At 72.0% G+C, this 57,671-nt stretch carries 42 protein-coding genes and 1 pseudogene (2 of these 43 running past the window's edge); 26 read left to right on the top strand and 17 right to left on the bottom strand.

Features of this window, described 5'->3' with window-relative positions; all coding sequences use genetic code 11:
- From A6A27_RS10265 to A6A27_RS10255, 3 genes are all read left to right on the top strand, one after another.
- Nucleotides 1-1,179, top strand: partial view of an aldehyde dehydrogenase family protein gene (locus A6A27_RS10265; protein ID WP_083672533.1) — the 3' portion only. The gene continues 348 nt to the left of window position 1, outside the view; only the last 1,179 of its 1,527 coding nucleotides appear in the window; its start codon lies beyond the left edge, outside the window; it ends in the stop codon at nt 1,177-1,179.
- 44 nt (nt 1,180-1,223) lie between these two features.
- Complete coding sequence (locus A6A27_RS10260; RefSeq protein ID WP_073834367.1) at nt 1,224-1,460, top strand: acyl carrier protein; 237 nt, start codon at nt 1,224-1,226, stop codon at nt 1,458-1,460.
- A 252-nt stretch (nt 1,461-1,712) separates the two neighbouring features.
- Complete coding sequence (locus A6A27_RS10255; protein ID WP_073834316.1) at nt 1,713-5,630, top strand: non-ribosomal peptide synthetase; 3,918 nt, start codon at nt 1,713-1,715, stop codon at nt 5,628-5,630.
- Nucleotides 5,631-5,719: 89 nt separating this feature from the next.
- On the opposite strand, the gene A6A27_RS10250 is transcribed toward A6A27_RS10255, so the two are convergent.
- Nucleotides 5,720-6,745: an acyl-CoA dehydrogenase family protein gene (locus A6A27_RS10250; RefSeq protein WP_083672532.1), complete on the bottom strand. Its 1,026-nt coding sequence runs from the start codon at nt 6,743-6,745 to the stop codon at nt 5,720-5,722.
- Between the two features lie 203 nt (nt 6,746-6,948).
- On the opposite strand from A6A27_RS10250, the gene A6A27_RS10245 reads away from it, so the two are divergent.
- Nucleotides 6,949-7,302 (top strand): VOC family protein, encoded by a 354-nt coding sequence (locus A6A27_RS10245; RefSeq protein WP_073834315.1) that lies wholly within the window; start codon nt 6,949-6,951, stop codon nt 7,300-7,302.
- 88 nt (nt 7,303-7,390) lie between these two features.
- Here the strand turns inward: A6A27_RS10245 and A6A27_RS10240 are convergent, their stop codons facing one another.
- A complete protein-coding gene (locus A6A27_RS10240; protein ID WP_073834314.1) occupies nt 7,391-8,665 on the bottom strand; it encodes a condensation domain-containing protein in 1,275 nt (424 codons plus the stop codon).
- Nucleotides 8,666-8,821: 156 nt separating this feature from the next.
- Here A6A27_RS10240 and A6A27_RS10235 point away from each other — a divergent pair, with 156 nt between their 5' ends.
- The 6 genes from A6A27_RS10235 (at nt 8,822) to A6A27_RS10210 (ending at nt 15,452) form a co-directional block, all read left to right on the top strand.
- Nucleotides 8,822-10,021 carry a cytochrome P450 gene (locus A6A27_RS10235; RefSeq protein ID WP_073834313.1) on the top strand — a complete coding sequence of 400 codons (1,200 nt, stop codon included), beginning with the start codon at nt 8,822-8,824 and terminating at the stop codon, nt 10,019-10,021.
- Between the two features lie 52 nt (nt 10,022-10,073).
- Nucleotides 10,074-11,231, top strand: coding sequence for an acyl-CoA dehydrogenase family protein (locus A6A27_RS10230; RefSeq protein ID WP_073834312.1), 1,158 nt, complete (start codon nt 10,074-10,076; stop codon nt 11,229-11,231).
- Between the two features lie 30 nt (nt 11,232-11,261).
- Complete coding sequence (locus A6A27_RS10225; protein WP_073834311.1) at nt 11,262-12,365, top strand: acyl-CoA dehydrogenase family protein; 1,104 nt, start codon at nt 11,262-11,264, stop codon at nt 12,363-12,365.
- 35 nt (nt 12,366-12,400) lie between these two features.
- Nucleotides 12,401-12,748: an MmcQ/YjbR family DNA-binding protein gene (locus A6A27_RS10220; protein WP_073834310.1), complete on the top strand. Its 348-nt coding sequence runs from the start codon at nt 12,401-12,403 to the stop codon at nt 12,746-12,748.
- A 65-nt stretch (nt 12,749-12,813) separates the two neighbouring features.
- Complete coding sequence (locus tag A6A27_RS10215; protein WP_073834309.1) at nt 12,814-13,830, top strand: methyltransferase; 1,017 nt, start codon at nt 12,814-12,816, stop codon at nt 13,828-13,830.
- A complete protein-coding gene (locus A6A27_RS10210) occupies nt 13,827-15,452 on the top strand; it encodes an AMP-binding protein (protein ID WP_073834308.1) in 1,626 nt (541 codons plus the stop codon). Before A6A27_RS10215 ends, A6A27_RS10210 begins: the two co-directional genes overlap by 4 nt.
- A 7-nt stretch (nt 15,453-15,459) precedes the next feature.
- Here A6A27_RS10210 and A6A27_RS10205 read toward each other — a convergent pair whose 3' ends face one another.
- The 5 genes from A6A27_RS10205 to A6A27_RS10185 all read right to left on the bottom strand — a co-directional run bounded on the left by A6A27_RS10205 (nt 15,460) and on the right by A6A27_RS10185 (nt 30,232).
- The gene (locus tag A6A27_RS10205) at nt 15,460-16,227 is read right to left on the bottom strand and encodes a thioesterase II family protein (RefSeq protein WP_073834307.1); all 768 of its coding nucleotides are present in this window, start codon (nt 16,225-16,227) and stop codon (nt 15,460-15,462) included.
- Complete coding sequence (locus A6A27_RS10200) at nt 16,224-17,357, bottom strand: Gfo/Idh/MocA family oxidoreductase (protein ID WP_073834306.1); 1,134 nt, start codon at nt 17,355-17,357, stop codon at nt 16,224-16,226. The genes A6A27_RS10205 and A6A27_RS10200 overlap by 4 nt, the downstream gene beginning before the upstream one ends.
- Nucleotides 17,354-18,472 (bottom strand): saccharopine dehydrogenase NADP-binding domain-containing protein, encoded by a 1,119-nt coding sequence (locus A6A27_RS10195; RefSeq protein ID WP_143193961.1) that lies wholly within the window; start codon nt 18,470-18,472, stop codon nt 17,354-17,356. Before A6A27_RS10195 ends, A6A27_RS10200 begins: the two co-directional genes overlap by 4 nt.
- Before the next feature lie 85 nt (nt 18,473-18,557).
- Nucleotides 18,558-23,681, bottom strand: coding sequence for a non-ribosomal peptide synthetase (locus A6A27_RS10190; protein ID WP_073834305.1), 5,124 nt, complete (start codon nt 23,679-23,681; stop codon nt 18,558-18,560).
- Nucleotides 23,678-30,232 (bottom strand): amino acid adenylation domain-containing protein, encoded by a 6,555-nt coding sequence (locus tag A6A27_RS10185; RefSeq protein ID WP_443189961.1) that lies wholly within the window; start codon nt 30,230-30,232, stop codon nt 23,678-23,680. Before A6A27_RS10185 ends, A6A27_RS10190 begins: the two co-directional genes overlap by 4 nt.
- A 158-nt stretch (nt 30,233-30,390) precedes the next feature.
- On the opposite strand from A6A27_RS10185, the gene A6A27_RS10180 reads away from it, so the two are divergent.
- From A6A27_RS10180 to A6A27_RS10170, 3 genes are all read left to right on the top strand, one after another.
- A complete protein-coding gene (locus A6A27_RS10180; protein WP_073834304.1) occupies nt 30,391-31,119 on the top strand; it encodes a 4'-phosphopantetheinyl transferase family protein in 729 nt (242 codons plus the stop codon).
- A gap of 43 nt (nt 31,120-31,162) precedes the next feature.
- A complete protein-coding gene (locus A6A27_RS10175; protein ID WP_073834303.1) occupies nt 31,163-31,588 on the top strand; it encodes a VOC family protein in 426 nt (141 codons plus the stop codon).
- Nucleotides 31,589-31,651: 63 nt separating this feature from the next.
- A complete protein-coding gene (locus A6A27_RS10170; protein ID WP_073834302.1) occupies nt 31,652-32,857 on the top strand; it encodes a cytochrome P450 in 1,206 nt (401 codons plus the stop codon).
- Nucleotides 32,858-32,978: 121 nt separating this feature from the next.
- On the opposite strand, the gene A6A27_RS10165 is transcribed toward A6A27_RS10170, so the two are convergent.
- Both A6A27_RS10165 and A6A27_RS10160 read right to left on the bottom strand, forming a co-directional pair.
- Nucleotides 32,979-33,974, bottom strand: coding sequence for a methyltransferase (locus A6A27_RS10165; protein ID WP_073834301.1), 996 nt, complete (start codon nt 33,972-33,974; stop codon nt 32,979-32,981).
- 28 nt (nt 33,975-34,002) lie between these two features.
- Entirely contained in the window at nt 34,003-34,959 is a 957-nt protein-coding gene (locus A6A27_RS10160; protein ID WP_073834300.1) for a ferritin-like domain-containing protein, read from the bottom strand.
- Nucleotides 34,960-35,017: 58 nt separating this feature from the next.
- Between A6A27_RS10160 and A6A27_RS10155 the strand changes: the two genes are divergently transcribed.
- The 4 genes from A6A27_RS10155 to A6A27_RS10140 all read left to right on the top strand — a co-directional run bounded on the left by A6A27_RS10155 (nt 35,018) and on the right by A6A27_RS10140 (nt 38,529).
- Nucleotides 35,018-36,319 carry a condensation domain-containing protein gene (locus A6A27_RS10155; RefSeq protein ID WP_241825209.1) on the top strand — a complete coding sequence of 434 codons (1,302 nt, stop codon included), beginning with the start codon at nt 35,018-35,020 and terminating at the stop codon, nt 36,317-36,319.
- A 163-nt stretch (nt 36,320-36,482) separates the two neighbouring features.
- Nucleotides 36,483-37,583, top strand: a complete 1,101-nt coding sequence (locus tag A6A27_RS10150) for an LLM class flavin-dependent oxidoreductase (RefSeq protein WP_073834299.1) — start codon at nt 36,483-36,485, stop codon at nt 37,581-37,583.
- A complete protein-coding gene (locus A6A27_RS10145; RefSeq protein WP_083672530.1) occupies nt 37,580-38,194 on the top strand; it encodes an NADPH-dependent FMN reductase in 615 nt (204 codons plus the stop codon). Before A6A27_RS10150 ends, A6A27_RS10145 begins: the two co-directional genes overlap by 4 nt.
- Before the next feature lie 47 nt (nt 38,195-38,241).
- Nucleotides 38,242-38,529 carry an acyl carrier protein gene (locus tag A6A27_RS10140; RefSeq protein ID WP_073834298.1) on the top strand — a complete coding sequence of 96 codons (288 nt, stop codon included), beginning with the start codon at nt 38,242-38,244 and terminating at the stop codon, nt 38,527-38,529.
- Between the two features lie 152 nt (nt 38,530-38,681).
- On the opposite strand, the gene A6A27_RS10135 is transcribed toward A6A27_RS10140, so the two are convergent.
- The gene (locus tag A6A27_RS10135; RefSeq protein WP_073834297.1) at nt 38,682-39,770 is read right to left on the bottom strand and encodes a class I SAM-dependent methyltransferase; all 1,089 of its coding nucleotides are present in this window, start codon (nt 39,768-39,770) and stop codon (nt 38,682-38,684) included.
- A gap of 184 nt (nt 39,771-39,954) precedes the next feature.
- On the opposite strand from A6A27_RS10135, the gene A6A27_RS10130 reads away from it, so the two are divergent.
- On the top strand, nt 39,955-41,091 hold the full coding sequence (locus tag A6A27_RS10130; protein WP_073834296.1) for an acyl-CoA dehydrogenase family protein: 1,137 nt from the start codon (nt 39,955-39,957) through the stop codon (nt 41,089-41,091).
- Between the two features lie 16 nt (nt 41,092-41,107).
- On the opposite strand, the gene A6A27_RS10125 is transcribed toward A6A27_RS10130, so the two are convergent.
- Nucleotides 41,108-41,596 (bottom strand): hypothetical protein, encoded by a 489-nt coding sequence (locus A6A27_RS10125; protein WP_241825208.1) that lies wholly within the window; start codon nt 41,594-41,596, stop codon nt 41,108-41,110.
- Nucleotides 41,597-41,827: 231 nt separating this feature from the next.
- Nucleotides 41,828-43,291, bottom strand: a complete 1,464-nt coding sequence (locus A6A27_RS10120; RefSeq protein WP_083672529.1) for an aldehyde dehydrogenase family protein — start codon at nt 43,289-43,291, stop codon at nt 41,828-41,830.
- A gap of 210 nt (nt 43,292-43,501) precedes the next feature.
- On the opposite strand from A6A27_RS10120, the gene A6A27_RS10115 reads away from it, so the two are divergent.
- Nucleotides 43,502-45,193 (top strand): MFS transporter, encoded by a 1,692-nt coding sequence (locus A6A27_RS10115; RefSeq protein WP_073834294.1) that lies wholly within the window; start codon nt 43,502-43,504, stop codon nt 45,191-45,193.
- Nucleotides 45,194-45,278: 85 nt separating this feature from the next.
- Here A6A27_RS10115 and A6A27_RS45820 read toward each other — a convergent pair.
- Nucleotides 45,279-45,414 (bottom strand): annotated as a pseudogene (locus A6A27_RS45820) (IS110 family transposase); the annotation flags it as partial.
- Between the two features lie 382 nt (nt 45,415-45,796).
- Nucleotides 45,797-46,330: a DUF4188 domain-containing protein gene (locus tag A6A27_RS10110; protein WP_073834360.1), complete on the bottom strand. Its 534-nt coding sequence runs from the start codon at nt 46,328-46,330 to the stop codon at nt 45,797-45,799.
- Between the two features lie 165 nt (nt 46,331-46,495).
- On the opposite strand from A6A27_RS10110, the gene A6A27_RS10105 reads away from it, so the two are divergent.
- Complete coding sequence (locus A6A27_RS10105; RefSeq protein ID WP_073834293.1) at nt 46,496-47,266, top strand: DUF427 domain-containing protein; 771 nt, start codon at nt 46,496-46,498, stop codon at nt 47,264-47,266.
- Nucleotides 47,267-47,588: 322 nt separating this feature from the next.
- Here the strand turns inward: A6A27_RS10105 and A6A27_RS10100 are convergent, their stop codons facing one another.
- Nucleotides 47,589-47,864: a CPCC family cysteine-rich protein gene (locus tag A6A27_RS10100; protein ID WP_073834359.1), complete on the bottom strand. Its 276-nt coding sequence runs from the start codon at nt 47,862-47,864 to the stop codon at nt 47,589-47,591.
- A gap of 825 nt (nt 47,865-48,689) precedes the next feature.
- Between A6A27_RS10100 and A6A27_RS10095 the strand changes: the two genes are divergently transcribed.
- The 3 genes from A6A27_RS10095 (at nt 48,690) to A6A27_RS45815 (ending at nt 51,546) form a co-directional block, all read left to right on the top strand.
- Nucleotides 48,690-49,457, top strand: a complete 768-nt coding sequence (locus A6A27_RS10095; RefSeq protein ID WP_241825207.1) for a DUF2637 domain-containing protein — start codon at nt 48,690-48,692, stop codon at nt 49,455-49,457.
- 417 nt (nt 49,458-49,874) lie between these two features.
- On the top strand, nt 49,875-50,828 hold the full coding sequence (locus A6A27_RS10090) for a replication-relaxation family protein (RefSeq protein ID WP_073834357.1): 954 nt from the start codon (nt 49,875-49,877) through the stop codon (nt 50,826-50,828).
- A 568-nt stretch (nt 50,829-51,396) separates the two neighbouring features.
- Nucleotides 51,397-51,546: a hypothetical protein gene (locus A6A27_RS45815; RefSeq protein WP_241825206.1), complete on the top strand. Its 150-nt coding sequence runs from the start codon at nt 51,397-51,399 to the stop codon at nt 51,544-51,546.
- Nucleotides 51,547-51,813: 267 nt separating this feature from the next.
- Here the strand turns inward: A6A27_RS45815 and A6A27_RS10080 are convergent, their stop codons facing one another.
- Together A6A27_RS10080 and A6A27_RS10075 are read right to left on the bottom strand one after the other, a co-directional pair.
- Nucleotides 51,814-52,293, bottom strand: coding sequence for a GNAT family N-acetyltransferase (locus A6A27_RS10080; protein ID WP_073834291.1), 480 nt, complete (start codon nt 52,291-52,293; stop codon nt 51,814-51,816).
- Nucleotides 52,290-55,403 carry an orotidine 5'-phosphate decarboxylase / HUMPS family protein gene (locus A6A27_RS10075; protein WP_241825205.1) on the bottom strand — a complete coding sequence of 1,038 codons (3,114 nt, stop codon included), beginning with the start codon at nt 55,401-55,403 and terminating at the stop codon, nt 52,290-52,292. Before A6A27_RS10075 ends, A6A27_RS10080 begins: the two co-directional genes overlap by 4 nt.
- Before the next feature lie 249 nt (nt 55,404-55,652).
- Between A6A27_RS10075 and A6A27_RS10070 the strand changes: the two genes are divergently transcribed.
- From A6A27_RS10070 to A6A27_RS10060, 3 genes are all read left to right on the top strand, one after another.
- The gene (locus tag A6A27_RS10070; RefSeq protein WP_073834290.1) at nt 55,653-56,042 is read left to right on the top strand and encodes a zinc ribbon domain-containing protein; all 390 of its coding nucleotides are present in this window, start codon (nt 55,653-55,655) and stop codon (nt 56,040-56,042) included.
- Nucleotides 56,043-56,163: 121 nt separating this feature from the next.
- Complete coding sequence (locus tag A6A27_RS10065) at nt 56,164-57,597, top strand: APC family permease (RefSeq protein WP_083672538.1); 1,434 nt, start codon at nt 56,164-56,166, stop codon at nt 57,595-57,597.
- On the top strand, nt 57,594-57,671 hold the 5' end (the start) of the coding sequence (locus tag A6A27_RS10060) for an acetamidase/formamidase family protein (protein ID WP_073834289.1). It continues 948 nt past the right edge of the window; only the first 78 of its 1,026 coding nucleotides appear in the window; it begins with the start codon at nt 57,594-57,596; its stop codon lies beyond the right edge, outside the window. Before A6A27_RS10065 ends, A6A27_RS10060 begins: the two co-directional genes overlap by 4 nt.

Raw genomic sequence — 57,671 nt, 5'->3', positions numbered from 1 at the left:
GCCCGGGCGGGCGACGTCCCGGCCGCCGCCGCGGTGTTCCACTATATGGCCGGCTGGCCCGGCCGGCTGAACGGCGAGAACGCTTCGCTCTACACCGCCAGCCCGGAGCGGCATGTCGCCCTGACCGTGCCCGAGCCGGTGGGTGTGGTGGCGGCCATCATCCCGTGGAACTTCCCGCTCTACATGGCTGCGGCGAAGGTGGCGCCCGCCCTGGCAGCGGGCTGCACGGTGGTGCTGAAGCCAGCCGAGCAGACGCCGCTGTCCGCGCTGCTGCTCGGGCAGCTGGTGCGAGAGGCCGGCGTGCCGGCGGGCGTGCTGAACATCGTCACCGGCGACGGTGGCACCGGCGCAGCGCTCGCCGCGCACCCGGGCGTCGACAAGGTCACGTTCACCGGGTCGACGGAGGTCGGGCGCAGCATCGTCCAGGCCGCGGCCGCCGACTTCCGCCGGGTGACCCTGGAGTTGGGCGGCAAGTCACCGAGCATCGTGTTCGCCGACGCCGACCTGGCTCGGGCGATGGACGGCGCGGCCCATGCGATCTTCTACAACCAGGGCGAGACCTGCGTGGCGGGGTCCCGGCTGTATGTGCAGCGGCCGGTCTTCGACGAGGTTGTCGCGGGGATCCGGGAGCGGGCCGCGGCGATCAGGCTCGGCGACGGGCTGGACCAGGACACGGACATGGGGCCGTTGATATCCGCGGAGCACCGGGCGAGGGTGCTGTCCTATCTGCGCTCGGCCCGCGACGGCGGTGCGCGGGTCACCGGCGGCCAGGCGCCGGACTCGCCGGGCTTCTTCTGCACTGCGGCGGTGGTGACCGGGGCCGACCCGCAGGCGCCGGTGGTCCGGGAGGAGGTCTTCGGCCCGGTGCTGGTGGCGCAGGCCTTCGACACTGTGGAGGAGGTAGTGGCGCTGGCCAACGGCAGCCCGTACGGGCTCGCCGCCGGCGTCTTCACCCGCGATCTGGGGCTGGCGCACCAGGTCGGCCGCCGGCTGCGGGCCGGCACCGTGTGGGTCAACAGTTGGCACGTTCTCGATCCGGCGCTGCCCTTCGGCGGAATGCGGGAATCGGGCTGGGGACGTGAAATGGGCAGGGCGGGCGTCGACGCCTTTCTAGAGACAAAGACACTGATAAATGACCTGGGCACCCGCCCATGGAGGGCGGTACCTGCTCCGAGGTGAGCACCGGCCGCGTTCGGCGGCCGGGCACGTCATGGGGAGGCATCGTGACAAACGAACAACAGATGGTCGACATCTGGGAGAACATCTTCGGCCGCCAGGTGCGGCCGGATACTGACTTCTTCGACGACCTCGAAGGCGACTCGATGGCGGCGGCGGCCATCGTGCACTGGGTGAACATCGTCTTCGGCGTACAACTGCCGATGATCGAGGTATTCGACCGGCCCACCCCGGCGGAACTGACCGAGGCGGTGCACCAGCTGCGGGCCGCCGCCGCGCGATAGCCCCCGCCGCTCGCCTCCCTGCGCTCCCTTGCCCGGTCGCCGGGCATCGCCGGTCGACCACATCCCACGGGGGACCGTCCGGAGCATATCTCCGGTCAGATCATTTGTACCAGCTTGTCCACAATCGACCATCCTGGGGGGAACATAATGGACATCACGGGACCGGAGCATCACACATCGTCAGCCATCGTCCCACCGGCCCCGCCGTCGGCAGCTTCCCGAGCGGACGCCTCGGGCGCCCGCTCGGCGCCCATGAGCGACCTGCAGTACGCGTACCTGCTCGGCGAGCTGGGCGACTTCCAGCTCGGCGGCCCCGCCCTGTTCTACGAGGAGTACGCCTGCCAGGAGCTGGATGTCCGCGCGTTCAGCGCGGCCCTGCATCAGCTCATGCGCCGGCACGAGATGCTCCGGGCGTCCTTCGATGAGACGGGCCTGCTGCACGTCCAGGACGAGCTTCCCGTACCGCTGATCTACCGGTCGCTACGCGGCCAGCCGGAGCATGTGTGGCGACGGATCCTCACCCGTAATCGGGAGCGCTGTTACGACGAGGGGCCACCGCGCGACGGGCACGCTCCGTTCGAGGTCTTCGTCTTCGCCCTGGACACCCACGTTGTGGTGCAGGTGTGCGCGCGGCTGCTGGCCATCGACGGGTTCTCGGGCGAGATTTTCGCCCAGGAGCTGCGGGCCCTGCTGAACGGCGAGTCGCTGCCCCCGCTGCGGTACACCTTCCGGGAGTACCGCAGCGAGTTCGAGGGGCGCAAGGACAGCGACGAACACGAGCGGGCCCGCCGCTACTGGCTCAACCGGCTGGACAGCCTGCCCGCTGCGCCGGAGCTGCCCCGCCGCCGGATGACCGGCGACCCCAGCCCCCGCCTCGTGCGCCGGGTCTTCAAGCTCACCCCCGAACAGTGGACCAGCCTGGCCACGCGCATCAGGAAGAGTCGACTCACGGGCACCATGGTGCTCGGCGCGGCGTTCTGCGAGGTGCTGCGGCACTGGTCGAAGAACCCCGACTTCACCATCAACATCATGTACGGCGACCGGCTGCCGTTTCACCCGGACGCCGACAAGATCATCGGCAACTTCAGCAGCACGCTGCTGATGGAGTGCCGCCAGGGCAGCGCGGGCGACACCTTCCTCGACCGGGCCCGCGCCTGGCGCCGGCAACTGCTCGAGGACATGGAACACTCCTCCTTCAGCGGGGTCTCCGTCATCCGGCAGCTCAACCAGCGGCAGGGCAACGCCCGCAACGCGCTGATGCCGGTGGTGTTCACCAGCATGCTCGGGGTCGGGGAGGCCGACACCGGGGTCTTCCTGGAACACCTCGGCTGGCAGCGGCTGGAGGGCAAGGTCCGCACGCCGCAGGTCGCGTTGGACCACCAGGTGTTCGTGGCCGGCAACGCTCTGGTCACCACCTGGGACAGCGCGGACGACCTCTACCCGGCGGGCATGATCGACGACATGTTCGCCGCGTACCGGTCCCTGCTGATCCGGCTGGCCACCGAGGACGAGGCGTGGGGGACGGAATCGTTCGATCTCACCCCGGCGGCCCAGCTCAAGATCCGCGAGCAGGTCAACGACACGGCGGCGCCCGCCCGGGTGGTCACCATGCACGAGCTCTTCGAGGAGCAGGCCGAGCGGCAGCCGGACCGGCTCGCGGTGATCGCCGGCGGCCGGGAGATCACCTACGCGCAGCTGCGCGACCAGGCCAGCGCCGTCGCTGCGGAACTCGTCGCCGCCGGGGTACGGCCCGGCGAGGTGGTCGGCGTGCAGGCGCTGCGCGGGGCGCACCAGATCATCGCGTTGATCGGGGTTCTGATGGCCGGGGCCGCGTACGTGCCGGTCTCGCCGCGGTGGCCGCGCCGCCGTCGGGAGCAGGTGGCCGAGATCTGCGGACTACGGGTGCTGCTGGCCGACCGCAGCGTCCAGGGCGAGGAGCCGTACGCGGGCGCGCGGACCATCGACATCGCCACCGCCATCGCCTGTCAGGACGGGGCGGCGCGGCCGGCGGTGGACGTCGACCCGGAGTCGCTGGCGTACGTCATCTTCACCTCCGGCACCTCCGGCACGCCGAAGGGGGTGATGATCTCGCACGGCAGCGTCGTCAACACGCTGGTCGACATCAACGAGCGGTTCGGCCTCGGCCCCCGCGACCGGGTGCTCGCCGTCTCCGACTACACATTCGACCTGTCGGTGTGGGACGTGTTCGGCATGCTGGCCGCGGGCGGGGCGGTGGTCGTGCCGACACCCGGGCAGGAACGGGAGGTCACCCACCTCTACGAGCTGTGCCTGGCCGCCGGGGTCACGGTGTGGAACAGCGTCCCGGCGTACCTGGCGATGTTCGTGGAGTTCGTACGCACGAGCGGCCGGCATCCGCTCACCGAGCTGCGGCTGGCCATGGTCAGCGGCGACTGGGTGCCGATCAACCTCGGCGCGGAGTTGGCGGAGATCGCGCCGCACGCCGCGTGCGCGAGCCTCGGGGGCGCGACGGAGGCGTCGATCTGGTCCAACTACCACCCGGTGCCGGTGCGGGTGCCCCCGCACTGGATTTCGATCCCGTACGGCCATCCGCTACGCAACCAGCGCTTCCAGGTGCTCGACGCCCGCCTGATGGACCGCCCCGACTGGGTGCCGGGCGAGCTGTTCATCGGCGGGCGTGGCCTCGCCCTGGGCTACCTGGGCGACGGGGACCTGACCGCCGCGTCGTTCCTCGTGCATCCGCGGCGGCAGGAACGGATCTACCGCACGGGCGACTGGGCCCGCTACTGGCCCGACGGCACGCTGGAGTTCCTGGGCCGGGAGGACCCACAGGTCAAGGTCAACGGCTTCCGGGTGGAACTCGGCGAGATCGAGGCGGCGCTGCTGGCTCACTCGGCGGTCGCTGACGCCGCCGTGGTCACCCGTAGCGACGGAAGGGCTGTGTCGCTGGTCGCCTTCGTGGCCTCGCAGACCCCGGCCGAGCAGCTCGTCGCGCTGCTGAAGACCCACCTCGTGGCCCGGTTGCCGGACTACATGGTGCCGCGCAGCATCGAGGTGCGGCTTCGGCTGCCGCTGACCGCCAATGGCAAGGTCGACCGGCGGCAGTTGGCCGAGCGGGCCGCCGCCGTGGGGGCCGCCCGGCAGGTCGGCGACGACGCGCCCCGCACCGCCACCGAGCGGGCCCTGGCCGCGCTGTGGCAGGAGCTGTTGGACGTGCCGGAGGTCGGCCGCGCCGTCGACTTCTTCGCCTACGGCGGCAGCTCGCTGCTCGCGGCGCGCCTGATGAACCGCATCGAGCAGCAGTTGGGGCGGCGGCTGCCGCTGGCCACGCTGTACACCTCGGGCACCGTCGGGGAGCTCGCCGCCCTGCTCGACGCCGCAGGCGGCACCGGGCCGGCGCGCAGCCTGGTCACGCTGGCCGACAACGGGCACCGTCCGCTGGTCCTGGTGCACCCGGTCGGCGGCGACCTGCTGTGTTACCGCCCGCTGGTGGCCGAGCTGGCCGAGCGGCATCGGGTGCTTGGCCTGTCCGCGCCGTCCCCGGCGCAGCCGGGCGTGACCATCGAGGAGTTGGCCACCCGGTACCTGGCGGAACTCGCGCCGGTCATCGCGAACGAGCCACCGGACCGGACGGTCCGGCTGGCCGGCTGGTCGCTGGGCGGCGTGGTGGCGTACGAGATGGCCCGGCGGCTGCGGTGGCAAGGACGGAAGTGTGCGGTGGTGCTCATCGACCCCTGGGTCGGCTGCGGCACCGGCCGCCCGGTCGACGACGCCACCCTCGTGCAGGCGTTCCTGCACAACCTCGCCGGCGCGCCGGTGGAGGTGCCGAGCGACCCGTGCGCCACGGATGCTGTCCAGGAGACGCTACGCCGGACGTGGGCGGCGCCGCCGCCGCAGCTCAAGGAGCTGAAGTCGGTGACGTACGCCGAGCTGCACGCGATGTACCGGGTTTTCGAGGCCAACACCCGGGCGCTGCTGCGGTACTCGTTCGTCGCCGAGCAGGGACTGGAGCTGGACGTCGTGGAGGCGTCGCGGGGGCTAACCGGTCCGGCGGCGGGCTACCTGTCGCCGCTGCGGCACGCCGCGGCGGCGCTGCAGGCCCGCGTCCACGTGCTGGAGGGCGACCACTTCACGGTGGTGAACCGCGATCAGGCGCAGGCCGTGGCCCAGCTGGTCGACCGGATGCCGTAGGGCGGACGCGCGCAGGGCCCGCGACGCCGGTCGTGCGCGTCGCGAGCCCTGCGCACCGGGGCGGCGCCCGGCGACGCCGCCCCGGGGTGTCAGGCGACGCCGCCGGATGTGACGAACGCGGTGTGCAGGGCATCGCGGATGCCCGGGCGGGAGCCGAAGACCAGCAGGAAGGTCGCCTCCCGCACCAGGCGCTGGGCGTGCTGATCGAGCAGAACGGCACGGCTGCCGGCGGCCACGGCGAGGTTCGCGCTGGCCCGCAGCGCCAGCTCCGAGGCGGCAGCCCGGGCGGCGGGCATGGTGCCCGGGTCGGCGGCGTCGAGGCGGTCACGGACGGCGTCGAGCTGCTGGCGCAGCCGCGGCTCATCGGCCAGCTCGATCGCCCGGTCGGCCACGCCGAGCGCGAGGGAACCGTTGAACCGCAGCGTCGCCGGGTCGCGCTGCCGCCACGCCTCGAGCGGCATTTGGTTGGCGACGCGGTCGGCGGGCACGAAGTGGTTGTCGAAGGTGACCGTCACCGTGCTGCTGGCGTTCACCGCCGACATCCGCAACGGCTCGACGGCCAGCGTGCCACTCGTTTCGGCGTCGACCAGGGCGAAGACCAGCGTGTCGTCGGGCAGCCGGGCGGCCGCGTAGATCGTGTCGATCAGGCCCCAGCCGCTCACCCACGGCGCGGCGCCGGAGAACAGGAACCCGCCGTCGGCCGGTGTCGCCGCCAGCGCTGACGGACCGGGCCGCACCGCGGCGCCGATCGCCAGTCCCGCCCGGCGCCGCCCGGTGGCCAGCGGCTCCAGCCAGGCCGCACGCAGTTGGGCGTTGCCGGTGTTGGCGGCCGCCATCACCGCGTTGTGGTGCTGGGCCCAGACGAACGTGGTGGTGAGGCAGCCGCTGGCGAGCGTCTCGATGACGCGGCACACCGCTGGGAAGCTCGGCAGGTCGAGGCGGTTGAACTCCGGGGGCGCGGCCAGTCCGTAGAAGCCCTGCTCGGCGAGCAAGTCCAGGTGGGAGATCGGGACGCGGTCGGCGCCGTCGACCGCAAGCGCGGCGGGGAAGAACGCCTCGTCGGCGATCTCGCGCGCCTGCCGCAGGCTCGTGGACTCCTCGATGGAGACAGTCACAGCAGTGCCCTCCGTTCATGGGGCCCTGGGGGGCCGGTGGTGCGGGCCCGTGGGCCCGGTGGCGCGTCGGCCGCCGTGGTGGCTGACCCGCCAGCCACCGGAACTCGTCTTCACTAGCATCCTCGTGCGTCTGCGGAAGACGAGCCAATACCCGTTATGATGCTAGGACATCTCCCCTGACAGATCACGCACCGGAGGGCGCCGTGGCAGGAGAACCTTCGTTCATCGAGTTCGCAGTTCCGGTTCCCGAACGCACCCGGGAATTCTACGAGGCGCTGTTCGGCTGGAAGTTCACGATGCTCACCCACGGGTCGTACATCGAGATGCCGGGTGCGGCCCCGGGCCTGGAGGCCGGCTCCCATCCGGACACCGACCCTCCGCACATCATCGTCTACTTCGGGGTGGACGACCTGGCCAAGGCTGTCGAGCGGGTCAAGGAGCTGGGCGGCGAGGTGGGCCCGCTGCGGCCGCCGAGCCCGCAGTACGGCGCGTTCGCCGAGTGCCGCGACAACCAGGGCGTGGCCTTCGGTCTGCGGGAGCTGCCCAAGGCCGGGTGACCGGCCGTCCGGATGCGATGGGGGTGGTCGGCGGCGCGCCGGCCGCCCGCCGGCCCCGATGCCCCGCCGTGCGGCACGCATCGGCGCCTCAGGAAGGCGTGCCCGGCAGGCGGCCCGGGTCCGCCACCACCGCCGCGGCCAGCTCCACGTAGTCCTTGACGAGCTGCCGCGCCCAGTCCGGAGTGAACCGGTCGCGGTCGCACATGACGACGGCGGTGAGCGCATCGCCCTGGGGTACGACGACGAACTCCAGCGCGAACCGGCTGCGCTCCAGCTGCGCCTCGAGGTCGTCCAGCTCGTCGCCGCTCATGTCGGCCCTTGGCACGAACGACCCGAGCAGCTGGAACATGACGTCGTCGGTGCGGCCCTCCCCCGTGACCGTCCCGGGCGGCAGCAGCTGCGCCGGCAGTTCCTGGTGGCGCAGGCCCTCCATCACCACGTTGCGCACTTGGCGCAACAGGTCGGTGAACGGCTCGGCGGCCACCACCCGGCCGCGCAGCAGCACCATGGACACGAAGAAGCCGACGGTGTCGCGGACCTCCGGGCGGCTTCGGTTGGCGAACAGCGACGCCACCGTCAGGTCCGACTGGCCGGTGGCCCGGTGCAGCACCAGGTAGAACAGGGAGAGCATCACCGGGAAGAGGGTGGTGCGTTGCTTGCGGGCGAGCTGGTGCAGCCCTTGCGCCACGTGCGGGTCGATGGTCAACTCCACCGACACCCAGGCCGGCTCGCCGGGGCCCCGGGGGACCTCGGCGCGCTCGGGCAGGTGCACCAGCCGCGCGCTGTCGAGCTGCCCGCGCCAGTGGTCGAACAGCGTCCCCGAATCCGGCCCGGAGATCAGCTCTCGCTGCCAGGCCGCCCACTTGGCGTACTGCCATCCGACCTCTGGCAGTTCCTCGCCCTGGTAGAGCGCACGGACGTCGCGCGACAGCAGCGCGTTGGACCAGTCGTCGCTGACGTAGTGGTGCATGGTCAGCACGAAGATGTGGTGCTCGGGGCCGACGGTGATCAGCGTGGGCCGGGTGGGCCACACGCCGATGTCCACGGCGGTGGTCAGCTCGGCGGCGATGTGCTCGCGGGCGGCTCGCCGGGGATCGGCGTGCCCGGACACGTCCACGCGAAGCAGCTCGACCGGGCGCGGCGGATTGATCACCTGGACGAGCTGGCGCCGCCGAGCGACGAACGTGGTCCGCAGCGACTCGTGCCGCTCGTGCAGCCGGTCCACGACGCGGCGCAGGGCGGTGATGTCGCAGTCCCCGCGCAGGTGCCACACCACCTGCTCGTTAAGTGCGTTCTGCTGCCCTCGATAGTGGTCCATCAGCCACAGGAGGCGTTGACCCACCGAAGCCGGTTCCTCTCGCATGCCGGCGACGCTACCGCAGCAAGCGCGTGGTTACGAGTGTCCGGTAGATACTTCAACAGTCTCCGCAAACACTCCTTGACACGAGTTTCGGGGAGCCCGAATAATCGGCGGCGGACGCGGGCGGTGCACGCCGTACCGGTCCGCCGGGAGGCCCCTATGACAGCCGTTCGCGCGCCACGGGTCAGCTTCGACGTCTCGGACCCGCGGCTGCTGGCCGACCCGTTCCCGACGTACGAGCGGCTGCGCCGTACCGGTGCCGTGCTGAGCAACGGGCCGGGGCAGTGGGTGGTCCCCGGCTACCGCGAGGTGGCCGCCCTGCTCAGGGACCAGCGGCTGACCAAGACCCTGCCGGAGCAGTACTACCGTTTCACCGTCGGGGACCCGGAGCTGAGCGGCTTCTTGTCCGGGCAGAATCTCGGCCAACGCAATCGGCTCGCCAGCCGGGTCCTGGTCAGCTCGTTCAGCCCCGGCCTGGTCCGGCAGCTCGGCGAACGCATGGCCTCCCTCGTGGATGACCTGCTCGAACCCGTTCTGGCGACCGGCCGGATGGACCTGGTCGCCGACCTCGCGCTGCCCTTCCCACTGATGGTCATCTGCGATCTGCTCGGGGTGCCGGCGGCCGACCGGGCCCTGCTGTGGCCGCACGCGGCGCAGCTGGTCAGGGCCTTCAGCGACGTGGCGTTCCGCAGCGATCGCGACGTCGGCGAGGCCGTTCGCTCGCTGCGCTGGCTGCGCGCGTACCTCGGCGACCTCGTCGAGGACGGCCCCGGCGGCGACAACCTGCTGACCCGGATGGCCATGACCGAGTCGGACGGGCAGCGGCTGCGCCGCGAGGAGATCGTCGACAACGCCATCACGGTCTTCTACGCCGGCTTCGAGACGTCGATGGGCATGATCTCCAACGGCATGGTCGCCCTGCTGGAGCACCGCGACCAGCTTGCCCGGCTACGGGCGGGTGCCGCCAGCACCGCCACCGCGATCGAGGAGATGCTGCGCTTCGAGGCGCCGATTCAGGTGACGATGCGCAGCCCGGTGGAGCCGGTGGAGGTCGCCGGCCGGACAATCCGCCCTGGCCGGGTCCTTTACCTGCTGGTCGGGTCGGCCAACCGGGACCCGGAGCAGTTCGGCGAGCCGGACCGTTTCGATGTCGGCCGCCGGCCCAACCAGCACCTGAGCTTCGGGGCCGGCGTCTACCACTGTCTGGGCGCCGCCCTGGCCCGCGCCGAGGGCGTCGCCGTGTTCGACCGGCTGCTGCACCGCACCAGCGCCATCGAGTTCGATGGCGAGCCGGTGCGCCGGCCCCGCTTCAACTTCCGCACGTACGACCACGTGCCACTCGCGGTGCGTGCGGCGTGACGGAGACCAGCACGAGGCGCCCGGACCCGGCCGCCAGGAAGCGAGGACGGCGTTGAACCTGCACGACGACCCGGCCGAGGCCGCGTTCCGCGCCGGGCTGCGCGAGTGGCTACGGTCCCGCCTGCCGGACGACGACCCGTCGCGTACGTGGAGCACCGCGCAGCTGCGCGAGTGGAGCCACGACCTGTCCGAGGCCGGCTACGCCGGCATCACCTGGCCGAAAGAGTACGGCGGCCAGGGCCTGACCGCCGCCCACCAGGCCATCTTCGCCGAGGAGACCGCCCGCGCCGGCGCGCCGGACCACATCAACATCATCGGAATGAACATGGTCGGCCCGACGCTCATCGCGCACGGCACCGACGAGCAGAAGGCCCGCTACCTGCCCGGCATCCTGTCCGGTCGTACCCTGTTCTGCCAGGGGTTCTCGGAGCCGGAGGCCGGCTCGGACCTGGCCGCGGTGCGCACCGTGGCCCGGCGGGCGGAGCCGGACGGTTACCTGCTCGACGGTGAGAAGGTCTGGTCCTCCTACGCCCACCTGGCCGACCACTGCCTGCTGCTGGCCCGCACCGGCCCCGCCGAGCCGAAGCACCGAGGGTTGACGTGCTTCCTGCTGGACATGCGGGCGCCGGGGGTGAAGGTGTCGCCGCTGCGGCAGCTCAACGGCGACACCGACTTCAACCAGATCATCCTGACCGATGCCCCGGTCGGCGACGCCGACGTCGTGGGCGAGGTCGGCAGGGGCTGGTCGGTGGCGCTGTCCACGCTGGCCCACGAGCGGGGAACGTTCGGGGTCACCCTCACCGCCCGGTTGGTCGCGCAGTTCGACCGGTTGCTGCGGCTGGTGCGAGAGGTCGGCGCCGATGGCGATCCGGCCGTCCGCCGCGAGCTGGCCACGCTGCACGCACGGTTGCAGGGGCTGCGGTACACGGGCTACCGGTCGCTGGCCGCGTTGCGCCGCTCCGGCGAGCCCGGCGCGGAGGCGTCCATCCTCAAGCTCGAATGGTCGCTGCTGCACCAGCGGGTCTGCGCGCTGGCGCTGCGCGTACAGGGCCCGGCGGCGCTGCTCGACAGCGGTGACGCCGCCTGGCAGGGCTACTGGCAGCGGCAGCGGCTCCGCAGCCGGGCGAACACGATCGAGGGCGGCACCTCCGAGATCCTGCGCGGGATCGTCGCCGAGCGCGTGCTGGACCTGCCCAGATCCCGCCAGTGACCACCGGCCGGCGACGACACGGAGAAGATCATGGATTTTGCGCTCACCGATGAGCAGCGGGAGATCCGCCGGGCCGCCCGCGACCACCTGGAGCGACGCTACCCGGCGACGCGGGTGTGCGCGCTGGCGGAGGGCCCCGGCGGGAGCGAGGCGGGTGCCTGGCCCGAGCTGATCCGGCAGGGCTGGCTGGACGACGACCTGGGCATGGTCGAGCTGGCGCTGCTGGCCGAGGAGAGCGGGCGGTGCCTGCACCCGACGCCGTGGTGGACGACGGTCGCGCTGGCCGCGCCGTACGCGCGGGCCGCCGGGGAGCCCCTGACCGTGCCGGCGACCTTCGCCGACGGCGCCCCGGACGGCGCCGCGCCCACCGGCGCCGGGACCGTGCGGGCCACCCGCTCGCGTCGGGGCTGGTCCCTGAGCGGGCAGGTGCCGGCGGCGCCGCAGGCGGGCGCGGTGCGCTGCGTCGTGGTGCGGGCCCGCACCGAGGAGGGGCCGGCCGTGTTCGCCTGCGACACCGGGTCGCCAGGGCTGGTCGTGGAGGAGCTGTCGACGCTGGACACGCTGCGCCGGATGGCCCAGGTCCGGTGGGACGGCACGCCGGCACGGCTGCTCACTGAGCCGGCCCGCACGCCGGAGGTGGCGCGTCTGGCCCGGCTGCGTGGCGGCGCGCTGCTGGCCGCCGAGGCGGTGGGCGTCGCGGCGGGCGCGCTGGACATGGCCGTCACCCATGCCCGCCAGCGGGAGCAGTTTGGGCGGCCGATCGGCAGCTTCCAGGCCGTGGCGCACCAGCTGACCGACGCGTACGTCGGCACCGAGTTGGCTCGGTCGCTGGCGTACCGGGCCGCTTGGCTGGTGCAGAACGATCCCGAGGGGTCATTGGCGTGCGCGCAGGCGGTCGACGAGGCGGTGCTGGTGGCGCGCGATGCGGCGGTGCGCACCTGCGAGACCGCCGTGCAGATTACGGGCGGGATGGGGGTGACGTGGGAGTACCCGCTGCACCGGTGGCTGCGCCGGGCGCTGTGGCTGGACGCCTTCCCGGGGTTCGGCGACGATCCGCACGGTCGGGTGGCCGAGCGGCTGCTGCGGCGCGACGACGCGGGCGGGATCACCCCGACCACGCTGGACGGGCGTTAGCGTGAAGCCGTCCGTCGACAACCGAGGAGGTCGGAGTGGTCAGCCCCGAAACCGTCAGCAGCATCGCCCTGTCGCTTCCCGGAGCACACCAGTCGGCACACTTCGACGTGACCGACTTTCGTGTCAGCAACAAGATCTTCTGCACCCTTCCCAAGCCCGGGGTGATGGGGATGCGCATCGACGTCGCCGAGCAGGCGGCGCTCATCAGCGAGGATCCGGCGACCTTCTCGGCGCCGGACAACAGGTACGGGCAGAGCGGCTGGACGTTCGTCGAACTGGCGACGGTCGACCCGGCGCAGCTGCGAGAACTGATCACCGATGCGTGGCGCCGGCTCGCGTCCAAGAAGTTGCAGGCCGAGTTGGACGAGGCTGCCGCTTCCTGACGCCCCGCCACGCGACTCCGGTGGCCCGGGGCCGCCGGATTGTCATGTGAAGGGACGGAGACACCTTGGGCACCAGGCGCACCATTGACGCCGAGTCGATCTTCAAGCTCCTCGAACTCGGTGACTACCTCCTGCCGTACACCATCCGGGCAGTCTGCCTGCTCGGCGTGGCCGACCACCTGGTGGACGGGCCGGTGCCGATGTCCCGGCTGGCCCGGGCGACCGGGACCCACGAGCCCACCCTCCGCAAGACGCTGGAGTACCTGGCGACCCGGGAGCTGTTCGAGCTGGTGGAGCCGGATGGCGTGGCGCTGACCCCGCTGTCGGACCTGCTGCGCGAGGGGCACCCGTACTCGGCGCGTGACATCTTCCTGTCCCCCGTGGCGTGTACCCGGGCGATGGAGGGGCTTGCCGAGTCGATCCGCACTGGCGGCCCCGCGTTCGACGTGGTGCACGGCCGGTCCATGTGGGAGCACCTGAGCGCCCAACCCGAGGACGGGGAGGCGTTCGACAAGGTGATGAGCGGGGTCACCGGGATGGAGCTGCTGGCGGTGCTGCGGGCCTGCGACTGGCGGCGCTTCGCCAGCATCGTGGACGTCGGCGGCGGCAACGGCGGTTTCCTGGCCAGCCTGCTGCGCCGGGTCCGGGGCGCCCGGGGCGTGCTGTTCGACCTGCCGGGCGTCGTGGCCAACGCCCCCGAGGTCCTGGCCGCCGCCGGGGTCGCCGACCGGGTGGAGGTGGTGCCGGGCAGCTTCCTGGAGGGGCCGATTCCGCCCGGCGGCGACGCGTACGTGCTCAAGCGCATCCTCTACAGCTGGAGCGACGACGAGGTGGTGGGCATTCTCGGCCGGGTCCGGGCCGCGATGACGCCGCACAGCCGGCTGTTCGTCATGGAGGCCGGACGGCAGGACGCCGAGGTGCCGATCCTGGCGCGCCGCATGGACCTGCTCATGCACACCCTCACCGCGGGCGGCGCGCGGACCCTTGAGCAGCAGGGCGAGCTGCTGGGCCGGGCCGGGCTACGGCTGATCCGCAACGTTTCCACCCCGATGTTCCCGATCATCGAGGCGGCGCCCGCGTGACCGGCCCGCTCGGCTGGCTGGACCGGCCCGACAACCGGCGCGGCATCCGGTTCGCCGAGCCCGACGGGTCGTGGCGGCTGTGGTCGTACGCCGAGCTGGCGGACCTCGTGCGCCGGTACGCGGGGGTGTTGCGCGGCGCCGGGGTGGGCGCGGGCGACGTGGTGACAATCGTGGAGACCACCGGCCCCCGGTTCGTGGGACTGCTGTTCGGCACCATGCTGGCCGGCGCCGCCGCCTCACCGGTGGCGCCACCGCCGCCCTTCGGGGACCGGGCACGCTGGTCCGAGCACCTGCGCGGCGTGCTGGCGGCCAGCACGCCGCGGCTGGTCGTGCACGACCCCGCGCTGTCCCTGGTGGCCGACGTGTGCGCCGGGGCGGGCATGCCCGCGCACGACGGCGCGGAGTTGCTCGCCGCCGCCGACGGCCGCCGGGCGCCGGCGCCCGGGCCGGCCGGGCTGGCGCTGGTGCAGTTCACCTCCGGCAGCAGCGGCCGGGTGCGCGGGGTGCGCGTGCCCCATCCGGCGCTGGCGGCCACCGTCACCGGCATCCAGCGGTGGCTGCGGATGACGCCCGACGACCCGACCGCCTCCTGGCTGCCCGTGCACCACGACATGGGCCTGGTGGGCTGCCTGCTGGCGCCCGTGGCCACGGGGTCGGACCTGTGGCTGATGTCGCCGGGCGACTTCGTCCGCCGGCCGCTGCGCTATCTGGAGTGCTTCGGCCGGCGGGGTGCCCGGCTGACCGCGATGCCGGCCTTCGGACTGGACCACATCGTCCGGCGGGTGCCCCGCGAGGCGCTGGCCGGGATGGACTTCTCGGCGTGGCGGGCGGTGATCGTCGGCGCGGAGCGGATCCCGCCGGGGCTGCTGGCGGAGTTCGCCCGTTTCGCCGCTCCGCACGGGCTACGCCGCGAGGCGCTGCTGCCCGCGTACGGGCTGGCCGAGGCGACGCTGTCGGTGACTGGCGTGCCGCTGGACACCGGCTGGCGCACCGCCACCCTCGACCGGGGCGAGGTGGTGGGCTGCGGACGCCCGCTCGCCGGCGCGCGGGTGACGGTGGTGGACGACGACGGCCGAGCCGTTCCCGACGGCGTGGTCGGCGAGATCGTGGTGCGCGGCCCGTCCGTGGCGGCGGGCTACCTGCCGGCGGTCGCGGACCGCACCGTCAGCGGCACCCGGCTGCTCGATGGCGAGGTGCGCACCGGCGATGCGGGTTTCCTCGCCAGCGGGGAGCTGTTCGTGCTGGGCCGCCTCGGCGACGGCGTCAAGGTGCGCGGCCGGATGCTGCTCGCCGAGGACGTCGAGGCGGCGGCGGCTTCGGCCTGCGGGGCGCCGGCCGGGCGGATCACGGCCCTGCTCGGGCAGGTCGGCGACGCGCCTCGGGTGGTCCTGCTGCTGGCCCGGCCCGAGCCGGGCTGGCTGCCGGCGGCGTGCGACGCGGCCACGGCCGCCGCGGAGGGGGTGCCGGTGGAGCCGGTGGTCGTGCCGGCGGGCGCGGTGGCGCGCACGAGCAGCGGCAAGCCGCGCCGCCGGCTCATGTGGCAGGACTACCTCGCCGGCCGGCTCGAGCTCGGCGCGCCGGCGACAGACGACCGACCGGCGGCGGTGCCGGCGGCGACGTGACCCGCGGTCAGCGGGGCTGGCCGGCGGGCAGCCCGAGCGCCTCGCTGACGTGGTCGAGCACCTCGGCCTGCCGGTCGATCAGGTAGAAGTGGTGCCCAGGAAGCACCCGGAGCTGGAAGTCCCCCGTGGTGCAGCGCCGCCAGTCGGCGACCTCGGGCACGTGCGCCTCCGGGTCGTCGTCGCCGGTGATCGCGGTGACCGGCACCGACAGCGGCGCGCCGAGGATGGGCCGGTATGTCTCGACGAGGCGGTAGTCGGCCCGCAGCGCGGGCAGCAGTGCGTTGCGCAACTCCGGGTGCGCCAGCGCCTCGTCGGTGGTGCCGCCGAGGCGACGCAGCTCGTCCCACAGTTCCTGGTCGCTGCCGAGGTGCTTGACGCCCGGCCGGTGGTGCTGCGGGGCGGGGCGGCCGGAGACGACCAGCCGGCGCGGCGATACGCCGAGGCCGTGTTCGAGCCGGTGCGCCACCTCGTACGCGACGGCGGCGCCCATGCTGTGGCCGAACAGGGCGAAGTCGGTGTGCAGCAGCGGTTGCAGCGCGGCGACGATCCCGTCGACCATCGTGGCCATGTCCCGCACGCACGGCTCGTGGATACGGTCCAGCCGGCCGGGATACTGCACCGCGACGACCTCGACCTCGGCGGACAGCCGCACGGCCCACTGCCGATAGAAGGTCGCGTTGCCGCTGGCGTACGGGAAGCAGACCAGGCGCCGGGTCGCGGCCGGACGCGGCCGGTAGCGGCGCAGCCAGGACGTGGCCGCCACGGTCGCCCTCACGGCCGCGCCGCCTCGTCACCGGCGGCGGCGATGGCCTTGAGGTCGTCGTCGGTCAGCGGCCGTGGCGGGGTGGACGACAGCAGCTCCGGGGGTCCGAGCCGCAGCGTCAGGTCCTGCCACAGCTTGCACAGCGACAGGTGGTACTGGCCGCGGCGCAGTGGGTCCTGCCGTTCCTGGACGGCCTGGTACAGCTCGGTGAGGGCGTGCGCGATGCCGGCCGGCCACAGGCTGCGGAAGATGTGCCGGTACGAGGGCACGGTGTCCGGTCCGAGCACGACGGCGCTGGGTGCCTGCGCGTCGTCCGGCATGGTGGCGTAGTGGGGGTCGGCGTTCGGGTCGGCGACCTCGCGGGGGAAGTCGGGGCGGGCGGACCAGACGACCGGCCCGTGGGTGTTGACCAGGGTCAGGTTGCCGGCCTCCGTGCCGATGCTGATCCGGTGCATCAGGTGGGCGTAGTTGTCCGGGTCGGCGGGGTCCATCTGGTTCTGAATACGCAGGGTGGCGGGTACCCCGGCCAGCACCCCGTCGAGGCTGCGGAACGGGATGTCCAGGGTGGTCGCGGCGCGCACCGGGGGGGCCGACTCGGGCAGGTCGCCGAAGGCGAACGGCCGCACCCCGCCGAGGGCCTGCCCGAGGATGTCCAGCAGGGAGTAGGCGAGCTGGAACCCGGCCGCCGCGTCGACGTGGAGCGGGCGCTGCCGTCGCGTCAGTTCCTGCGCCGCGGCGACGAACCGGCGTACGGGGGCGACGTGGGTATAGAACGGGTTCAGGTGGTAGACGACGCCGTGCCGGCGGGCGGCGCGCAGGTTCTCCGCCAGCTCGTCGTGGTGCAGGGGGTGTTCCTGGAGCACGTGGATGCCGCGGGCCATGAGCGCGCGGGCCAGTTCCGAACCTCGGCCGCCGAGCAGGCCGCCCCGGATCACCACGCACGCCATGTCGATGTCGTCGGGCAGCTGCTCCGGGTCGGTGTACAGCGGCGCGTCGTAGCGGCGGGCGCAGGCGCGGGAGCGTTCGCTGCCGGCGCCGAGCACTCCGGCCAACTCGAAGGGCAGGTCGGGGTTGCGGAACGCCTCCAGGTAGACCTGGCCGAATCGGGCGCCGCAGACGACGACCCGGGGACGCTGCGTCAAAGTGCCTCCTCCACGTGGCCGCCGGCGTGGGCGGCTTCGCCGTCGAACACCGTCAGGCCGCTCACCGCGGCCGAGTCGGCAAGCAGGTCCACCGCGAGCTGCGGGTCGAGCGCCTCCCCCGCGTGGTGCAGGCCGGCGGCCAGGGTCCCCTCGGTGAGCGCCGCCACGGCGACGGCCGCGAACGCGCCGGTGAGCGAGCTGGCGCTGTCGCCGCGCAGCACGAGGGTGTGCGCGGCACCGGCGACGGTGGTCAGCTCCACGACGATCAGCTGGTAGGTTGCGCGCCCGAAGGCGTCCAGCTCGGCGGCGCGGCGCAGTGCCTCGGGGGCGTTCCCGCCGGCTGGGGGCTGCCGCAGCACCTGCGCGACGTGCGGTCCGGCGAAGACGGAGTGCCAGGTGGCGTCGGTGACGCCCAGGGCCCGCGCCACCCGTTCCAGCTCGGTGCTCAGATATGGCACGGCCGTGGCCGGCTCCGGGAAGAACGGCAGCTCGGCGTCGGTGCGGGTGGGCAGCGGGTGCCGCGCTCGCACGCCGCCGGTCAGCGCCGCCCCCGCCTGGCCGAACCCCTCTCCCACCCGCAGGTAGTCGGCCGCGGCGGTGGCGGTGAACCGGTCGCGACCGCCGAGGTAGCCGAGCAGCGCCCGCGGCGGGTCCGGCAGGGTGGCGGCGAGGTAGCGGGGTAGCAGTGCGCTCAGGCCGGGCATCATGCCGGCGGAGATCACGGCTGTCCGCCCCGGCGCCCGCGCCGACAGGGCCCTCGCCTGCTCCCACAGAACGTCGTCGCCGGCGGCGTCGACGTAGTCCGCGCCGGCGGCAAGCGCCGCCCGCGCCACCCGGTCCTCGACGAGGTAGGCCGGGCCGGCGCAGTTGAGCACGACGTCGCAGCCCGCGCAGTAGCGGTGCAGCGCGTCGGTGTCGGCGATGTCGAGGACCTCGGCGGTGGGCGGGGAACCGTCGGTGGCGGTGAGCCCGTGGCACAGCGCGTCGAGGGGGGCGCGGCGGCGGCCGGCGAGGCGCAGCGCGTGCCGGCCCCGACGGTGCAGCTCGGCCACGGCGGCGGCGCCGACCGCGCCGGCCGCGCCGACGATGCCCACCACGGGGGCCGGCCCGGTCACCGGGAGCCCTCGCCGACGGCGCCTGGTGTTGGGTAACCGCCGGGCCGCGGGGGTGGCCCTTGGGGGCCGCGGGGCATCGGGCGGCTCATCGCGCCGGGCCCAGCGCGGCGGCCACCGTGGCGGGCTCCGCCGACCAGCGCAGCCGCTGCGCCGGCAGATCGGTGTCGACCACGTCGAGGCTGCCGAGGCACAGGTCCTCCCAGAACTCGATCTCCGCGTCCCGTGCCGGCTGCACCAGGGTGATGTCCCCGGCGTAGATGGACGGCTCGTGACGCGCGAGGGCGGCGCGCACCGGGGCGGCGGGGTCGTCCGCGGTGCCCGGGCCGGGCCGGTGGCCGGCGACCAGGCGCAGCCCCTCGACGAGCACCCCGCGTTCGGTCAGGTTGCGTGCCACCTCGACGGCGAGGACCGCCATCGGTCCGTGGGCGAGCAGTTCCACCTGGGCCAGGTCGGCGTCGACGACCGCCTGGGCGTACGCGGCGGCGGCGTTGTCCACCGAGGGCAGCAGCTCCAGCCCCGCGCCGGTGAACGCCCAGGCGGGGGCGGCGGGGCGCAGCGCCGCGGCGAGCGGCGCGACCCCGTCGAGCGACCCCGACTCGTCGGGCAGGAAGATCCGGGGTACGCCGGTGCCCTCGGCGTGCACGGCGACGAGCAGTTCGGTCGGCCGCTCCTGGCCCGTCTCGTGCGGCTGTTCCCCGGCCTCCGCGGCGGTGGTCAACCACTGCGCGAGCCGGGCGACGGTGGCCAGTTCGAGCAGGTTGCGCAGCACCTCGTCGAAGAACAGCGTGCGGGCCGACGGCAGTTCCTCGATGATGCGCCCGGCCAGCTGGGCGGCGACCAGCGAGTCCCCGCCCAGCTCGAACAGGTTGCCGTCGCGCCCGACGGGCGTGCCCAGGGCCTCGCTCCACAACGCGACGAGGTTCCGTTCGAGCTCGGTCTCGGGTGCCGCGCCGGGCAGTCCGGCCCGGGTACCGCCGTGCCGGCGGCCCAGCCGTCCCGCGAGGGACCGTCGGTCGATCTTGCCGTTGTCGGTGACCGGTAGCTCGTCGAGGATTTCCACGGTGCCGGGCACCATGTACTCGGGCAGCCGAGCGCGCAGGTGATCGGTGAGGGCCCGGGGGTGCGCGGGTGCGCGGTCGGCCTTGAACCGGGCGGCGAGCACGCACATGCCCATCCGCCCGACGAAGGTGCCTTCCGCCGGCAGGCAGACGCTGGTGTCAGCGCCCGCCCGGTCGAGGATGTCCCGCCACCGGTCGCGGGCGAGGAAGACCGTCCCGGTCCCGGCGCGGTCGTCGGTGAAGTCTCCGGTGGCGTCGTCGAGCCGGACCAGCAGCTCCAGCGACGTCATGATCTGGTAGTGGTCCCGGGTCATCTCCAGGGCCACCAGCCATCCGCCGGGGGCGAGCAGCCCGCGCAGCCGTTCCAGGACCCGGTCGACGTCGGCGGTGGCGTGCAGCACGTCCCCGGCGACGACCAGGTCGAAGGAGTTGGGCGCGAGGCCCTGCTCGGTGGGGTCGGCGTCCAGGTCGTACAGGCCGAACCGGACGCCGGGCACGTCGGTGAAGCGGGCCTGCGACTGCCCCGCGAAGTAGGGCGACAGGTCGGTGCACAGGTAGTCGATGTCCTGCCCGGCGAGCGCGTCGAGCACCGCGGCGGTGGTGCCGCCGCCACCCGCGCCGACCTCCAGCACGCGCAGCGGGCCGGGGTGCCGGCGGCGGGCGCCGAGGTCCGCCACGACGGCACCGGCGGCCTGGTTGGCCCAGCGGTTGAACACCGCCTCCTCGTAGAGTTGCTGGGAGACGTCCAGCCGGCCCTCGGGGAAGAGCAGCCGGAGCGGGTCCTCGTCGCCGCGCAGCAGGGCTGGCAGGTGGCGGATGCTGGCCCGGAAGTAGTCCAGCAGGCGCTCCTCGCTCGGCAGCGCCGCCGCCTCGACCGCGGCCCACGCGGCGTCGAGCGCGTCGGGTCTGACGGCGCCGGCCAGCCGGTAGCGGTCGCCGTCGATGGCCAGCAGTCCCTCGGCGACCAGGGCGGCGAGCCAGCGACGCAGCAGCCGGTGGTGCCGGGGCGCGGCGTCCGTGGCGGCCACGATCTCGGTGGCGGTGTGGCGGTCGTCGGGCGAGGCGAACATTCCTGCGCGGCGGAAGGTGTCCAGCATGGCGGGCAGGGCCACCTGGTCGAGCCGGTGGGCGTACTCCAGGTAGCGGTCCGGGTCGACGCCGGCGAGCGCGGCGTCGCCGGCCCGGGCCGCGACTACGGCCAGGTCGGCTACGTCGCCGGCCGGCGGCGTAGCGGCGGCGGGCTGCGCGAAGGCGACGAGCGTGCGCTCCAGCGGCTGGTCGCCCGCGACCAGCACCGCCGCCGCGGCGACGTCCGGATGGCTCTGCAGGGCCGTCTCGATCTCGGCCAGTTCGATCCGGTGGCCGCGGATCTTGACCTGCTGGTCCTCCCGGCCAAGGAACTCGATGTCGCCGTCGGGCAGGTACCGGCCCAGGTCGCCCGTGTGGTACAGGCGCTCGCCGGTGACGGGGTGCACGATGAACCGCTCCGCCGTGCGCTCGGGGTCGTGCAGGTAGCCGCGCGCGAGGCCGACGCCGCCGATGTACAGCTCGCCGGTCACCCAGTCGGGGCAGGGCCGCAGCAGCGGGTCGAGGACGTGGAAGGTCTGGTTGGCCAGCGGCCGACCGTACGGGATGCTGGCCCAGTCCTCGCCGACCGCCCCGACGGGGTAGTGGATCGACCAGATGGACGCCTCGGTCGCCCCGCCGAGGCTCACCACGCTGAGGCCGGGCACCTGGGCGCGAATCTGGTCGGGTAGGGCGACCGGGATCCAGTCGCCGGAGAGCATCGCCAGCCGCAGGGTGGGCAGCGCGGTGCCGGCCACGCCGAGATAGCCGGAGAGCATCTGGAGCTGGGCGGGAACGGAGTTCCACACGGTCACCCTGTGGGTGGCCACCAGGTCGGCCCAGTGCGACGGGTCCGCGCGTCGCTCGGCGTCGGGGACGACCAGGGCCCCGCCGACGGACAGCGGGCCGAAGATGTCGTAGACCGACAGGTCGAAGCCGAGCTGGGACAGGCCGAGCACCCGGTCCCGCTCGCCGACGGCGAACCGGGCGTTGATGTCGAGGACGGTGTTCAGCGCCGCCTCGTGGGTGATCATGACCCCCTTCGGCGTCCCGGTGGAGCCCGAGGTGTGGATGACGTACGCCAGGTCGTCGGGCCGCGCCCCGCCCGGTTCGCGGGGCGGGTCGGCCGGCGGCACCTCTTCCAGCGCCACGACGACAATCCCGGGCGGCCAGGGCCCGGCGGCCAGGTCGCGGGAGGTGAGCACGTACCGCACGCCCGCGCCGGTGAGGATCGTCTCGCGCCGGGCCGCGGGTTGCACGGTGTCCACCGGCACGTACACCGCGCCGGCGAGCAGCGCGCCGAGGACGGCCACGACCTGCCCCGGGCCGCGCTCCAGGGTCACCCCGACGAGGTCGCCGGGTACGCAGCCCGACTCGACGAGCCGGGCGGCGACGCCGGTGGCGCGGGCGGCCAGGTCGGCGTAGCTGAGCGTGGTCGTGCCGTGGATGACCGCCGGGGCGTCCGGGGTCCGTCGGGCCTGGGCGAAAACCGCGTCGTGTAGGCGGGCGCGGGTCAGCGGGGTGGCGGTGGCGTTGACCTCCTCGCGGCGGCGCCGCTGCCGCTGCGGCAGCAGGCTCGACGGAACCCGCTGCCACGCCTGGTCGTCGGTGGCGAGCTGGCGCAGCAGCTGCTCGAACGCGGCGAACATGTCCTCGGCGACTCCGTCGGGCAGCACACCATCGCGCACGTCCCAGTTGGTTGACAGTCCGCCGTCGCGCTCGGAGTTCTGGCAGTCGATGACGACCTGCGGGGTCTGGCTGATGCCGTAGCCGAGCCGCCCGTGCGACGCCGCTGCTGGGGCGCCGGCTTCGCCCAGGCCGATCGCGCTGGTGAAGACGACGGGGAACAGCGCCGCGTCGGCGCCGCGTCGGCGGGTGATCTCGCGCATCACCTCGATGCCGGAGAATGCCCGGTGGTCCATGTCCTGCCAGAGCTGGGCCTGTACGGCCCGGGCCCAGCTGTCGAAGGTCTCCGTCCCGCTCTGGCCGACCGCGAGCAGTTCCACCCCGGTGAAGTCGCCGACGACGGCGGGCACCTGGGGGTGCAGGGGTAGCCGGTTGAGCAGCGTGACGTTCAGGGTGAACGTGGGGCGGCGGCTCCACGCGGCGATGACGTGCGCGTACGCGGCGAGCACCGCGCAGGACGGGCTCACGTCGTGCTGGCCGGCGTGCTTGCGCAGCCCGTCCCACAGCTCGGGTTCCAGGGTGGCGGCCAGCCGGCGGAACCGGCCGTCGGTCTGCCGGGCGCGGCTGGTCAGCGGCAGCTCCGGGCCGGGCGGCAGGTCGTTCACGCGGTGCAGCCAGTAGTCGCGGTCGGCTTCTCGGTGGCTCGCCGTCCAGTTCCGTTCGGCCTGCAGGTAGTCCCGGAAGCCGATCTCCAGTGCGGGCAGCTGCTCGTTGCCGTGGTAGAGCTGGTGCAGCTCGTCGAGGATGATCTGGATGCTGACGAAGTCGGCGATGAGGAAGTCCACCGAGACGTGCAGCACGGCCTCGTCGTCGCCGCGGGTCACGCGTGCCTCGAACAGTGGCCACGCGTCGGGCCGGAACACCCGGTGGTCCATCTCGGCCCGCACCTCGGCCACCCGGCGGTCGAACTCGTCGCGTTCGCGCCCGCGCAGGTCGTGTACGGCGACGTGGTAGTCGTCGACGTGCGGCAGCACCCGCTGGGAACCGTCGATGTCGATCACCGCTCGGAGCATGTCGTGCCGGGCGATGAGCGCCCGCCAGGCGCGGGTCATCCGCTCCGGGTCCAGGTCCGGGTAGTGCAGCTCGCCGTAGCCGTGGCAGGCGACGCCGCCGTAGGCGAAGGTGGAGCCGCGGCCCAGCAGGTACGCCGACTGCACCTCCGTCACCGGGAACGGGTCGTGGCGGTGCTCCGGATCCGGCACGACCCGCGGCAGCCGGCCGTTGGCCAGGTGGGCGAGAATCTCGTCGCGGCGGGCCCGCAGTTGCGCGCGCCGCTCGTCGGTCATGAAGCCGGCGGGCGCGCGGAACTTCAGCGTGCCGTCCTCGGCCCACAGCCGCAGTCCGGCCCGTTCGAGGTCGGTGACCAGCCGCTCGACGGGGATGCGGGGGTCGTTGCTCATATGACACCTTCCTCGACGTCGTCGTTGGCCGACGCACGGAGCTGCTCGTCGACGGCGGCCGCGAGCTGGGCGAGCGCGGGTACGGCGAACAGTTGTCGCAATGTCATGTCCACGCCGAGCCGCTGGCGCAGCGTCTCGAGCAGGCGGGTGGCCAGCAGGCTGTCTCCGCCCAGGGCGAAGAAGCTGTGCCGGCGGTCGACGACCGGCTGGTCGAGCAGCTGCGACCAGAGTCCGGCGAGGAGTTCCTCGGTGGGCCCCTTGGGCGGCTCGGCCGTGTCGTCGAGCGGGTCGGCGCGCAGCAGTGTCGCGAGCCGCTGGCGGTCGACCTTGCCGTTGGCGGTCAGCGGTAGCCGCTCCAGCGTCACGACGTATTCGGGCACCATGTACGCGGGCAGTCGCTCGGCCAGCCAGCCGGCCAGGTCCGGCTCCGTACCTTCGGTGGCGGGTACGACGGCGAGGCCGATGTGCTGTGCCGGCGCCTGGCCGACGACCAGCGCCACCGCCCGCCCGACGAGTGGGTGGGCCTCGGCGTTGGCCTCGATCTCGCCCAGCTCGATGCGGTGCCCGCGCACCTTGACCCGGAAGTCGACCCGGCCGAGGAACTCCAGCGTCCCGTCCGGCCAGTACCGGCCGAGGTCGCCGGTGCGGTACCAGCGCCGGCCCTCGTCGTCGACGTCGAACTGCCGGGCGGTCAGCTCGGGGGCGTTGCGGTAGCCCAGCGCCACCCCGGCGCCGCCGATGCGCAGCTCCCCGGGCACCCAGTCCGGGCAGTCCCGGCCGCGGGAGTCGGTCACTCGGTAGCGCTGGTTGCGCAGTGGGCGGCCGTACGGGATGGAGCGCCAGTGCTCCGGGACCGCCGCGACCTCGCACGCGTTGGACCAGATTGCGGCCTCGGTGGCGCCGCCGAGGGCGACGAACCGGGCGTGCGGGGCGACCCGTGCCAGCCGGCCCGGCAGGTCGAGGCCCACCCAGTCACCGGAGACCAGGGCCAGCCGCAGGCTGGCCGGCGGGTGCTCGCCGGCCGCCACGAGCAGCATGTCCAACAGCGCGGGCACGGAGTTCCAGACGGTCACCCCCCACCGGTGGGCCAGCCACGCCCAGCGGCGGGCCTCCCGGCGGTCCTCCTCGGCCAGCACGACCAGCGCCCCACCGGCGGCCAGCAGCCCGAACACGTCGTAGACGGACAGGTCGAAGTCCAGCGCGGAGACCGCCAGCACGCGGTCCTCCGGGCCGACGCCGTACCGGGAGTTGACGTCGGTCACTGTGTTGACGGCCGCCCGGTGGGTGATCTCCACCCCCTTGGGCTCCCCGGTGGAGCCGGAGGTGAAGATCGTGTATGCCAGTGCGTTCGCGGCGACCGTCACCGGCCCGCGCAGCGGGGGCCCGTCCACGTCGGGGGCCACTGTGGGCAGGTGGTGCGCGCCGGGGCGGCCCACGACGGCGGTCACCTGCGCCTTGGCGTAGATCCGATCGCGGCGGGCGGCGGGCTGGTCGACACTGACGGGCACGTACGAGGCGCCGGCGGCCAGCACGCCGAGCACCGCAGCGACCTGTTCCGGCCCGCGGGGCAGGGTGACGGCGACTGCGTCGCCCGGTTCCACCCCGGCCTGTAGCAGCGCCCCGGCGATCCGCAGCGCCCGTGCGGCCAGCTCGCCGTAGCTGATCGACGTCTCACCGTACGCGACCGCGAGCCGGTCGGGGTCGCGGGCGGCGTGGGCGAAGAACGGCTCGTGCAGGGTGTGCCCGGGTGCCGGGGCGTCGGTGGCGTTGACGGCGGCCCGGACGGCACGCTGCCCCGGCGGCAGCAGGTCCGGCAGCGTCCGGTCCCACTCGCCCTCGGCGAGCCAGCACAGCAGCCGGTGGTAGGCGTCGAACATGGCGTCGAGCAGCCCGTCGGGGAACAGCTCGTCGACGCTGTCCCAGTTGAAGGTCAGCCCGCCGTCGCGTTCCATGACCTGGTTGTCCAGCCACACCTGCGGGGTCTGCGAGATGCCCCAGGTCAGCTCGCCGAACGGGAACCGCATGTTGACCAGGTCCGCGGCCACGCCGAGTGCGCTGGTGAACACGATCGGCATGCTGACCGTGCCGCTGTTGCGCCGGCGCGCCAACTCCCGCAGCACCCACAGGGCGGAGACGTCGTTGTGTTCCAGCCCGGCCCACAGGTCCTGCTGGAACCGGTGGGCGGTCTCCTGCCATGGCTCTTCCGCGCTCCCCCGGTAGCCGACCAGGACCAGCGAGGTGAAATCGCCGAGGATCGCGCCGATGTCCGGGTGCACGTCGTGGCGCTGGAACATGGTCAGGTTCAACGTCAGCTCGTCCTGCCCGCTGTACGCGCTGAGCACCTCGGCGTACGCGGTGGCGAGGACCGCGGCCGGGGTGAGCCGGTGGTCCCGGGCGCGGCGGGTGATCGCCGCCCACTGTTCGGGGGTGAGGCTGCGTTCGCGGCGGACGAACCGCGGGGCGACCAGGGTGTCGGGGTCGACTGCCAGCGGCAGCGCGGCGGCCGGGGCGATGTCGTCCAGGCGCCCGCGCCAGTATGCCCCCGCCCGGTCCACCGCCTCCGGCGGCGGCGCCGCGCCGAGCAGATAGTCGCGGAACGACACGCCCAGCGGGCGCAGCTCGGCGCTGGGGTCGCGGTAGAGGGTGGACAGCTCGGAGAAGAAGATGACGATGCTCAGCGCGTCGAGCACGATGTAGTCGAAGCTGAACGCGACGCGGGTGCCGCCGGGGTGGCGTACGGCCTGGATGTCGATCAGCGGCCAGCGGGACGGGTCGGGGACGCGGTGGGACAGCCGCTCGCGCAGCGTCGCCAGGTGCTTCCGCCCCTCGTGCACGGTGATGGTGAACGGCGGCACCTCCGGCAGGATCCGCTGGTCGCCGTTGTCGTCGAAGACGGCGCGGAGCATCTCGTGCCGGGCGATGAGCGTGTCGAGGGCCTGTCGCAGCCGGTCGAGGTCGACGTCCCGGCCGTCGAACTCCCAGTACCAGTGGGAGCCGACCCCGCCGAGCGCGAAGTCGTCGGTGCGCCCCAGCCAGTACGCGCGCTGCACGTCCGTGGGCGGGAACGGCTCGTGCCGGTGGGCCGGGTTGGCGGTCAGCTCACGCCGTTCGGTGGGCGTGCCCGCGTCGCCGGCCGTACCGTCGGTGCGCAGCCGCGCCGCGAAGCCGGCCAGGTCGCGGGCGTGGAACAGGTGGTGCAGCTCGGCGCGGGCGATGCCGGCCTCGCGAAGCCGGGCCAGCAGCCGGGTGGCGACGAGGCTGTCGCCGCCGAGGGCGAAGAAGTTGTCCTCCCGGCGTATCTCGGGCACGCCGAGCAGCTCCGACCACAGGGCGGCCACGGCGGTCTCGACGCCGCCGCGGGGCGCGGTGCCGGTGGCGGCGGGTCGTGCGGCGAGCAGCTCGGGCAGCCGGGCGCGGTCGATCTTGCCGTTGGCCGACAGCGGGAACGCGTCGAGGACCACCACGACGGCTGGCACCATGTACGGCGGAAGCTGTTCGGCGGCGCGCTGGCGGATCGACTGGGGGTCGGCCCCGGTCCGGGTGACGGTGACGGCGGCGGCGAGGGTGTCCCGCTCGACGACCTGGGCGACCGCCCGGGAGACGTGCGGGTCGCGTTCCAGCGCGGCTTCGATCTCGCCCAGCTCGATCCGGTGTCCCCGAATCTTGACCTGGAAGTCGGTGCGCCCGAGGAAGTCCACTGTGCCGTCGGGCCAGTACCGGGCCAGGTCGCCCGTGCGGTACCAGCGCTGCCCGGCGTGCGCTACGAACCGGTCGGCGGTCCGCTGCGGGTCGCCCGCGTAGCCGGCGGCGACCGAGCGCCCGCCGATCCAGAGCTCGCCGGGTACCCAGTCCGGCCGGTCCCGGCCGTGCTCGTCGACGACCCGCATGAGCTGGTTGCGCAACGGCACGCCGTAGGGCACCGACCGCCAGTGCGGCGGCGGGTCGGCGGGGGCGGGCTGCACGGTGGAGTGGATCGCCGTCTCGGTGGTGCCGCCGAGGCCGTACAGCCGGCTGGCCGGGGCCAGCCTGGCCAGCCGGCCGGCCAGGTCGAGGCCGACCCGGTCGCCGCCGAGCACGGCGAGCCGCAGCGGCAGCGGGCTCTGCCCGGCCGCGCCCGACGCCTCGGTCTCGGCCTGGGTCAGCAGAAGGTCGAGCACGGCAGGGACGGACTGCCAGACCGTCACCCGGTGCTCGTGGACCAGGCGCAGCCAGGCGGCCGGGTCGCGGCGGCTGTCCTCGGTGATGGTGACGACGGCGCCACCCGCGCCGAGCAGGGCGAACATGTCGAACACGGACAGGTCGAAGTCGAGGGCCGAGACCGCCAGGACGCGGTCGTCCGGGCCGATCGCGAACCGCCGCACGAGGTCGCCGAGGGTGTTCCGGGCCGCCCGGTGGGGCACCCGCACCCCCTTCGGCACGCCGGTGGAGCCGGAGGTGAACAGCAGGTACGCGTCCTGCTCGGGGTCGACCGCCAGCGCGTCGTCGCGCAACGGCACACCGGCGGCGGGGACGGTCAGCATCGTCGAGGAATCGACGGGCGACGACCCGGCCGCGATCCCGGCGGTGGTGACGGTGAGCCGGACCCCGGCGGTGGCCCGGATCAGCTCGCGCCGGGCGTCGGGCTGGTCGACGCCGATCGGCACGTACACGCCGCCGGCGCGCAGCACGCCGAGCACCGCCACGATCTGGTCGGGGCCCTTCGGCAGGGTGACGGCGACGGCGTCGCCGGGGGCCAGGCCGCGGGCGGTCAGCTCGTCGGCCAGTGCCTGCGCCCGGCCCGCCAGTTCGCCGTAGGTGAGCACGCCCGCCCGGTCCGGTCCGTGCAGCACGGCCGGGCGGTCGGGCTCGCGGGCTGCCCGGGCGAAGACGCCGCGGTGCAGCGGCCCGTCGTCGGTGGGGCCGGCGGTGTCGTTGGCCGCCGCCCGCGCGGCCAGGGTGCGGGCGGGCAGCGTGATCGGGGCGCGCCGGGACCAGTCCGTGGCCGGGTCGAGCAGCCAGTCGACAATCCGCAGATAGGCGGCGAACATGTCGTCGACGAACCCGTCGGGGAACAGCTCGTCCACGACGTCCCAGTTGAGGTAGAGGCCGTCCTCGCGCTCGGTGATCTGGTAGTCGAGCCAGACCTGGGGGGTCTGGGACATGGTCCAGCCGGGCGGGCCGAAGCAGTCGCGGACGTCTGCGTCGAACAGCTCGCCGAGGTTCAGCGCGCTGGTGAAGACGACGGGCGCGCCGACGGGCTGGCCGGTCCGGGCGCGGGACAGGTCGCGCAGCACGTCGACGCCGCTGTACGCCGAGTGGGCGGCGTCGCTGCGCAGCCGGTCCTGGTGCCGGCGGACGAGGTCGACGAAGCCGGCCGGGCCGGTCGTGTCGATCTCCAGCAGAATCAGGTTGGTGAAGTCGCCGACTACCGCGCCGACTTCGGGATGGACGGGGCGCCGGTCGTACATCGGCAGGTTCAGCACGAACCGGCCGCTGCTGCTCCAGGCGGCCAGCACCTCGGCGAAGGCGGTGAGGAACACCATCGACAGGGTGACTCCCGCCGCCGCCGAACGCCGTCCCAGTTCCGCCTGCTGCTCCGGGGTCAGCCAGTGGTACCGGCGGACCACCCGGTGACCCGCCACGGTGGCCGGGTCGACGGCGGTCGGCAGTTGGGGCGGGCCGGGCAGCGTGGCCAGCCGCTCGCGCCAGTACTCGCGGGCCCGGTCCCGAGCCTCGTCGGGCCGGGCGGCGATGGTGGCCAGGTACGCGGGATAGCTGAGGCCAACGGGGGCCACCTGCCGGTCCGGGTTCCGGTAGAAGGCCGCCAGGTCCGACAGGATGAGCCGGAAGCTGTGGGCGTCGGCGACCAGCATCTCGACGTGCACGTGCACCCGGGTGGCGCCACCGGGCAGCAGGGACAGCTGGATGTCGAAGGTCTCCGCCTCCTCCACCCGCAGCCGGCGGTGGGACAACCGGTGGCGCAGCCGCGCCAGCTCCTCCTCGCACCGGCGCGGCGACAGCTCACGCAGGTCGTGCACCGTCAGGCCCGGCCACGGGCTCTCCGGCCGGATCTGCTGGGTGCCGTCGGCGTGGAACTCCGCCCGTAGCATGCCGTGCCGGTGCAGCACGGCGCGGACGGCGGCGTCGAGCCGGTCCGGTTCGACGCCGGCCCCGTCGAACTCGTTGTAGAAGTGGGCGCCCACGCCGCCCAGGGGCTGCCCGTCCGCCCGGCCGATCCAGTACGCGTGCTGCATCGTGGCCAGGCCGAACGGCGCGGACTCCGCCACGGCCACCGGCGGCAGCTGCGCCGGGCGGGCCTCGGCGTGGCGCTTCGCGACCAGGTGCCACCACTGTGCGAGGGTGCGCCACTCGACGAGCTCGCTGAAGGTGACGGGGACGCCGCGGCTGTGCCAGCGGCTGGCCAGCCGCATGACCGCGATCGAGTCGAGGCCGAGCACCAGCAGATCGTCGTCGTCGCCGACGAGTGACGGCGGGCACTCGAGGGCCTCCGCGACGTCCTCGCGCATCCGGTCGAGGGTCAGGGTTGGATCGGTGTCGACGGCAACGTCCAATGTCGCGTCTCCTCAGTCAGCCTCTACCACGTCTCCGGTCGGCTGGCGCTAAGCTATCAGCGACTTATGACTTGGGTCTAGAGACAGTCGATGATACTCGGAAAGACTCGTCCGACAGGCGAGGGGAAAGGCGACGGGGCGGCGGACGGAGGAGCGGCGTGGGCGAGCGGCTCGGCAGCGGCGAGTGCCTGGTGTGGCGGTGCCCGGCCGGGCCGGTCCCCGAGCGGCTGCACGCCCTGCTTGACGACGCCGAACGCGCGCGGGCGCGGCGGCTGGGCCACGACGCGGCCCGCACCCGCTTCGTGGCGGGCCGCGTCGCGGCGCGGCTGCTGGCCGCCCGGCACGCCGGCACGACGCCGCGCGAGGTCGTCTTCTCCTCGACGTGCCGGCACTGCGCCGGCCCGCACGGCCGGCTGGAGGTGCACACCGGCGCGGGCGTGCTGCACGTGTCGGTGTCGCACTCGGCCGAGCGGATCGTGGTGGCGATCGCCCGCGACACGGTCTGCGGCATCGACATCGAGCGGGTGGCCCTGCGTGGTGGCCGGATCCCGGTCTCGGCACTCTCCCCCGCCGAGCGTCGGGTGCTGGCCGGCCTGCCGCAGCCGCGGCGACTCGCCGCGTTCATCCGGTACTGGTCCCGTAAGGAAGCCATCCTCAAGGCGACCGGGGACGGCCTCGTGCCGTCGCCGGCCGACCTGACCGTCAGCGCCCCGGATGCCCCCGCGCGCCTGCTGAGCTGGGCAGACCGGCCGCCGCCGCACATCAGCGTGCACCTGCGCGACCTGGCCGTCGGCGACGACTACCGCGGTGCGCTGGCCACCCTCGGCCGGCCGCTGTCGGTTGTCGAGCATGATGTTGACCCTCGCGCAGAGGCGAGTCACCTATGATGAACCACACCGGACGGATTGACTCAATACGAGAAGAGGCTTCATGTCGGAACGTTCGTTCTCTCCGGTCATCCCCTTCCTGCGCTACCAGGACCCGACGGCTGCCGTTGACTGGCTCGTCAACGCGTTTGGCCTGGAGCGTTTCGACGTCACCGAGGTCGACGGCGAGGTGGTGCACGCCGAGCTGAGCTGGGGCAACGCCACGATCCAGCTCGGCGGCGGCGGCCCGAACGACTCGCTGGGCATGGTCAGCCCACGCGAGCTGCCCGCCACCAGCGGCGGCGTCTACATCTGCGTCGGCGACGCGGCGGACGTCGACAAGCACTACCAGCGGTCGGTGCAGGCCGGCGCCAAGCTGGTCTACGAGCTGCATGACACCTCGTACGGCTCCCGCGACTACGGGGTGTACGACCTCGAGGGTCACGTCTGGAGCTTCGGCAGCTACCTGCCCCGCGAAGCGTCGGCATAGGGTTTTCGGCAAACACGCGTAAACACTTGCCCGGGCAGCGGGTCCGGGCCAAGACTGGCAGGCATGGATGCCTCCGGTCTGCCGCCCAGGTTCGACGCGCTCGACCCCGCCGTCCTGCACGATCCCTATCCGACCTATGCGCGGCTGCGCGAGGCCGGACCGCTATGCCGGTTCGGCCCCGGCAGCTGGGGCGTCACCCGGCACGCCGACGTCGTGGCGTTGCAGCGCGACCCCCGACTCGGCAGCGAGTTCCCCGAGGCGTACCACCACCTGTCGGTGGGCGAGGGACCGGCCAGCCACTTTTTCCAGCGCATCATGCTCTACCGCGACCCGCCTGACCACGTCCGGCTCCGGCGGCTGATGAGCGGCGCCTTCACCCCGGCCGTGGTGCGGCGGATGCGCGGCTACATCGAGCGGACGGTGGACCGGCTCCTGACCCCGGCGCTGGAGACCGGCACCTGCGACGTGGTGCGCGACCTGGCGTACCCGCTGCCGGTGCTGGTGGTGTCCACGTTGATGGGTATCCCGCCCGAGGCCCACGACGACGTCCGGCAGCACGCCATGCGTCTCGGGCGGGCGTTCAGCGCCATCGTTCCCGAGGCCGCCCGGGGCGCGGCGCACGAGTCCGTGGAGTGGCTGCGCAAGTACATCGGCGGCCTGCTCGACGAGCGCCGTGCGGCGCCCGGGGACGACCTGCTGTCGACGCTGTTGCGGACGGAGAACGACGGGGACCGGCTGACCCACGACGAGATCGTGGACAACACCGTCTTCTCGTTCTTCGCCGGCTTCGAGACGACGGTCCACCTCATCACCAACGGGTTCGCCGCGCTGCTGCGGGCGCCGGACCAGTTCGCCCTCCTGCGCGCCGACCCCGGCCTGGTGCCCGGCGCGGTGGAGGAGTTCCTCCGCTTCGAGGCGCCCATCCAGGGCACCGCCCGGCTGGTCCGGGAGCCGGTGCGGATCGGCTCGCGCACCGTGCGCGCCGGGCGGGTGCTGGTGCTGATGCTGGGTTCGGCGAACCACGACGAGGCGGTCTTCCGCTTCCCTGACAGGCTGGATGTCACCCGCAGCCCGAACCCGCATGTCACCTTCGGCGGCGGCGGGCATTTGTGCCTGGGCGCGTTCCTGGCCCGCACGGAGGCGCAAGTCGTCTTCGACTGGGTGCTGCGTCGCACCCGCTCGGTCGAGCAGGCCGGCGAGCTGGTCCGGGAGAGCGACACGCCGTTCCGCGCCTTCGCCCACGTGCCGCTGGCCGTCCAGCCTGCCTGACGCCGGTGGCGTCGGCGCTGCGGCCCCCGGTCGGCCGGGCCGCGCGGGCGCGGCCGGACCCCCCAACGGTGGGCGGTCGAGCCCGCGTACGGCCGTCGGGCCGCCCGGCCGGGGGGTCGGATCAGGCCGGCGTGGCGGCGAGGATGGTCAGCGTGGCCGTCGGCCGGACGGTGTCCAGCCGCAGCCCGGCACGGCCGAGCAGGGCCTCGGTTTCCTCGGCCGTGCGGTGGGTGCCGCCGGTGAGCACCAGCGTGTGCACGTCGTACAGCTTGGCTACGTCGTAGGTGTCCCCGGCGGGCAGGACGGCCTCCAGCAGCAGCAGCCGGCTGTCCGGCCGCATCGCCTCCCGGACCCGGCGGAGCACCGCCACCACCTGGTCGTCGCCGAACCCGGGCAGCACCGTCTTGAGCAGGTACGCGTCCGCGTCGGCGGGCAGCGGGTCGAAGAAGCTGCCGGGGACGATCTCGCACCGGTCCCGCACCCCCGCCTCGGTCAGGACCCGGTCGGCCGCCGCGACGACGTGCGGCAGGTCCAGCAGCGTGCCGCGCATGGCGGGGTACCGTCCGAGCAGGCCGGCGAGGAAGCCGCCGTCACCGCCGCCGACGTCGACCAGGTGGGACAGCTCCCCCCACGGGTGGCAGGGCAAGACGGTACGCAGGTGCAGCCGGGTGACGGCGTGCATCCAGCGGTCCACCCGCCGGCTTTCGTCCGGGTTCCCGGCCAGGTGGCTCCAGTAGTCCGTGCCGTGCGCCCGGTCGAAGGCGGCCTCGCCGGTGCGCAGGCTGTGCGGCAGCATCGCCCACGCCTGCACGTCGGAGGCGAGCAGCGTGTAGACAGCGCGCACCGACAGCGGGTGGTCGCTGCGCAGCGGCTGGGCCAGGGGCGTCAGGGCGAACACCTCCGGCTGCGGCTCCGTGAAGATGCCCTTGGCCGCCAGCGCCCGCAGCGCCCGGCACAGCGACCTCTCGTGCGCACCGACCGCGGCGGCGAGCTCGGCCACGGGCCGGGGCCCGTCGATGAGCAGGTCGGCGATCCCCAGGTCGCTGACCGCCCGCACGGTCATCGGCACGATGACATCGGCCAGCTCCGCCAGCCGCATCAGCGACGACAGGTCCATCGGCGGCCGCTGCCGGACGCCCGTTCGCTCAGCCACCGCGCCTACCTTCCACGAATTGGATCAGATCCAGTCGGGCGAGCCCGTCCCGCACGCGAGGGGTCATCAGCCCGATCTGGTCCAGCGCCCGGCCTACCCGGGAGAAGATGGCCTGCCGGTAGGCGACCATCAGCTCGTTGCGGGCGGCGAAGTCGAGCCCCTCGGCCATCGGGATCTCCATGCGGTCCCAGATGTCACCGAGCAGGAACCGGCGGCGGATCAGGGCGGCGGCCTCCAGCACCAGTTCCTCCCGCTCGGCCCGCTCGCGAAAGGTCATCTCGTCGTACAGCCCGCGCAGCGACAGCACGCCGAACGACACGTGCCGGGCCTCGTCCCTCGCCACGAGGCCGGTGATCCGCTTGATCAGCGGGTCGTGGAAGGTGCTGTGTGCCAACCGGAACGCGGCCATCGCCAGCGCCTCGACCATGATCTGCATGCCCAGCGAGATGACGTCCCAGCGGTTGTCCTCGAGGATGTCGGACAGCAGCAGCGCCAGCGGCTCGGAGATCGGGTACGGCCGCTCGATCTTCTCCCTCAGGTAGCGGGAGAAGACCTCCACATGGCGCGCCTCGTCCACCGCCTGAGTTGCCGCGTACAGCTTGCTTTCCAGTCCGGTGACGATCTCCACCAACCGGGCGGCGACAACCATGGCCGCCTGCTCGCCGTGCAGGAACTGGCTGACCATCCACACCTGGAGTTCCCAGCGGAACTCGTCCCAGGCTGGCCGGCCCCGCCGGGCCAGCGGGGACGCGGCGAACGCGGCCATGGCGAAGGCGGAGTCGTCGGGCAGCGGCGCTCCGAAGGGCACGTCGAGGAGCCAGTCGATTTCGTCGACGCTCCACTGCGCCTGCTTGGCCCGCTGGTAGAGCAAGCCGGTGCGGGAGTCCGAGAGTTCGTAGTTCCAGTTGAGCCGGGCGTCCTGGGTGGAGCGCACTACCAACTCGCTCATAGCAGCAAAGACTAGTTCGCCACACGCGCAAAGCCAATGGAAAGACTATCCTGCCGTTGTGGAAGCACTCGAAACACCCGCCTCGATCTCCCAGCGCCTGCTGTGGATGATCAAGCACTACCGGTCGGACTTCGGCGCGCTGAACTGCCCGGTCGTCTGCCGCATCGTGGGGCGCCTGGACGACCGGGCGTTACAGGCGGCGGTGGACCAGCTGGTGGTCCGGCACGAGTCGCTGCGGACGACCTTCCACGGCCGCGGCGCACGCCTCGTGCAGCGCGTGCACGCCCCGCGCCCGCAGCCGCTGGCCTGGGCCGACGCGGCGGCAGCGGGCGAGTCGCCGGACGCGGCGCTGGCCCGGGAGCTCCAGACGCCGATCGACCCCGGGCAGTGGCCGGCGCGGGCCAGCGTCTGGCGGGTCGGCCCGCGGGAGCACCTGTTCTGCCTCAACCTGCACCATCTCGTCACCGACGCGTGGTCCACCGGCATCCTGCTGCGCGACCTGGTTGCCTGTTACGACGCCGCCTGCGGCGGGGCCAGCGTCCCCACGCCGGTGGGCTGGCAGATGGCCCGCTTCGCGCAGGCGCAGCAGGAGCTGCTGGCCTCGGACCAGCTCGCCCGGTATCAGCGGTACTGGCGACGCCAGCTCGAGGGCAGCCAGATTCCCCGGCTCGACGCGCTCTATCCGGCCGCGGACAACATTGGCGCCGCCACGGTGGCGACCCGATCCGTCGCGGCGGAGCTGCCGGCCGCGACCGTGGCCGGGCTGCGGGAGCTGGCGAGGCGGGAGAAGACGACCATGTTCACGGTGCTGCTGGCGGCCTTCCACGCCCAGCTGCATCGCCTGACCGGCCAGCCCGACCTGGCGGTAGCGTCGATGTTCGCCAACCGGTCCCGGCCCGAGGTGCGCGACACCGTCGGCCTGCTCGCCGGCATGGTGCTGCTGCGCGCCCAGGTCGCCCGTCAACGCAGCTTCGCGGACCTGGTACGCCACGTGCACGCCGCGGTGATCGGCGCGTTCGCGTACCAGGATCTGCCCTTTCATCTGCTGCCGACGGGCATCGTCGACACCGGCGGCGGGCGGGCCGACGACGTGATGTTCAACGTGATGTCGCCCCTGCGGCATGACCTGACCGGCGGCGGCGCGCGCTTCGAGCTGGTGGTTCCCACGGAGATCGGCAGCCGCTTCCCGTTCGAGCTGGCCCTGGCCCCGGTGGGCGAGCACCGGGTGCAGGCCGTGCTGTTCCGTGCCGGGGGTTGGGCCGACCCGGCGCTCGGGCAGGACTTCCTGGCCGGGTACCTGGATGTCGCGGCGGCGGCGGCGCGCTGTCCGGACGTCGCGCTGGCGTCGTCCGGGCGGTGATGGGTCGCGGCAACGCCAACGGTATTGACAGCGTCACAGGCGTCCTGAGAACCTTCCAACACATACTCGTAAATGCACGTGGATAGCAGGAAAGGCAAGTGCTCACCGGGATAGTAGGTCAATCCGGGGCCGGTCGGCCGGCCCGAGGCGGAAGGGACCGTTGATGACGCTGCGACTGCACTGGTTCCTGCCACTGCACGGCGACGGCCGGGAGGTGGCCAAGAGCGCGGACGGGGCGGGCGGGACCAGGAACATCCGGCGGGAGCCGGAGCTGAACTATCTCAGCCAGGTCGCCCGGGCCGTCGACGGGCTCGGCTTCGCCGGTGCGCTGGTGCCGACCGGCCTGTTCTGCGAGGACCCCTGGCTGCTGTCCGCGGCGCTGTCGCAGCAGACCCGCAGCATGCACTTCATGATCGCCTGCCGGCCCAGCGCGCTGCCGCCGATGGTGTGCGCCCAGTCGGCCGCGACGTTCCAGCGGCTCTCCGGTGGCCGGCTGATGCTCAACATCGTCACCGGCGGGGACGCCGACGAGCAGCGGCGCTACGGCGACTGGCTCGACCACGACGAGCGCTATGCCCGCACCGAGGAGTTCCTCGACGTCTTTCACCGCGCCTGGCACGGCGAGCCGTTTGACTTTCACGGCGACCACTACCAGATCAAGGCTGGGATGCTGACCCGGCCACACGACGTGCGGCCGACGGTCCTGCTGGGCGGGTCCTCGGCCGCGGCGCAGCGGGTGGCCGCTGCCCATGCCGACGTCTACCTGGCGTGGGGCGAGCGACCGGACGGGTTGGTCGCCCTCACCGGCCGGGTCGCCGAGCTGGCCGCTGCCCGGGGCCGCAGCGTCGAGTTCGGCACGCGGTTCCACGTCATCAGCCGGGACACCGCGCAGGAGGCGTGGGCGGTGACCCGCCGGCTGCTCGACGGCATGGACGCCGGCCGTATCGCCGACGCCCAGCGGCGGTTCCGCCGCACCGACTCGGAGGGGCAGCGTCGGATGGCCGCCCTGCATGGCGGCCGGGTCGACGACCTGGAGGTGTACCCGAATGTGTGGGCCGGCTACGGCCTGGTCCGCCCGGGTGCCGGCGCCGCACTGGTCGGCAGCCACGAGCAGGTGGCCGAGCGGATCGAGGAGTACCACACGCTGGGCTTGAACCATCTCATCCTCTCCGGGCAGCCCCACTTGGAGGAGGCGTACAACTTCGCCGAGGGCGTGTTGCCGCTGCTGCGGCGCCGGGGGCTGCTCGGGCTGGAGGCGTCGTGAGGGACCGGAGCGCGCTGGTGCAGACGACGCTGCTGGTGGGCAGCCCTCGCAAGGGCTCCCGTACGGGCGGGATCGCCGTCCGGCTGGTGGAGGAGCTGTCGCTAGCCCTCGCCGCGGAGGGCGTCGAGCTCGCCCGACCGGAGATCGTCGACCTGGCCGACGTCGGTGCCGCGCTGCCGCTGCGCGCCAGCCGCAGCGTGCCGTTGGGGCCGGAGATAGAGCGGTGCCTGGGCCTGGTCCGCCGGGCCGGTCTGCTGATGGTGGTCAGCCCGACGTTCAAGGGCACCTACACCGGCCTGCTGAAGCTGTTCCTGGACATGCTTCCGATGGACGGGCTGGCCGACTGCGTCGCCGTCGGGGCGATGACCGCCGGCTGGGCCAAGCACCGCGGTGCCGGGGACCAGTACCTGCGCCCGCTGCTGACGGAGCTCGGCGCGACCGCGCCGGTTCCCTGCCTGTCGATCCTCGAGGAGGAGTTCGAGGACGTGCCAGGGGTCGTCGCGGGGTGGTCGCGCCGCTGGGCGCCCGCGCTCGGGGCGGTGGTGCGCCACCAGCGCCAAAGTGCTCCGCCGCTCGTTTCCCACCCGCTGACCGGCGCTCGGGCCTCCTGAGCGTCCCCCACCCAACCGTCATGCCAGCAGCACGGAGGAGATCGACCATGACCGAGCAGACCGCTCCCGCCCGCCGTACCGAGGAGGAGATCCGCGCTGCCGTGGCGGCGATCATCTCCGACATGGCGCCGAAGGACAGCGTGGAGGTGACCGCGGACTCCCACCTCATCAAGGACCTGGGTTACCACTCCCTGGCCCTGATGGAGGTGGCGTTCGCCATCGAGGACGAGTTCGACCTCGACCCCATCGACGAGGACACCGCCCGCAAGATCACCACTGTCGGCGCCGTGCAGGACCTGGTGGTCCAGCGGCTCGCGGAGCGCGACGGGGCCTGAACACGAATCGGGGCAGGGTCCGGGTCGCCCCGGACCCTGCCCACACCACTTGGCGTGCGGGTCCGCATCCGGCCGTCGGGGTGGGCACCACCTCGTCGCCAGCGGACTTCCGCGGCCGAACGAGCACCCCTGCTGGGCGTGCCTGCGCGGGTTCAGCCGGTCAGTCGATAGAGCCGGTGGAAGCGGTCGTTGACGGCGAGGACTGTCATGCCCGAGAAGCCGGCCTTGACCGCCAGCTCGCGCACCATCCCGGGGCGTAACACCGTGCCAGTGCCGGTCGAGTCTTCCCCGGTGCGGCTCGCGGGCAGGCAGTGCAGCACACTCGTGCCGTACTGGAACCGCTCCACGTCGTCGCCGGGGGCCGTGAAGGCGGGCGCGACCTTGGCGTCCATCACGAGCACGGCGCCGTCAGCGGCACGCAACTGCCGGCACGCCTGGAGCACGGCGACCGGTTGGGACACCTCGTGCAGCGCGTCGAAGAGGCACACGAGGTGGTACTCGCCCGCCAGCTGAGGGTCGGCGGCGTCGCGACGGGCGAAGCGGACCCGGTCGGCGACGCCCGCCTCGACGGCGTGCCGCTCGGCCTGCCGCAGGGCGGCGCCGTCGAGGTCCAGGCCGTTCACCTCGGCATGCGGGTACGCCCGGGCCAGCGCGATGCTCGACCAGCCGGTCCCGCAGGCGACGTCGGCGATGCGCTGGCCGGGCGCGTCGAGCCGGGCGTGCACGTCGGGCAGTTGCTCGGCGATCCAGCCGGCGAGTTGGTGGGCGAACAGGGCCCGGTTGGCGCCGGAGTGGCCGTCGCGCCAGTCCACGCCGAACACGTCGTCGGGCACGCCCGCGCCGCTGCGGTAGGCCGCCAGGAGGTCCGGCAGGGCGGCGGCGACGCCCCCGAGGGGCAGCACGGCGAGGGAGGCCAGGGACATCGGGTCGTCCGAGACCGTCAGGACGGCGGCGTGCCCGGCGGGCAGCCGGTACGCTCGCTGCTCGGCCGGCAGCCGGGCGTCGTCGGTTTCGACGATGCCGCAGACGGCCTGCTGTTCCAGCCACTCTCTGGCGTACCGGGGGGCGACGTCGGCGGCCCGGGCCAGCTCGTCCGGGCGCAGCGGTCCCGGCGCGGTGGCCAGCGCCTCGTACAGGCCGAGCTTGACCCCCAGGTACGCCGACAGCAGCTCCTGGGTGGCGAGAAGAGACTTCCACATTCTCATCGCGAACACGTGTGTCTGCGCGTCAGACGCCGTCATGAGGTACCTCCCCAGCCGGTTCGGCTGTGCTTTCAGAGTGTCTACACACAACAGTCTCGTGTCTGTTGCGACGATACATGCAGACAGTACGATGGTCATCGGTCGTTCCGGGGCGCTTGGGTGGATCGAGCGAGCGCGGCCCGGTATTCGGACCGGCACGCCAGACCGGAGGGCGAGGATCGGCATGACGACTCTGCAAATGGTCCGTGATCTCCTTCCGGAGGTCGTCAAGCACGCCGACGAGGTCGAGCGGGTGCGGGGGCTCCCGGAGCAGCTGCTTGACGGGCTGCGCGCGGCGGGTTGCCTGCGCATGCTCGCGCCCGTGGAACACGGCGGCACCGGCCTGAGCGTGCCGGACACGCTGCGGGTCATCGAGACGCTGGGCACGGCGGACGGGTCGGTGGCCTGGATGGTCGGCCAGGTTGCCCTGTCCCAGCTCATCATCGGGTGCGCGCCGGCGGCGACCGTCGCGGCGATTTTCGCCGACGGCCCGGACGTCTACGCCGCCGGCGCGGTGGCCCCGAAGGGCCGGGCCACCGAGGTCGACGGCGGGTGGCGGATCTCCGGTCAGTGGCCGTTCGTCACCGGCTGCGAGCGCGCCGCCTGGGTGTACCTCAACTGCGTCCTGGTGCGGGGGCGCGCGGTGGCGTTGGACGGGGACCGGCCCGCCACCCGGATCATGTTGCTGCCCGCCGCAGACGTCACGGTGGTCGATACCTGGCACACCCTCGGTCTACGCGGCACGGGTAGCCACGACCTCGCCGTCTCCGGCGGCTTCTGCCCGGCGGAGCGGGCCGTGGAGCTGGTGCCCGGGTCGGCGACAGCGGCGCGGGCGGCGATGAGCATCGCGCAGTCCAGCCTCATCATCGCGGCGGCGGCACTGGGTGTCGCCGAGGCGGCCCTGCGGGACGTCGTCGAGCTGGCGGCGGGCGGCAAGCGGCCGGCGCTGAGCGCGACGCGGCTGGCGGCCTCGGTCGCCTTCCAGGAGCGGCTGGGCGAGGCGCGGATGGTGGTGCAGGCAGGTCGGGCGCTGCTCTACGACCAGGCCGGCGATGAGTGGGGTGGCTACCCGGGTCCGGATGCGGCGTTGCGGCGAGTGCAGGTGCGGGCGGCTGCCGCGCAGGCGACTGCGCTGGCGGTCAGGGCGACCGACGCGGCCTTCGAGTTGGCCGGCGGGACAGCGGTGTACGACTCTTCTCCCCTGTCCCGCCGGCTGCGGGATGTCAACACTGCCCGCCAGCACTTCGTGGCCAGCCGCAACTCGTACGCGGCCTTCGGCGCACACCTGGTGGGTGAGGGCGGTGACGGTGGCCCGCTGTGACTCGCGGGCCTCGACGTCACTTGGCGCTGGGGATGACACCCTTGCGGCGTAGCCGGGTGATCCACCCCTGGGCGGTGTGGGTGGGCACGTCGTAGTGTTTGGCGACACCGGTGACAGTGCGGTTCTTGAGGTAGATGTCTTTGAGTTCGCTCGGGTCCGGCATACGACGGTAGGCGCGGTCTGGCTTGGTGGCCCGGCTCGGTGTGGCGATACGGTAGGGCCGGGCGGTGTCCAGGCTCTCGGGCGGCGCGGCGGCGGCCGCGGGACGCTTGGCGGCGAACGCCTGCATCAGCAGGTCGAGGTCGACCTGGAGCAGGTCGGCGGCGCCGAGCTTGAGGTCCTCGGCGACGCGGACGGTCAGCTCCTTGATGTAGACCTGGCCGTCCTCGGCGAATACGCGCATGGTGGTGCGGGAGGACTCCTCTCCCGCGCCTTCCACACCAAGCACCGGTGTGATCGTGACGATGTACTGAGCCATGTTTCCGCCCTTCTCCGTACTCAGCATCCGGCGCACGTAAGACACTAAGACACTGTTATTCGTTTCCGCACATGCACTTGGTCGTTCCGGACGTGAACGGAAGGTCACCCGTCAGGTCAGGGTGAGGTCATCATAACGGCTGGTGACCCAACACACGTCCAGCAACGCTGATGGTGCTCGAAAGACCACGTTGTGTGTCAGACGACGCCCCGAAAGACACTTCTCGTGTTACCAAGATCACCCCACCTGTGGCTGCGTTCAGACCGGTATCCACACGTTCTTCGGCCGGAGGAACTCGCGCAGACCCGCGAGGCCGCCGATGCGCGCGGAACCGCTCTGTTTCACCCCGCCGAACGGGGCCGACGGCATCAGGCCCGGCGCCCCGTTCACCCATACGCTGCCGGCCGCGACGACCCGGCTGACCCGGTGGGCGCGGCGCAGATCGTTGGTGTGCAGATAGGCACCCAGGCCGTATCGGGTGGCGTTGGCCAGCCGCACCGCCTCCTCCTCGGTGTCGAAGCTCGACACCGCCAGCACCGGCCCGAAGACCTCCTCCTGGGCGAGCTCGGCGTCGCAGTCGACGTCGGCGAAGACGGTGGGCTCCACGAAGAAGCCGTCAGCGAGGTCACCGCCGCAGCGCCCGCCACCCGTCAGCAGCCGCGCGCCGCCCTCGCGGGCCCGGTCGACCACACCGAGGATGCGGTCACACGCCTGCCGGGACACCACGGGACCCATCACGGTCGTCTCGTCGGCCGGGTCACCCACCCGGACACGACGCAACCGCGAGGTCAGCGTCTGGAGCACCTGCTCGCGGACAGCGGAGTGCACCAGCAGCCGGGTGCCGTTGGCGCAGCCCTGCCCCGACAAGGCCACCACGCCGCTCATCGCGTACCGCGCCGCCGACCGCACGTCGGCGTCGTCGAAGATGACGTGCGGCGACTTGCCGCCCAGCTCCAACGCCACCGGCGTCAGGTTCCGAGCCGCCTCGGCGAGCACCTGCCGGCCAGTCGCCGCACTGCCGGTGAAATGCACCTTGTCGACGCCAGGGTGTCCCGCCAGGGCCGCACCGGCCGGCGGCCCGCCGGGCACGACCACCACCACACCCTGCGGCACACCCGCCTCCACCGCGATCTCAGCGAACCGCACGCCGACGAAGGGCGCCAACTCCGACGGCTTGACCACGACAGCGTTGCCGGCCGCCAGCGCCGGGCCGAGCAGTTGCGCCATCGACATCAACGAACCGTTCCACGGGATGATGCCCGCCACCACGCCGTACGGCTCGTCGAGGGTGTAGTCGAGGCTGCGCCCGGGCCAGGTGGGCACCACCTCGCCGCCGACCTTGTCGCACCACCCGGCGTAGTACCGCAGGTGGTCAGCCGCCAGCGCCGGCAGCCGCCGCGCCAGTTGCGTCGGCAGGCCGATCTCCAGGCTCTGCAACGCGGCGAGGGACTCGGCGTGGACGAGCAGCAGGTCGGCCAGCCGCAGCAGCGTGTCGCGCCGGACCTCGGCCGAGCTGTCCCGCCACTGCGGCAGGCTCTGTCGGGCCAGCGCCACGGCCTGGTCGACTTCGGCCGGGCCGGCGAGCACCACCTCCGTCGTCGGCCGCCCCGTCGCGGCGTAAACGTGTTCCGCCCGCCCGCCAGACGACTCCACCACCCGCTCCCCGCCGATCCACAGCGCCGGCTCGGGCAAGAGATGGGTGGCCGGTTGAGTCATTCCCATCGCGCGCTCCTCACGTCGAGGCTTCCCACCGGTCGTGCGTGTCTCTCAAAGAATCCCACCGAAACCTCGTAAGACACTAGAGGCGTCTTTGATGGACACTGTTACAGAGCGTGGATAGCCTGTTTCCCAGCAGCCGAGGCGGCAGAGTTGTCCGCGCTGGTCGCCCCGGCCGGTCAACGATCCGAGAAGCGATCATGGAAGGTACGGCGAATGACACGACCGAGGACGCGACCATCCCCCAGTCCTGCAGAGACCCCTGCGGAGCCACGTCCGATTGCCGGTCGAGCGCGGACCATCGCGCTCTTCGCCGTCCTGGTCGGCCTGCTGCTCGACCTGCTCGACATCGTGATCGTCAACGTAGCCCTGCCGACCATCCAGGAGGACATTGGCGCCTCCAGCTCCAACATGCAGTGGATGGTGGGCGGGTACACCCTCGCCTTCGCCACCATGCTGGTGACCGGTGGCCGTCTCGGCGACATCTACGGCCGCAAACGCATCTTCATCATCGGCATGACCGGGTTCGCCGCCGCCTCGCTCGTCGCGGGGATCGCGGTAGCTCCCGAACAGATGATCGTGGCCCGTTTCGTGCAGGGCGGCATGGGTGCGCTCATGGTCCCGCAGGTGCTGTCGATCCTCCAGGTCATGTACCCGCCCAACGATCGGGGACGCGCGTTCTCCGCCCTGAGCGTTGTCTTCGCCGTCGGCACGGTGGGCGGTCCCGTCGTGGGCGCCTTGCTCACCGCCTCCAATGTCGGTGGTCTCACCTGGCGCACGATCTTCCTGGTGAACCTCCCCATCGCCGTGGGTTGTCTGGTGATCACCGCGAAGCTGGTGCCCGAGTCCCGAGGGAAGTCCGCCCAGCGGCTGGACGTCCAGGGCGCCGTCCTGGTGGGTCTCGGCATGCTGTTGCTGGTGTTCCCGCTCATCCAGGGTCCGGAGCAGGGCTGGCCGGTGTGGACCTTGGCCAGCCTGGCCGCCTCGGTGCTGGCCTTCGCCGCGCTGGTGGCGGTGCAGCGACGCCGAACGGTCTCGCCGCTCATCCCGATGTCACTGTTCTCCCACCGCTCCTTCCGCGGCGGCCTCGCCGTCTCCCTGTTCTTCATGAGCGGCGTCATGCCGTTCTTCCTGGTCAACACCCTCTACCTGCAGTTCGGGCAGGGCTTCTCGGTAATCAAGGCCGGCCTGATCGGCGTGCTGTGGGGCTTCGCCGTCCCCCTGTTCACCGCCATCTCCGCGCGCCGCATCACCCCGAAGCTCGGACGGCTCGGCCTCCAACTCGGGCTGGTCATGCTGATCGCGGCGATGGTCATCCTGATCACCGTGATCCACCGCTTCGACACTGCCACCCCGTGGGCGCTGGCCCCTGGGCTCATCCTCGGCGGCGCGGGCATGGGCATGACCTTCGCCCCGCTGCTCACCTACACGCTCAACGACGTGCCGTTGGACAGCGCAGGCGCCGCCTCCGGGGTGTTCAACACCGTGCAGCAGATGGGTGCGGCCATCGGCATCGCCCTGAGCAGCATGGTCTTCTTCCTCGTCCTGGGTGCCCAGTCCCCCGCCGTCGGCGACGACCTCAGCGCCACGGTCAAGGAGGAGATGACCGCCCGGGGTCTGCCGGTGGCGACCGTCGACACTGCCGCCGGCAACGCCCGGGCCTGCTTCACCGGGCGGATCGAGGTCGCCAACCCGATCGCCGATCTGGACACGTGCCGCGCCGTGCCGGCCCAGTCCGGGGCCGCTGACCCGGGCGTCGCTGACATGCACGACAAGCTGCAGTTCCTGGCGAACCGCACCGCCTACCAGCAGACCACCGAACGGGCGCTGCTCTACCAGATCCTGGTGTTCACGCTGGCCATCGCCGCAAGCTTCCTGCTTCCCCGCCGCGTCCAGCAGCAGGGTTGAGTCGCCTGCCCAGTGCTCGAGTCGGGTCCGCCGTCAGCCATGGCTGCGGACCCGACAGGCACCCGGGTACGTAGCGGGGGCTGCCGGCGAGGCGGGGCACGCTCGTCTCGGCGGCCTGCCCGCCGGGGACGGTAACGGTCTGCTCGTCGAGGGCGGCCAGGATCGCCGCGACCAGCCTCGTCCCCATGCGGGGGCGCGTTCTTGACCGCGATCGAGGTGGGTTCGCGCCGGCGCCGGTGTCGACCCGCCGCAGGGTTGTGGGACACGGTGCGGACCGCGGCGGCGATCACCAACGCGTCGGGCGCCGGCCTATGTGGTGCCGGGGTGCGGGTCAGCGATCCGCCGTACTGGCCACGTTGCGAAGAGACGTCCCCCGAAAGGTGCGGCCGGGTCCCGATCAGCGGTCCGCCGACGCCACCCGACCCGGCGACAACACCCCCCCGGATCATGCGTACGACAGGGGCAGTCAAGTCACACCGGGCCGGGCGACATCGGAGCGCCCGGCTGGGGACGATCAAAAGGTAACAAGGGTGGTACTCAGGCGGTATGAGGCCGCGGTGCGGCGGGCCGATCCGCAACGCCGCGACCAGCCGCACGACGATCTCACTCCGCGTCCACGCGGCCTGCGGCAGCCTTTTCCTCCACAGCCGTCTGTGCGGCCGCCCTCTCTTTCGCGAGCCGGGCACCGGTGGCGCGGCGCTGCACGGCGAGGTCGCCGCGGCGCTCGACCGGCACGTGAGACGTGCCCATCGCCAAACCGGTGGGCGACGGCATGTAGTCGTATACAGCCTCGTACTCGCCGGACCTGACCACGAAAGTCTCGTGCCAGACTCCGACGTCGCCGTTGTTCTTCATCCGCTTGAAGTATCGTGCCCAGACCTCGGCGTGCGGCTGCTGCGGGTCGTTGGCGAATCGTTCCAACTGCTCGACACTGCGAAAGTACCCGATCAGGATCGGCCCGCGGCGAGTCCAGGCGTGGTGGGCGCACAACGCGCCGTACTCAGGGTCGCTGAAGAGCGCCATCAAGATCTTGCGCATGTCGCGGAAGTTCGGGTACCACTGATGGATCTTCCAGTATCGATTGATCCGCATGCCGGTGATGAAGACGGCGAAGTCACCTTCGATCTCCGCGGTCATCCGCGGTCGCTGCTTCGGCTCATCGCCCATACCGGATCGCTCCCCTCGCTGGGTGCCGCTGGGCGGCAGTCGTATGTAGGATTTCAGGACAGCAGTAGAGAGTCGAAAACACAAGCTTTGACTGTGGAACACGTGGAAAGCCGCGTGTTGTCGAGGGGGTTGGCCATGCTCGGGCCCGCACCGCGTTTCGCCCCGCCGAACGACCGGCTCACCTACCACCGCAGCGAGCGGTGGGTCCGCGGCACCATCGGCGAGGTCACCGTCGTGGACAGCCGGCGACCGCTGCTGGTCTGGGAGCCCGAGCTGCCCGTGCCGTTCTACGCCTTCGCGCTGACCGACGTGACCGGTGGAACGCTGCGGCCCGCCGCCCGGCCGCCGGAGCCCGGCAGCCGGGCCGGCAGCAGCTTTTACGATCTGACCGTCGCCGGGGTGACCCTGCCCAACGCCGCGTGGACCTACCCTGGCGACATCTTTGCCGAGACAGTGTGCCTCGCCTGGCGGGAGTGGTTCGGCCAGGGCATCGAGCGGTGGTACGAGGAAGACGAACAGATCTTCGTGCACCCACGTGATCCGTTCTCTCGCGTCGACTCGCTGCCGAGCTCACGGCATGTGGTGGTCGAACATGACGGCGTCGTGCTCGCCGACACCCACCGTCCGGTGCTGCTGTTCGAGACCGGCCTGCCCACCCGCTACTACATCCCGGCCGCCGACCTGGTCCAGGATCTGTTGCTACCCTCCGACCATCACACCCGCTGCCCCTACAAGGGTGTCGCCTCATACTGGTCGCTGCGCGACCTACCCGGACGCGACGGGCGCAACATCGGGTGGTACTACCCCGACCCACTGCCCGGCGTGGCCAACATCGCCGGACTGACCGCGTTCTACCAGGATCGGGTCACGATACTGCTGGACGGCGAGCCGGTGAGCCCGACGTAGCCACAGATGCGGGACTGAACGTGATCTCCACCGGGTCCGGCGACTTTTGAGGATCGAAGCGGCGGACGACGTCGGCAACCACCTTCCGCTGGAGCCCCGCGTTCGACGGGTAGGCACCGGAGACAGTGGCCAGTGGCGGGTGGACGTCAGCCGGCCATCGGGCCCGCCGGCTGATGTGCACAGCCGTGGCGGGTGCGGCGGTGTCGACTGGCTTGTGCGGGAGCGGCAGATATCCCGGAACGCCGGCGACGAGCTGGGCAAGCGGCTGCGTGCGGTCGAGAAGGACCTCGCCGACGGTGAACTGGACAAGGCGCGGGAGAAGCTATGGCAGCTCATCGCTGCGGGGCGGCCGTACCACGTCCACGTACCGTGGGTGGCTGGCCCCATAGATGGCGAAGTTGAGCTGGGCGTCGCTCAGGCTGATATCCCCGTTGGGGCCGCCGGCCACCGCGCCGGCGTCCGCATCCCGCTGTCCGTCATCGGTCCAGAAGCAGACCGGGCAGGTCGTACACCCAGTCCGGTATGCGCAGCAGGGACAGCAGTCGAGGGATTGTTCAATCACGCTGGCCAGCCTTCCATGACATTCGCCAATAGGCATCCTCGCCTCGCCTGACTGGGCCGAGAGCGCGGTGGGGCTGGCGGCGCAGCGCGCAGCGCGTTGGCGCATCGGGAGCGGCGAGCGCGTACGGCAACGGACCGTTGCGGAGCGCTGCGGGCCAGCCGGCAGTGCTCTCAGCGCCGCGCCGAGCAGCGCGGCCAGCCGGACCTGGCCCAGCCTCATCGGCTGGAAGCGGCGATGGCCAGGGCAGGCAGTTGACGGTGGGTCCTTCGGCCGCCAGCATGGCGGTGATCAAGGTGTCTGCCTGGCCGGTGGCCACCGTGACGCTCCTGCGGCGGCCGGTGGTGAGTTCCGATCTCTTGTGGCTCGGCTTGGCCGTCCGCCCTGTGTCCGTCTGTTGACCGCAGCCTGCTGTGCGGGTTGTGGCGACGCCTGCTGCCCTGGTGCCTGCCCCTGCGCGGGGTCTGGCGTGTTCGTTGACTCGACCATAGTGACTTTCATCGACCCCGTGCACGCGCAAGGGGGTCCGCCCGGCCGGGCGTCACCCGGCAGGGTCGCGCCTGCCCGGGAGCCTGGCAGGCGCGACCTGGGACGGAGCCCTCCGTACTTCGAACCCTACGACCACGCTTGGAGCAACCGAGATGACTTCACTCAACACCGTCCCAGAGAAGCTCGCAGCGGCCGTCCCCACCCCACCTGCGTGTCGGGCCCGCTCTCTCGCCACGACGAGGCCAGAGGCTTCGGGTGGACTGCCTGTCGACGGGTGGTGGGCCGTTGGCGACACCTGAGCAGCGATCACCTGTCCTACCTGCCGAGGCGGGGTCAGGCCGAGAGCGGCTGGAGAACCGGATCCAGGTGCTGATCATGTTGTTGATCGGCGGCGCGGCCGGCGCGGCCTCGTTCCGGCATGTGCATGACGTCGCGGCGGCGCATGGCCAGCCGGGCTGGCTGGCCTGGGCCGACGCGGTCGTCCTGGAGCTGGCCTCGATCGCCGCCGGTCTGGAGTTGCGCCGCAACCGGCGGCGGGGCAAGAGCGTCGCCTTCCCGGCGGCCGTGCTGACCGTGGCGGTGTTCCTGTCCCTGGCGGCGCAAGTAGTGGAGGCGGAGGCATCGGTGATCGGCTGGGTCGCCGCCGCGCTGCCGGCGCTCGGCTTCCTGACGATGGTGAAGATCGCCCTCGGCCGCGCCGACTCCGCCCCACCCGACCGCACCGCCCGGCCCGCGCGGACCGAGCCAGGACCGTCGCCGATCGATGAGGCTGCGGTCCCGGACTCCCGCGAGCTGGTCCCCGGACCGCCGCTGCCGGCCCCCACGGACACGGCCGCGGTCCGGAACTCCACCACCACGGTCCCCACCACCGCAGACCAGGACCCGGCGGTCCCGGACCGGCGGACCGGCGACGCGCCGGGCGGGGACGTCAGCCCGGAGGTCGCCGCGCTGGTCCCGGCCGCCCGGACCGCCGCCCGCACCCTCGCCGCCGAGCGGACGCCGCTGTCCCGCAAAGCCCTCGCCCGACAACTACGCGCGGACGGGCACCAGTTGTCCAACGCCACCGCCTCGGTGCTTGTGCGCGTCCTGCGCGCCGAGACCACCCCGCCCATACCGGATCTGTCATCGCCGGAGGCCGCGTGACAGATCCCGGCCCGCGATATCTGTCAGAGCACGCGCCCGTTTCTCAGGAAGCCCGCGAGCTGACAGAACCTGACCAGACCTATCACCGCGCTCCCCCGCCACAGCGGCGGCTCCGCGCACCTTATGCCAATCCGCACCCTGAACAAGGAGCAGCAACGATGATGTCCCCGCACAGCGACCACCACGAGCGCCGCTACCGGCGCGACTCACACAGCCTCTCACGGCACCGTCACCGCGGATCCGGTGTGTCCGGCCGTGTCGGTGTCCACGTCGATCCCCGTTCTACCGTCCGTCTTGATCCTGACCCCCGAACTGACCCCCCGATCCCGCTCACAGCCCAGGTCAGCCCCGCTGTCAGCGGTTCGATACCGCTCCAGACAGACCCTCAAGTCTGGGGTCTCCCCCCTGGGGCTGCCCATACGTAAACCGCTACCGGCCGCGGATCCGCTGCTGCGTCTGCAGGCCAGCATCACCGCCCGCGACGACCGGCTTCTCGGCTGGCTCTACGACCACGGTGTTCTCACCACCGATCAGATCGCCGCCGCCCTGTTCCCGTCCCTGGACTTCGCCCAACGCCGGCTGCGCCGTCTCACCGTCTTGCGGGCGGTGGACCGGTTCCGGCCCAACCGGGCCTACGGCGGCTCCTACCCGTACCACTACGTCCTGGACCAGCTCGGCTACGACCACGTCCACGCCCAACGCGGACTCGGACGACCACGCCGGGACCAGGCCCGCCGCCGCAAACAGGCCCTCACCTCACAGCCGGACCTGCCGCACCTGCTCGGCGGCAACCAGGTCTTCATCGACCTCGCCGCCCACGCCCGCACCCACCCCGACAGCCGGCTGGTCCGCTGGCAGCCCGCGTCCGCCTACCACGAACCCGGCGTCCTCTACCGCGAAGGCGGCAACCCGCAGATCATCATCGGCGGAGCAACCGGCTTCCCCCGCCCGGACGGCGCCGGGGTGTGGACCGAGCAGGGCCGGTCGGTGCCGTTCTTCCTCGAGTACGACACCGGGCTCGAACGCCTCGACATCCTCACCGAGAAGATCGCCAAGTACGAACGGCTCTACGCGATGAGCACCTGGGCGTGGCCGGTCCTGTTCCACCTGCCCGCGGCCCGCCGCGAGGCGAACCTGCACCACCGCCTCGCCGCCGTTCCCGGCTTGGAGACGGTCGTCGCCACCACCACCGCCGAACTGCATACCGCCACCGGCGCCAGCCCCGCCGACCAGGTCTGGCAACTCGCCGGCCGCACCGGCCGTCACCGCCTCATCGACCTGCCCTACACCGACACCGACGACGACGACGACGACGACGACGACGAGTTTCCCACCCACACCACGCCCAGCCCGCACGGGCGGGCCGCCTGATGGGACCGGCGGAAAGGCGGCGCGTGGGACGGCCTGCTGGCCCCACACGCCGCCGAACCCGCCCACACCCGCCAACCCCCTGCAGCGACGGCCGTCCCCCGCCCCACAGCCCGCAGCGGCGGGCGCATCGGAAGCGGCGCAGACGCCTTGCCACCGGCCACACGTTTGTCGACGGCGGGTTCCCGGCGGCAGACACCGCGACACCCACGCGCACTCACACCAACGGCCCCGCCGTGACAGTTCCTGTGAGTGGCACACGTCTTCACTTCCGCAGCCGCCAGAGCTACAGTCCGCGCCCACTTGCCCGTCGCCGACCCGCCGCCGTCCACAGACGACGCGACCCGGCGACCGATCTTCAGCGAGTTCCCACCACCGAGAAGGAGTTGCCGATGGCCCCACACCTCGACCGCACACCCCGAGCCGTCCTGGGAGGGACATGGCCACACGCCGTGACCAGCAATCACGCGCGAACACACCACACCCGTCGCCGCCGACCCCGCCCACGCGGACAGCCGACGGTGAGGCCACGACCGACAGCAGCCATCCAATCCTGCCGGGAACGCTGTCGATGGCCCGCTACCTGACCGACCCCAAGATCGAAGACGAGATCCAAGCCCTCGCCGCCGAAGCCGGCCTTCCCGACATCGACCAAGCCGCCAGACTCGCCCGCCTCCTACGCCTACACCACCAGCCGGCTGCTCCACCCCACGCCGCGTGACCTGCGCCCGTCCCGTCAGGGGCGGGCGCAGCCGCTGGTACCGCCAGCCCGAAATCGTCGGCGGGGGATCGCTGATGGCACTGGCGATAAACGCGACAAATGACGCGATGGAGGACCGCCTCGCCGCCGCGGCATGCCTCTGTCTACCCGCAGAGCTGCGCGAGCCGAAGATCTCGCCGGAACACTGACGCCCTCGCCCACTGACATCACACATCGTCGAGATCCACTTCGCCGTGCGGCGTTGGGTTCGCAAGGGGCCACTTGATGCTAGGCGCAGATCGATCGCTCATACACTGCGCGGTGTTTCCCCGGCCCCTTGTAGTCGTAGGTCACGGACACGCCCTGCTCTGTTGTGTCTCCGCGAACGTTGCTGAAGCCCAAGGCCAGCCACGCCCTGTGCGCGGCGTGGTTGTCGGGTTCTGATGTGAGGAAGAGGCGCCGGCACCCCCAGAGGGCGCCTTGGCGGTGAACTTCTTCTACGAGCGCCCGCGTGACCCCTTGACGCCGGTGGCTGGGGTGCGTCATCACGTCCTGCAGGTAGATCTCTGACGGGTCGACCTGGCTTCGGAACGCGATCACGCTGCCGACGACCTGCCCGTCGACGATGGCGAGTGGGCAGGTGTTGGCGAACAGCGTGGCGTACAGCCAGTAGTCCGATGAGCCCCGCAGCCTGATGTACGGCTCTCCGAGCGCCAGCAGTTTCTCGAGGTCGGGGATCCGGTCGACCGTGAGCGGGGTGACGATCATGAGCGGTTTCCTTCGGTGAGCTCGATCGATGCGGCGAGGTCCCGCGCGGCGATGGCGGGGTCCAGGGAGTCGGTGACTCCGCGACCGACGACGAGGATGTCCCAGGAGCGTCGTCGGCTGGCTTCGACGTCGGTGGGTTCGAAGCCGCCGGAGACCGCGACCGGCAGCTTGGTCCACGACCTGATGAGTTGTGCCTGGTCGAGTGGGTGGAAACCGGCTACGCCCAGGTCGATGTTCGTGGTGATGGCGAAGCCGTCAACTCCTGCGCGTTCCATGTCCTGGACCCAGCCTTGGACCAACCGGCCCTCGGGCACGTCGATGATGATGGGGACGGCGAGCCGTTTGCTCGCTTCGACGGCAGCGGACACGCTGGCGATGCTGGCGGGTCCTATGAGCAGCACGACGTCGGCTCCGGCCTCGGTCGCGAGTACCACCTGATCGCGTCCCCAGTCTGCGGACATCATCTCGGCGACGATCCACGCACCAGGGGTCCGCTGCTTGATGGTGCTGATGGCTTGAATGCCGACGCTTTTGACGAGCGGGTCGCCGATCTCGATGAATTGCACCCCAGCGCTGGCGGCGGCCCGTGCGACGGCGATGGCGTAGTCGATGTCGCGGACATCGAGCGCGACTTGAAGTGCGCGTCCGTCTCGGAGACGGCGGAAGGCTTCCTTGCTGATGCCTCCAGCCGTGCTCGTGGCTGTGCCGTCTTGGACGAGCAGGTTGGCTTCGGTGCGAACGAGCCAGTCAGCCGAGGCGATGCCTTGGTTGACCAGGGCGGATTGGACGTTCGTGGGCAGCCGTAGGGCGCCGGTGCGGATTTCTCGGAGCAGGCCGAACAGAGCGCTGCGAGATGAGTCCTCGTCCTGGATCGGTTGTCTGCCGGACTTGAGTAGAAGTCGCTGGGCGGCGACTCGGACATTGCGGGGACCGTTTCGCCATGCTGCCTGGGCCCTGATGACTAGGTCGGCGGCCGAGTCGTTGTCTCCGACTCGGGCGGCAAGCCCTTGGAGGAGGCGCTCGCGGACGTGCCAGTTCCGGTCGTCGAGGAGAGTCGCGAGGAGGTGTTCCGCACCGGTTGTGGCCAAGCGGCCGACGGCTTCGGCGATGGCGGCGCGGACCTTGTAGTCGCGGTCCGCGGCCAACGACTCCATGATCGAGATCATCGTGTGGTGTGGGATAGCGTGGCCCGCTCGGATCCCCTCGGCGAGGGCGGCGCGGGCTCGCCAGTCGGGGTGGGCCAGCAGTGCCTTCAGCTCTTGGGAGTTGCCGTCGTCGGTGGCGAGGAAGACGTAGAAGTGTCGAGCGATGAATACCGCGTCTTCTACGGTGTCGAGTTGCGCGAGACGGACGAAGTCGTGGATGGCCGCGATGGACAGCCGCGTCTCGACGCACGCCACGATGTCGGACCAGACTGCCGGGCCGAAGCGGCGCAGCACCCGCAACATCCACCGGGGGTACTCCGCACCGAGCGCCGTGGCGGCTGCGCTGGTGTGCAGGAGAGCTCTGGCGAGGGGAAGGCCATTGTCGTGCAGGCACCGGGAGGCGCACACGCGCAGCACCTCGGCCGTGGCGAAGGCGGGGGTGTCGCCAGTGAGGTCGAGCATCAATGGCAGCGTTTCGGTGATGCTGACCGACGGTGACTGCGCGACGGCGGCAAGCAGCTCCGGTGAGGTCGCATCCAAGCCCTGCAAGAGGAATTCCAGGACGCCTCGCAGGTCGGCCGACGTGCTGGTGCGAGCGGCCAGGTCGTTGAGCAGCTCGATGGTGACGGTCGAGCGTCCGTGGGACTCGATGAGCTGGGCGAGCCACCGTGCGAAGAGGTACTCGCGAATGACGTCGTGATGGAACGTCAGTCCGCCGAACGGGCCGGACCGCACGAGTCTCGCGATCGAGGACATGGTGAGGTCACCGGGATTCCCTGGCGGGCCGTTCGGGATCGGGGGAAGGAGGTGATGCGGCCATGCGGAGGCGAGCTGCCGTCGCGCGAGTGCCGTCAGATCCGCCGTCGTACGTTCGACGTTCAGGCCCGCCGCCTTCAAGATCGAGGCGACGCAGAATTCCACGAGCCGGTAGGCGTTGGCTTGCCCGAGCGGCTCGGTCGACTTCGCGGCCCGGATGAGGCTCATGTACAGCGGCAGGCGGGCCAAGTTGCGAATCTTCGCGGGCAGGGCGTCGAACGGGGGCTCGCTCTCGTGCCGCTGCGTGTTCCACACGTCCCGGGCCGTGCCGGCGTCCCAGCGGTCCAGCGGCAGCGACGGGCCGGCACCGTGATTCTGACTGGGCATGACCGCCGCCGATAGGACGGGGTAGGGCGCGAGCTCGACGTCCGGCGGTGTGCGCAGTACGACGAGGAACTTCAGGCTGCCCGAGAGCACCTGCCGCAGCGTGCCGTCGAGCTGGCGGCATACCTTGTCCACCACGGCGCGGGACTGCGGACTGTCGATGACGACGAGCAGCGGCCTGGACAGGCTTTGGCTCTCATCCTCAAGGGTCAGCAGCGGATCTACGCCGGCTGGCAGGGAGCCGTAGCGGAGGATCTCCCGCGCCAGGTCGACGTCCTCGGTCCACGAGTCCGCGGTCAGCAGTTGAACATCCACTCCGGGAGCCTGCGACGCCAGGTGGCGGGTGAAGCTGGTCTTGCCGCAGCCCGGGGGGCCGGTGACCAGGTAGACGCGCGCGGTCGAGGCGAGGAAGTCCGCAACCAGCCGCTGGACGTCGGCCGGAGGCGTGTACACGAGATCGTCGGGCTGCTGGCCACCGAGCGCCGTGAGGATGGCTGCCGTCCGTTCCCTGGAACGGGCGCCGAGATCTTGCATTGCGGGCCCGGAGTCGTCGGCAGGTGCGGGTGAGCCGCTCGAACTTGCGGTCATAGTCGCCTTGATGGTCTGGGCGAACCGCTGCTTGACCTCGGTTGGCGATCGCGCCAGATCGACATCGAGCATCTGCTGGGTCTCATAGCGCATGCGGGTCGCGGCACCGCGCTTCTCCCAGTTGGAGACGGCCGCCGGATTGACACCCAGGTGCTCGGCGAAGCCGCGCACGCTCATGCGCAACGCCAGGCGTAGTGCTCTCGCCTCGCGGCCGGTCCACCGCCGCACCGTCTCCACGGGCTATCCCCCAGGCCGTGCACTCAGCGTCATTGTCGCAGTCGGCAGCGTAGTAGACGACGGCGGGCGCAGGCGAGCCGAAACTAGGACAACACTAGAACGTCCACGCATCGTCAGGGGACGGGCCGGACCCGCAGGCTGGTCGCACAGACAACCACGGCGATGGATGGGCGTTTCGACTTCGCGCCACCTCCACGGCTGTGGCCAAGCCCTCGCATTTGCGATCAGTGGTGATGGTGGAGGTGCCCCGTGGCCGTCGACGTTCGAAGCGAGAACATGCGCGACTGCGCACGTCGTGCCGCATCCGGCCGCAGCGGTGAGCGGCCGGGGCAGCCCGGATCGCCTCTCTCGGGGGCCTTCACCCTCGAGGGTCTGCTGCGCTGTCGCGGTTGCGGCGCGTCGCTGCAGCCCGTCCGGATGCTCGGTCACCGGGCCTACCGAGGGCCCTGCGGTTGGCGGTTGACCGCCGTGGATGCCGACGACCTCGAACAGCTCGTCCTGGAAGCGGTGGCGGCGCCGGCGCCGCGTCTGGTGGCGGACGCCGCGCCCGAGGAACTCGGGCGCATCTTCCGCCGCTTGTTCGTCGCAGTACGGGTCGGCGGCTGCGCCCAGGACTTGTCCATCGTCTGGCGCCTGTAACGGCCGATCCAGCAGCGCCTGGCTATGCGTCTGCCTACGGAGCCGCTGCCGCCGTATGGCCAGCTCTAACACCGCCGGCAGTGAGCCGGCGTCGATGACCGACAGAAAGGAACGGAACAGCATGCACACCAGGCAGGCAGCGCCTCCGCCAAAGATCGACTTGGCGCAGGTGTCGCCCGACTCATCGCGGTTCGGATACCGGCCGGAGCTGCGCCGCTCACTCGGCTTCGCTGACCTGCTCTTCTACGGGTTGGTGTTCATGGTGCCGATCGCGCCTATGGGCATCTTCGGATCCGTCTACTCCGGCGCGGGCGGGATGGTCGCGCTGGCGTACGTCATCGGCATGGCGGCGCTGGTGTTCACGGCCGCCTCATACGCCCAGATGGTCAAGGCGTTCCCCCTTGCCGGGAGCGTGTACAACTACGCCGGGCGAGGGATCGGCGCACCGGTCGGGTTCCTCGCTGGCTGGGCGATCCTGCTGGACTACGTGCTGGTGCCCAGCCTGCTGTACCTGATCGCGGCGGTGGCGATGCACTCCACCGTGCCGGCGATTCCGGTGTGGGTCTGGCTGGTCGGCTTCGTCCTGGTCAACACCCTGGTCAATTACCGGGGAATCCGGATGACCGCCCTGATCACCCGAGTGATGCTCGTCGGCGAAGTCATCGTCCTGGTGATCTTCCTCGCTGCCGCCGTCCGCGCCCTCGCGCAAGGCAAGGGACAGGGCTTCTCCTGGACACCGCTCTACAACCCCGACACATTCACCTGGGCGCTGGTGTTCGGCGCGGTGTCGATCGCCGTGCTCAGCTTCCTCGGCTTCGACGGCATCTCGATGCTGGCCGAGGAGAACAAAGGCGGCGCAGGACAGATCGGCCGGGCGATGGCCGCGGCGTTGGGCGTGGCCGGACTGCTGTTCATCGCCCAGACCTGGATGGCCGCGCTGCTGCTGCCCAACCCGGAGGGCCTCCTCGCCAATGGCGATCCGGAAGGCACCGCATTCTACGACGCCGCCCGGGTCGCCGGTGGTCCCTGGCTGGCCACCCTGTGCGCGGTCGCCACGGCCGTCGCCTGGGGCGTGGCGAACTCCCTCGTCGCGCAGGTGGCCACCTCGCGGCTGCTGTACGCCATGGCCCGCGACCGGCAGCTGCCGAAGTTCCTGGCCAAGGTGTCGGTGCGCCACAGCGTGCCCACCCACGCCATCACCCTCACCGCCCTGGTGTCGCTGTCGATCGGCCTCTACATGAACTGGCGCACCGATGGCATCGCACTGCTGTCCAGCCTGATCAACTTCGGCGCGATGACCGCGTTCCTCGTGCTGCACCTCGCCGTCGTCTGGCACTACCTGGTCCGCCGACGCAGCCGCAACCTGATCGCGCACCTGATCCTTCCGGGAATCGGATTCGCCATCCTCGCCTACGTCGTGGTCAACGCCAACGTGGCCGCACAACGCCTCGGCTTCGTCTGGCTCACCCTCGGCCTGCTGACCCTGGCAGGTCTGTACGCCGCTGGCCGCCGTCCCGAGCTGTCCGGCCTCGTCAACGGACGGGAGACGGCATGACCAGCACGGTCACCTACCAGCCGCGCGAGGACGAGCTGCGCTATACCTTCGGTGGCCAGCCGGCGGTCGCCGAG

It is taken from the genome of Micromonospora sp. CB01531 (genome assembly GCF_001905095.1).
Taxonomy (GTDB): domain Bacteria; phylum Actinomycetota; class Actinomycetes; order Mycobacteriales; family Micromonosporaceae; genus Micromonospora.
This window is presented reverse-complemented; position numbering and strand designations above follow the sequence as displayed.

Bases quoted from the DNA above. Each gene is read 5' to 3' on its own strand.
- A6A27_RS10255 (WP_073834316.1), top strand. From the start codon at position 1,713: ATGAGCGACCTGCAGTACGCGTACCTGCTCGGCGAGCTGGGCGACTTC.
- A6A27_RS10240 (WP_073834314.1), bottom strand. From the start codon at position 8,665: ATGCGAGAGGAACCGGCTTCGGTGGGTCAACGCCTCCTGTGGCTGATG.
- A6A27_RS10235 (WP_073834313.1), top strand. From the start codon at position 8,822: ATGACAGCCGTTCGCGCGCCACGGGTCAGCTTCGACGTCTCGGACCCG.
- A6A27_RS10225 (WP_073834311.1), top strand. From the start codon at position 11,262: ATGGATTTTGCGCTCACCGATGAGCAGCGGGAGATCCGCCGGGCCGCC.
- A6A27_RS10190 (WP_073834305.1), bottom strand. From the start codon at position 23,681: ATGAGCAACGACCCCCGCATCCCCGTCGAGCGGCTGGTCACCGACCTC.
- A6A27_RS10175 (WP_073834303.1), top strand. From the start codon at position 31,163: ATGTCGGAACGTTCGTTCTCTCCGGTCATCCCCTTCCTGCGCTACCAG.
- A6A27_RS10170 (WP_073834302.1), top strand. From the start codon at position 31,652: ATGGATGCCTCCGGTCTGCCGCCCAGGTTCGACGCGCTCGACCCCGCC.
- A6A27_RS10165 (WP_073834301.1), bottom strand. From the start codon at position 33,974: ATGGACCTGTCGTCGCTGATGCGGCTGGCGGAGCTGGCCGATGTCATC.
- A6A27_RS10160 (WP_073834300.1), bottom strand. From the start codon at position 34,959: ATGAGCGAGTTGGTAGTGCGCTCCACCCAGGACGCCCGGCTCAACTGG.
- A6A27_RS10150 (WP_073834299.1), top strand. From the start codon at position 36,483: ATGACGCTGCGACTGCACTGGTTCCTGCCACTGCACGGCGACGGCCGG.
- A6A27_RS10140 (WP_073834298.1), top strand. From the start codon at position 38,242: ATGACCGAGCAGACCGCTCCCGCCCGCCGTACCGAGGAGGAGATCCGC.
- A6A27_RS10135 (WP_073834297.1), bottom strand. From the start codon at position 39,770: ATGACGGCGTCTGACGCGCAGACACACGTGTTCGCGATGAGAATGTGG.
- A6A27_RS10130 (WP_073834296.1), top strand. From the start codon at position 39,955: ATGACGACTCTGCAAATGGTCCGTGATCTCCTTCCGGAGGTCGTCAAG.
- A6A27_RS10125 (WP_241825208.1), bottom strand. From the start codon at position 41,596: ATGCTGAGTACGGAGAAGGGCGGAAACATGGCTCAGTACATCGTCACG.
- A6A27_RS10120 (WP_083672529.1), bottom strand. From the start codon at position 43,291: ATGGGAATGACTCAACCGGCCACCCATCTCTTGCCCGAGCCGGCGCTG.
- A6A27_RS10115 (WP_073834294.1), top strand. From the start codon at position 43,502: ATGACACGACCGAGGACGCGACCATCCCCCAGTCCTGCAGAGACCCCT.
- A6A27_RS10110 (WP_073834360.1), bottom strand. From the start codon at position 46,330: ATGACCGCGGAGATCGAAGGTGACTTCGCCGTCTTCATCACCGGCATG.
- A6A27_RS10105 (WP_073834293.1), top strand. From the start codon at position 46,496: ATGCTCGGGCCCGCACCGCGTTTCGCCCCGCCGAACGACCGGCTCACC.
- A6A27_RS10100 (WP_073834359.1), bottom strand. From the start codon at position 47,864: ATGCCTATTGGCGAATGTCATGGAAGGCTGGCCAGCGTGATTGAACAA.
- A6A27_RS10095 (WP_241825207.1), top strand. From the start codon at position 48,690: ATGTTGTTGATCGGCGGCGCGGCCGGCGCGGCCTCGTTCCGGCATGTG.
- A6A27_RS45815 (WP_241825206.1), top strand. From the start codon at position 51,397: ATGGCCCGCTACCTGACCGACCCCAAGATCGAAGACGAGATCCAAGCC.
- A6A27_RS10080 (WP_073834291.1), bottom strand. From the start codon at position 52,293: ATGATCGTCACCCCGCTCACGGTCGACCGGATCCCCGACCTCGAGAAA.
- A6A27_RS10065 (WP_083672538.1), top strand. From the start codon at position 56,164: ATGCACACCAGGCAGGCAGCGCCTCCGCCAAAGATCGACTTGGCGCAG.